Origin of the sequence: Streptomyces sp. NPDC058685 (assembly GCF_042714725.1) — a bacterium.
Lineage (GTDB): Bacteria > Actinomycetota > Actinomycetes > Streptomycetales > Streptomycetaceae > Streptomyces.
This window is the reverse complement of record NZ_JBHXSL010000004.1, coordinates 177,353-233,916: the sequence shown is the minus strand read 5'-3', so window position 1 is coordinate 233,916 and position 56,564 is coordinate 177,353. Positions and strand designations below refer to the sequence as shown.

At 70.3% G+C, this 56,564-nt stretch carries 53 protein-coding genes and 1 tRNA gene (1 of these 54 cut by a window edge); 24 read left to right on the top strand and 30 right to left on the bottom strand.

Annotated features, from left to right (window positions below):
• From mptB to ACFWU3_RS05620, 5 genes are all read left to right on the top strand, one after another.
• A protein-coding gene (gene mptB / locus ACFWU3_RS05640; RefSeq protein ID WP_384431578.1) for a polyprenol phosphomannose-dependent alpha 1,6 mannosyltransferase MptB crosses the window boundary here: on the top strand, positions 1-398 show its final stretch. It extends 1,180 nt beyond the left edge of the window; 398 of the gene's 1,578 nt are visible here — the last part of the coding sequence; the start codon falls outside the window, past its left edge; its stop codon occupies positions 396-398.
• A 26-nt stretch (positions 399-424) separates the two neighbouring features.
• Positions 425-1,672: a glycosyltransferase 87 family protein gene (locus tag ACFWU3_RS05635; protein WP_384431717.1), complete on the top strand. Its 1,248-nt coding sequence runs from the start codon at positions 425-427 to the stop codon at positions 1,670-1,672.
• Complete coding sequence (locus ACFWU3_RS05630; RefSeq protein ID WP_384431575.1) at positions 1,645-2,586, top strand: metallophosphoesterase; 942 nt, start codon at positions 1,645-1,647, stop codon at positions 2,584-2,586. The genes ACFWU3_RS05635 and ACFWU3_RS05630 overlap by 28 nt, the downstream gene beginning before the upstream one ends.
• Positions 2,587-2,726: 140 nt before the next feature.
• A tRNA-Pro gene (locus tag ACFWU3_RS05625) sits at positions 2,727-2,800 on the top strand.
• A gap of 513 nt (positions 2,801-3,313) precedes the next feature.
• A complete protein-coding gene (locus ACFWU3_RS05620) occupies positions 3,314-6,634 on the top strand; it encodes a type ISP restriction/modification enzyme (RefSeq protein ID WP_384431572.1) in 3,321 nt (1,106 codons plus the stop codon).
• An 84-nt stretch (positions 6,635-6,718) separates the two neighbouring features.
• On the opposite strand, the gene ACFWU3_RS05615 is transcribed toward ACFWU3_RS05620, so the two are convergent.
• Complete coding sequence (locus tag ACFWU3_RS05615; RefSeq protein ID WP_384431570.1) at positions 6,719-6,994, bottom strand: hypothetical protein; 276 nt, start codon at positions 6,992-6,994, stop codon at positions 6,719-6,721.
• A 369-nt stretch (positions 6,995-7,363) separates the two neighbouring features.
• Here ACFWU3_RS05615 and ACFWU3_RS05610 point away from each other — a divergent pair, with 369 nt between their 5' ends.
• Positions 7,364-7,792: a hypothetical protein gene (locus ACFWU3_RS05610; RefSeq protein WP_384431567.1), complete on the top strand. Its 429-nt coding sequence runs from the start codon at positions 7,364-7,366 to the stop codon at positions 7,790-7,792.
• Positions 7,793-8,425: 633 nt separating this feature from the next.
• Here the strand turns inward: ACFWU3_RS05610 and ACFWU3_RS05605 are convergent.
• A complete protein-coding gene (locus ACFWU3_RS05605; RefSeq protein WP_351457594.1) occupies positions 8,426-8,779 on the bottom strand; it encodes a hypothetical protein in 354 nt (117 codons plus the stop codon).
• A 352-nt stretch (positions 8,780-9,131) separates the two neighbouring features.
• Entirely contained in the window at positions 9,132-9,638 is a 507-nt protein-coding gene (locus ACFWU3_RS05600; protein WP_384431564.1) for a hypothetical protein, read from the bottom strand.
• 202 nt (positions 9,639-9,840) lie between these two features.
• On the opposite strand from ACFWU3_RS05600, the gene ACFWU3_RS05595 reads away from it, so the two are divergent.
• On the top strand, positions 9,841-12,150 hold the full coding sequence (locus ACFWU3_RS05595; RefSeq protein WP_384431561.1) for an LAETG motif-containing sortase-dependent surface protein: 2,310 nt from the start codon (positions 9,841-9,843) through the stop codon (positions 12,148-12,150).
• Positions 12,151-12,263: 113 nt separating this feature from the next.
• On the top strand, positions 12,264-12,644 hold the full coding sequence (locus tag ACFWU3_RS05590) for a hypothetical protein (protein ID WP_384431558.1): 381 nt from the start codon (positions 12,264-12,266) through the stop codon (positions 12,642-12,644).
• Between the two features lie 309 nt (positions 12,645-12,953).
• Here the strand turns inward: ACFWU3_RS05590 and ACFWU3_RS05585 are convergent, their stop codons facing one another.
• The 3 genes from ACFWU3_RS05585 to ACFWU3_RS05575 all read right to left on the bottom strand — a co-directional run bounded on the left by ACFWU3_RS05585 (position 12,954) and on the right by ACFWU3_RS05575 (position 14,562).
• Positions 12,954-13,394, bottom strand: coding sequence for an SRPBCC family protein (locus ACFWU3_RS05585; RefSeq protein WP_384431555.1), 441 nt, complete (start codon positions 13,392-13,394; stop codon positions 12,954-12,956).
• Positions 13,395-13,502: 108 nt separating this feature from the next.
• Entirely contained in the window at positions 13,503-14,144 is a 642-nt protein-coding gene (locus tag ACFWU3_RS05580) for an SRPBCC family protein (protein ID WP_384431552.1), read from the bottom strand.
• Positions 14,145-14,178: 34 nt separating this feature from the next.
• Positions 14,179-14,562, bottom strand: coding sequence for an ArsR/SmtB family transcription factor (locus ACFWU3_RS05575; protein ID WP_384431549.1), 384 nt, complete (start codon positions 14,560-14,562; stop codon positions 14,179-14,181).
• Positions 14,563-14,707: 145 nt separating this feature from the next.
• Here ACFWU3_RS05575 and ACFWU3_RS05570 point away from each other — a divergent pair, with 145 nt between their 5' ends.
• A complete protein-coding gene (locus ACFWU3_RS05570) occupies positions 14,708-15,283 on the top strand; it encodes a TerD family protein (RefSeq protein ID WP_327681936.1) in 576 nt (191 codons plus the stop codon).
• Positions 15,284-15,556: 273 nt separating this feature from the next.
• On the opposite strand, the gene ACFWU3_RS05565 is transcribed toward ACFWU3_RS05570, so the two are convergent.
• Positions 15,557-16,276 (bottom strand): TetR/AcrR family transcriptional regulator, encoded by a 720-nt coding sequence (locus ACFWU3_RS05565; RefSeq protein WP_384431545.1) that lies wholly within the window; start codon positions 16,274-16,276, stop codon positions 15,557-15,559.
• Between the two features lie 158 nt (positions 16,277-16,434).
• Between ACFWU3_RS05565 and ACFWU3_RS05560 the strand changes: the two genes are divergently transcribed.
• On the top strand, positions 16,435-17,133 hold the full coding sequence (locus tag ACFWU3_RS05560) for a 4'-phosphopantetheinyl transferase family protein (protein WP_384431543.1): 699 nt from the start codon (positions 16,435-16,437) through the stop codon (positions 17,131-17,133).
• Positions 17,134-17,164: 31 nt separating this feature from the next.
• On the opposite strand, the gene ACFWU3_RS05555 is transcribed toward ACFWU3_RS05560, so the two are convergent.
• A complete protein-coding gene (locus tag ACFWU3_RS05555) occupies positions 17,165-17,545 on the bottom strand; it encodes a nuclear transport factor 2 family protein (protein WP_384431541.1) in 381 nt (126 codons plus the stop codon).
• Between the two features lie 154 nt (positions 17,546-17,699).
• Here ACFWU3_RS05555 and ACFWU3_RS05550 point away from each other — a divergent pair, with 154 nt between their 5' ends.
• Both ACFWU3_RS05550 and ACFWU3_RS05545 read left to right on the top strand, forming a co-directional pair.
• Positions 17,700-19,526 carry a S9 family peptidase gene (locus tag ACFWU3_RS05550; RefSeq protein WP_384431538.1) on the top strand — a complete coding sequence of 609 codons (1,827 nt, stop codon included), beginning with the start codon at positions 17,700-17,702 and terminating at the stop codon, positions 19,524-19,526.
• Between the two features lie 27 nt (positions 19,527-19,553).
• Positions 19,554-20,309, top strand: coding sequence for an SURF1 family protein (locus tag ACFWU3_RS05545; protein ID WP_384431535.1), 756 nt, complete (start codon positions 19,554-19,556; stop codon positions 20,307-20,309).
• Between the two features lie 565 nt (positions 20,310-20,874).
• On the opposite strand, the gene ACFWU3_RS05540 is transcribed toward ACFWU3_RS05545, so the two are convergent.
• From ACFWU3_RS05540 to ACFWU3_RS05510, 7 genes are all read right to left on the bottom strand, one after another.
• Entirely contained in the window at positions 20,875-21,909 is a 1,035-nt protein-coding gene (locus tag ACFWU3_RS05540; protein WP_384431533.1) for a hypothetical protein, read from the bottom strand.
• A 71-nt stretch (positions 21,910-21,980) separates the two neighbouring features.
• Positions 21,981-22,643 carry a SigE family RNA polymerase sigma factor gene (locus ACFWU3_RS05535; RefSeq protein ID WP_384431530.1) on the bottom strand — a complete coding sequence of 221 codons (663 nt, stop codon included), beginning with the start codon at positions 22,641-22,643 and terminating at the stop codon, positions 21,981-21,983.
• A 253-nt stretch (positions 22,644-22,896) separates the two neighbouring features.
• On the bottom strand, positions 22,897-23,997 hold the full coding sequence (locus ACFWU3_RS05530) for an aspartate-semialdehyde dehydrogenase (protein ID WP_384431527.1): 1,101 nt from the start codon (positions 23,995-23,997) through the stop codon (positions 22,897-22,899).
• Entirely contained in the window at positions 23,994-25,265 is a 1,272-nt protein-coding gene (locus tag ACFWU3_RS05525; protein WP_313945051.1) for an aspartate kinase, read from the bottom strand. The genes ACFWU3_RS05530 and ACFWU3_RS05525 overlap by 4 nt, the downstream gene beginning before the upstream one ends.
• Before the next feature lie 296 nt (positions 25,266-25,561).
• A complete protein-coding gene (locus ACFWU3_RS05520) occupies positions 25,562-26,221 on the bottom strand; it encodes a DUF5063 domain-containing protein (protein ID WP_313945052.1) in 660 nt (219 codons plus the stop codon).
• Positions 26,214-26,813 carry a recombination mediator RecR gene (gene recR, locus ACFWU3_RS05515; RefSeq protein ID WP_352210275.1) on the bottom strand — a complete coding sequence of 200 codons (600 nt, stop codon included), beginning with the start codon at positions 26,811-26,813 and terminating at the stop codon, positions 26,214-26,216. The genes ACFWU3_RS05520 and recR overlap by 8 nt, the downstream gene beginning before the upstream one ends.
• A gap of 54 nt (positions 26,814-26,867) precedes the next feature.
• A complete protein-coding gene (locus tag ACFWU3_RS05510) occupies positions 26,868-27,203 on the bottom strand; it encodes a YbaB/EbfC family nucleoid-associated protein (protein ID WP_384431714.1) in 336 nt (111 codons plus the stop codon).
• Between the two features lie 287 nt (positions 27,204-27,490).
• On the opposite strand from ACFWU3_RS05510, the gene ACFWU3_RS05505 reads away from it, so the two are divergent.
• A complete protein-coding gene (locus tag ACFWU3_RS05505; RefSeq protein WP_384431522.1) occupies positions 27,491-28,231 on the top strand; it encodes an SLATT domain-containing protein in 741 nt (246 codons plus the stop codon).
• Positions 28,232-29,085: 854 nt separating this feature from the next.
• Here ACFWU3_RS05505 and ACFWU3_RS05500 read toward each other — a convergent pair.
• From ACFWU3_RS05500 to ACFWU3_RS05485, 4 genes are all read right to left on the bottom strand, one after another.
• A complete protein-coding gene (locus ACFWU3_RS05500; protein WP_384431519.1) occupies positions 29,086-30,015 on the bottom strand; it encodes a class I SAM-dependent methyltransferase in 930 nt (309 codons plus the stop codon).
• Positions 30,016-30,128: 113 nt separating this feature from the next.
• The gene (locus ACFWU3_RS05495; protein ID WP_313945056.1) at positions 30,129-30,779 is read right to left on the bottom strand and encodes a hypothetical protein; all 651 of its coding nucleotides are present in this window, start codon (positions 30,777-30,779) and stop codon (positions 30,129-30,131) included.
• 112 nt (positions 30,780-30,891) lie between these two features.
• Positions 30,892-33,330: a dolichyl-phosphate beta-glucosyltransferase gene (locus tag ACFWU3_RS05490; RefSeq protein ID WP_384431516.1), complete on the bottom strand. Its 2,439-nt coding sequence runs from the start codon at positions 33,328-33,330 to the stop codon at positions 30,892-30,894.
• The gene (locus ACFWU3_RS05485; RefSeq protein ID WP_384431513.1) at positions 33,327-34,004 is read right to left on the bottom strand and encodes a GntR family transcriptional regulator; all 678 of its coding nucleotides are present in this window, start codon (positions 34,002-34,004) and stop codon (positions 33,327-33,329) included. Before ACFWU3_RS05485 ends, ACFWU3_RS05490 begins: the two co-directional genes overlap by 4 nt.
• A 182-nt stretch (positions 34,005-34,186) precedes the next feature.
• On the opposite strand from ACFWU3_RS05485, the gene ACFWU3_RS05480 reads away from it, so the two are divergent.
• Positions 34,187-34,636, top strand: coding sequence for a hypothetical protein (locus tag ACFWU3_RS05480; RefSeq protein ID WP_384431510.1), 450 nt, complete (start codon positions 34,187-34,189; stop codon positions 34,634-34,636).
• 320 nt (positions 34,637-34,956) lie between these two features.
• Here ACFWU3_RS05480 and ACFWU3_RS05475 read toward each other — a convergent pair whose 3' ends face one another.
• Complete coding sequence (locus ACFWU3_RS05475; protein ID WP_384431508.1) at positions 34,957-36,318, bottom strand: aspartate aminotransferase family protein; 1,362 nt, start codon at positions 36,316-36,318, stop codon at positions 34,957-34,959.
• Positions 36,319-36,480: 162 nt separating this feature from the next.
• Between ACFWU3_RS05475 and ACFWU3_RS05470 the strand changes: the two genes are divergently transcribed.
• Positions 36,481-37,074, top strand: a complete 594-nt coding sequence (locus tag ACFWU3_RS05470; protein ID WP_384431505.1) for a DJ-1/PfpI family protein — start codon at positions 36,481-36,483, stop codon at positions 37,072-37,074.
• Positions 37,071-37,538 (top strand): MarR family winged helix-turn-helix transcriptional regulator, encoded by a 468-nt coding sequence (locus ACFWU3_RS05465; RefSeq protein WP_384431502.1) that lies wholly within the window; start codon positions 37,071-37,073, stop codon positions 37,536-37,538. Before ACFWU3_RS05470 ends, ACFWU3_RS05465 begins: the two co-directional genes overlap by 4 nt.
• Here ACFWU3_RS05465 and ACFWU3_RS05460 read toward each other — a convergent pair.
• Positions 37,504-37,992 (bottom strand): VOC family protein, encoded by a 489-nt coding sequence (locus ACFWU3_RS05460; RefSeq protein ID WP_384431499.1) that lies wholly within the window; start codon positions 37,990-37,992, stop codon positions 37,504-37,506. The genes ACFWU3_RS05465 and ACFWU3_RS05460 overlap by 35 nt on opposite strands.
• Before the next feature lie 178 nt (positions 37,993-38,170).
• Between ACFWU3_RS05460 and ACFWU3_RS05455 the strand changes: the two genes are divergently transcribed.
• Positions 38,171-39,877 (top strand): protein kinase, encoded by a 1,707-nt coding sequence (locus ACFWU3_RS05455; protein WP_384431496.1) that lies wholly within the window; start codon positions 38,171-38,173, stop codon positions 39,875-39,877.
• Here ACFWU3_RS05455 and ACFWU3_RS05450 read toward each other — a convergent pair.
• Entirely contained in the window at positions 39,855-40,277 is a 423-nt protein-coding gene (locus ACFWU3_RS05450; protein WP_313945065.1) for a hypothetical protein, read from the bottom strand. The genes ACFWU3_RS05455 and ACFWU3_RS05450 overlap by 23 nt on opposite strands.
• 156 nt (positions 40,278-40,433) lie before the next feature.
• Between ACFWU3_RS05450 and ACFWU3_RS05445 the strand changes: the two genes are divergently transcribed.
• A complete protein-coding gene (locus ACFWU3_RS05445) occupies positions 40,434-41,270 on the top strand; it encodes a helix-turn-helix domain-containing protein (protein ID WP_384431491.1) in 837 nt (278 codons plus the stop codon).
• Complete coding sequence (locus ACFWU3_RS05440; protein WP_384431488.1) at positions 41,267-41,503, top strand: DUF397 domain-containing protein; 237 nt, start codon at positions 41,267-41,269, stop codon at positions 41,501-41,503. Before ACFWU3_RS05445 ends, ACFWU3_RS05440 begins: the two co-directional genes overlap by 4 nt.
• Positions 41,504-41,552: 49 nt before the next feature.
• Here the strand turns inward: ACFWU3_RS05440 and ACFWU3_RS05435 are convergent, their stop codons facing one another.
• Positions 41,553-42,434 carry a glycoside hydrolase family 19 protein gene (locus ACFWU3_RS05435; RefSeq protein ID WP_313945072.1) on the bottom strand — a complete coding sequence of 294 codons (882 nt, stop codon included), beginning with the start codon at positions 42,432-42,434 and terminating at the stop codon, positions 41,553-41,555.
• A 163-nt stretch (positions 42,435-42,597) separates the two neighbouring features.
• Between ACFWU3_RS05435 and ACFWU3_RS05430 the strand changes: the two genes are divergently transcribed.
• A complete protein-coding gene (locus ACFWU3_RS05430) occupies positions 42,598-44,130 on the top strand; it encodes a substrate-binding domain-containing protein (protein ID WP_384431485.1) in 1,533 nt (510 codons plus the stop codon).
• Between the two features lie 80 nt (positions 44,131-44,210).
• On the opposite strand, the gene ACFWU3_RS05425 is transcribed toward ACFWU3_RS05430, so the two are convergent.
• Positions 44,211-45,497 carry an adenylosuccinate synthase gene (locus ACFWU3_RS05425; RefSeq protein WP_313945074.1) on the bottom strand — a complete coding sequence of 429 codons (1,287 nt, stop codon included), beginning with the start codon at positions 45,495-45,497 and terminating at the stop codon, positions 44,211-44,213.
• A 153-nt stretch (positions 45,498-45,650) separates the two neighbouring features.
• On the opposite strand from ACFWU3_RS05425, the gene ACFWU3_RS05420 reads away from it, so the two are divergent.
• Positions 45,651-46,466, top strand: coding sequence for a diacylglycerol kinase (locus ACFWU3_RS05420; RefSeq protein WP_384431482.1), 816 nt, complete (start codon positions 45,651-45,653; stop codon positions 46,464-46,466).
• Positions 46,467-46,575: 109 nt separating this feature from the next.
• Positions 46,576-47,799 carry a GDSL-type esterase/lipase family protein gene (locus ACFWU3_RS05415; protein WP_384431479.1) on the top strand — a complete coding sequence of 408 codons (1,224 nt, stop codon included), beginning with the start codon at positions 46,576-46,578 and terminating at the stop codon, positions 47,797-47,799.
• A gap of 59 nt (positions 47,800-47,858) precedes the next feature.
• Here ACFWU3_RS05415 and ACFWU3_RS05410 read toward each other — a convergent pair whose 3' ends face one another.
• Entirely contained in the window at positions 47,859-48,365 is a 507-nt protein-coding gene (locus ACFWU3_RS05410) for a MarR family transcriptional regulator (RefSeq protein WP_313945077.1), read from the bottom strand.
• A 93-nt stretch (positions 48,366-48,458) separates the two neighbouring features.
• On the opposite strand from ACFWU3_RS05410, the gene ACFWU3_RS05405 reads away from it, so the two are divergent.
• Together ACFWU3_RS05405 and ACFWU3_RS05400 are read left to right on the top strand one after the other, a co-directional pair.
• Positions 48,459-49,358: an ATP-binding cassette domain-containing protein gene (locus ACFWU3_RS05405; RefSeq protein WP_384431476.1), complete on the top strand. Its 900-nt coding sequence runs from the start codon at positions 48,459-48,461 to the stop codon at positions 49,356-49,358.
• Positions 49,355-50,971 (top strand): ABC transporter permease, encoded by a 1,617-nt coding sequence (locus ACFWU3_RS05400; RefSeq protein WP_384431473.1) that lies wholly within the window; start codon positions 49,355-49,357, stop codon positions 50,969-50,971. The genes ACFWU3_RS05405 and ACFWU3_RS05400 overlap by 4 nt, the downstream gene beginning before the upstream one ends.
• A 113-nt stretch (positions 50,972-51,084) precedes the next feature.
• Here the strand turns inward: ACFWU3_RS05400 and ACFWU3_RS05395 are convergent, their stop codons facing one another.
• The 5 genes from ACFWU3_RS05395 to ACFWU3_RS05375 form a co-directional block, all read right to left on the bottom strand.
• On the bottom strand, positions 51,085-52,302 hold the full coding sequence (locus ACFWU3_RS05395) for a cytochrome P450 (protein WP_384431470.1): 1,218 nt from the start codon (positions 52,300-52,302) through the stop codon (positions 51,085-51,087).
• An 84-nt stretch (positions 52,303-52,386) separates the two neighbouring features.
• Positions 52,387-53,046: a response regulator transcription factor gene (locus ACFWU3_RS05390; RefSeq protein WP_313945080.1), complete on the bottom strand. Its 660-nt coding sequence runs from the start codon at positions 53,044-53,046 to the stop codon at positions 52,387-52,389.
• Entirely contained in the window at positions 53,043-54,413 is a 1,371-nt protein-coding gene (locus ACFWU3_RS05385; RefSeq protein WP_384431711.1) for a histidine kinase, read from the bottom strand. Before ACFWU3_RS05385 ends, ACFWU3_RS05390 begins: the two co-directional genes overlap by 4 nt.
• A 95-nt stretch (positions 54,414-54,508) precedes the next feature.
• Positions 54,509-55,336 (bottom strand): NAD(P)H-binding protein, encoded by an 828-nt coding sequence (locus ACFWU3_RS05380; RefSeq protein WP_384431466.1) that lies wholly within the window; start codon positions 55,334-55,336, stop codon positions 54,509-54,511.
• Positions 55,337-55,492: 156 nt separating this feature from the next.
• Positions 55,493-56,362: an alpha/beta hydrolase family protein gene (locus ACFWU3_RS05375; protein WP_384431463.1), complete on the bottom strand. Its 870-nt coding sequence runs from the start codon at positions 56,360-56,362 to the stop codon at positions 55,493-55,495.
• Positions 56,363-56,564 lie beyond the last annotated feature (202 nt).

The following is a 56,564-nucleotide window of genomic DNA, read 5'->3' as shown; positions in this document are numbered from 1 at the left end:
AATTCGCCACTCCCGCCTGGCACTTGGCCGGCCTCGCCGCCACCGCTCTCGCGATACTGCTCGCCTGGCGCCGCCACCACCTGCGCCGACCGGTCTACGCCCTCGGTCTGAGCCTGACCGCCGTGGCCGTGCTCGGACCGGCGATCCGGCCCTGGTACGTGCTGTGGGGACTGTTCCTGATAGCCGCCGCCGGCCCCGGCCGGTCCGTACGCCGCGCGGTCGCCGCCGCGAGCGCGGTACTCGCCCTCGCCGTACTGCCCAACGGGTTCGCACCGCAGGGCCCGCAGGTGGCGCTCGCGACCTTCGGCGGCGTGCTCGCCGTGCTGGCGCTGTGGTGCGCCCACCGCGTCGCGCAGCGCACCGCCTCCCGTAGCGACGCCCTGGGGAGCACGGCATGACACTCGTCCAGCAGAGAACCAGCGGCATCAAGTGGCCCACGAGCACCCGCGGCCGGGTGCTGCTGGTGGCCGGTCTGGCCGCGGCCGTGGCACTGTTCCTCGCCACCGTGCCGCTGCACCGGGACTGGTTCGACCTCGGCGTCTACTACGGCACGGTCGAGCACTGGCGAGACAGCGGCCGCATCTACGACTACCTGGTGCCGGGGACGCACTACGGCTTCACCTATCCCCCGTTCGCCGCCGTGTGCATGCTGCCGATGACCCTGGTCGCCTGGCCCGGAGCGGTCGCGCTCAGCGTGCTCGGCAACATCGCGGCCGGGCTCGTCGTCCTGTACTGGTGCGCCGGCGCGCTCGTACGCCGCCAGGGCTGGAGCCGCTGGTACACCTTCGCCGTCGCCTTCTGCCTGTTCGCGCTGCTCGAACCGGTCCGGGACACCTTCAGCTTCGGCCAGGTGAATCTGCTGCTGCTGGCGCTCGTGCTCACCGACGCCTGGCTGCTGTCGACGGGCCGCGCCCGGTACGCGGGCCTCGGCATCGGACTCGCCGCCGCGATCAAACTCACCCCCGCCGTCTTCATCGGCTACCTCCTCATCACCCGCCGCTGGCGCGCGGCCGCCACCGCGACCGGCGTCGCCGCCGCCGCCACGCTCCTCGCCCTGTGGGTCGCGCCCGATGCCTCCCGCCTCTACTGGACCGAGGCGATGTGGAACACCGACCGCGTCGGCTCGCTCGCGTACGTCTCCAACCAGTCCTGGCAGGGCGTCCTCGCCCGGCTCTCCGCACCCGACGATCCCAACCGAGCGGTGTGGGCGATCGGTGTCGTGGTGATCCTCGCGGTCTGGGCCCGCCGCTCCACGCGCGCGGTCGCCGCCGGAAACGAACTCGCCGGCTTCGCCCTGACCGGCCTCACCGCCTGCCTGATCAGCCCGGTGACCTGGGTGCACCACCTGGTGTGGATCTTCCCGGCGCTCGCCGTACTGATCACCGCCGCCCTCGACCACGACCGCGACGACCCGCGGCGACGCCGGCTGCTGCGCCGGGCCGCCGTGATCTACGTGGTGCTGTGCAGCAGCGTCGTCTGGCTGTGGAGCTGGGACGCCACCGGCATCGACGGGTTCATCGGCAGCAACACGTACGTCTGGATATCGCTGGGCCTGCTGCTGACGTTGCCGGTGCGGGGAGTGACGGCCGAGGTACCCACCGCCCACCCGTCTCTCCAACCGGCAGGGTCTGCCACCATGGGCAGATGCGCGCACGATACGGGATCCCCCTGAAAATCACGGCAGGAATCGCGGCGGTCGGCGCTGCCGGCATCGCCTACGCGGCGGGCTTCGAGGCCCGGTCCTTCCGTCTCCGACGCATCACGGTCCCCGTGCTGCCGAAGGGCATGCGACCCCTGCGCGTCCTTCAGGTCTCCGACATCCACATGGTGAGCGGCCAGCACAAGAAGCGCGCCTGGCTCCAGTCGCTGGCGGGCCTCCGTCCGGACTTCGTCGTCAACACGGGCGACAACCTCTCGGACCCCCAGGGCGTCCCCGAGGTCCTGGACGCGCTCGGCCCGCTGATGGAGTTCCCGGGCGTCTACGTCTTCGGCTCCAACGACTACTACGGCCCCACGCTCCGCAACCCGGTCCGCTACCTCTTCGAGAAGGCCCAGGGCCGGCACGGCCTCAACGGCAACCCGCCGGCGGTCGGTGTGGTGCACAACCCGTGGGAGGACCTGCGCGACGCGTTCGACACGGCGGGTTGGGTGGGGCTGAGCAACAGCCGCGGCCGCCTGAAGCTGGAGGGCTTCGAGCTGGCCTTCACGGGCCTGGACGACCCGCACATCAAGCGCGACCGCTACGCGAAGGTCGCGGGCGGCCCGGAGAAGGACGCGGACCTCTCCCTGGCGATCGTGCACGCGCCGTACCTGCGCACCCTGGACGCGTTCACGGCGGACGGCTATCCCCTGATCCTGGCGGGCCACACGCACGGCGGCCAGGTGTGCATCCCCTTCTACGGCGCCCTGGTCACGAACTGCGACCTGGACACGGACCGCGTGAAGGGCCTGTCCACCCACGAGTCGTCGGGCAACACCTCTTTCCTCCACGTCTCGGCGGGCTGCGGCGCGAGCCGCTACACCCCGGTGCGCTTCGCCTGCCCCCCGGAGGCGACGCTGCTGACGCTGGTGGAGAGGGAGGACTAGCCCTGCACGACCCGCCCGCGCCCCGGCCCCCGGGCCCGTGTGCCCCACCCGGTCCCCTGGTCGGAGGCCGGGAAAACCGGATTTCGTCTGGGAGCGCGGGTGGGCTAAAGTAATCGATGTCGCCGCGACGCCGGTGACATCGGGGTGTAGCGCAGCTTGGCAGCGCGCTTCGTTCGGGACGAAGAGGTCGTGGGTTCAAATCCCGCCACCCCGACAGCCAAAACACCAGGTCAGGGGCCTGATCCGCATCGCGGGTCGGGCCCCTGAGTGGTTCCTGGAGATGGCTTGGGAGAAATCTGGGAGAAGATCTTGGTCCGGGTCTCCCAGCGAGCAGCAGCCGCACCCACCTGACCACCACATCCCCACACCCCTCTCATGTGCGCGTTCGTGAACTGGGCGCCATGCGCTCGGGAGTCGTGCTTCTGATTCGTCTCGGCAATCCGGCTGAACACCAGACGACCTCCCTGGACAACCGCCCGCCGCCTCGCGACGGTCTTGACCGGGCGCATCCAACGCCTCAGTTCCAGTCCGGCATCGGCGTATATTGCGCGGATACGCGCCTCCATGCGCCCTCGCATGCACCCTCCTTGCACCCCGCGCTCCCCTCCTACGGTCATGGAACAGCGAGGGCCGGAATGAAGTCCGACCCCGACGGGAGCAAGGTGCGGCAGATAGCCGCACCGACCTGACGTCGGCCGGATCTGCCCGCCTTGGGGGATGGGGCGGTATGAGTGCCCGACGCAGGATCCATGACAGCTTCGAACAGGCAGTCCAGGCCGCTGTGTCCGCGTTTGGAGCGGAGGCCACGCCGAAGCTGAGAGGCAGCGGGTGGCAGGAGGACCAACTCCGGGGACCGCTGGAGAACATGATCCGATCTGTATGCCGTGGCCTCGGTCTGGACGTCACCCTCATCGGCGAGGTACCGCTCGTCGACATGGGAGCCCGCCCTGACTATGCGGTTGAGGTCGGCGGCACTCTCGTCGGTTACATCGAGCTCAAGAAGCCGGGCACCCAGGCCGACCCGTCCGTCTACACAGGCCGCAACGCCGGGCAGTGGGCGAAACTACGGCTGCTCAACAACGTACTGCTCTGTGACGGCAACGAGTTTTCTGTCCACCAGCAGGGCCAACAGGTTGGAGAAGTGGCCTACCTGCGCGGCTCGGTCCTCACCTCCGGCGCCCGGCTTGCTCCCGCCGACGGGGCGCTTGCGCGGGTGTTGTACGACTTCCTGACCTGGGAGCCGCAGACGCCCCGCACCACGAGCCAGCTCATCCGAGCAGTCGCAGGACTGTGCCAACTGCTGTCGGAAGAGGTCGGTGAGGCGATCGCGCAGGAAAAGAGCCGACGCCGTCTGCCAGCCTTTACAAAGCTGGCCAAGGACTGGCGCCACTTGCTGTTCCCGGAGGCGACCGACGCCGAATTCATCGAACAGTACGGTCAAGCCGTCGTGTTCGCGCTTCTGCTCGCTCGGGTGGAGGAGATCACTTTCGAGGGCGAGACCATGCACAGTATCGCCGCGAAGCTGGGCAAGAAGCACTCACTTATGGGCCAGGCGCTGGATGTCCTCGCCGGAGACTCGGTCGCGGGACTCTCCACCACGCTCAACACACTGCTCCGTGTCATCGGGGCGGTCAGATGGGACGTGCTGGACGACGGAACAGGCGATGCCTACTTCCTGCTCTACGAACACTTCCTTCAGATTTACGACCCTGAGCTGCGGATACGTACAGGCTCGTACTACACACCACATGGCGTCGTCTCGGCCATGGCCCGGCTGGTCGAGGACGTCCTGAGGCGGGAGGGCTTCCATATTCCTTCCGGCTTCGCCTCCCCTGATGTGGTCCTTGTCGATCCGGCCATGGGCACCGGCACCTTCCTGCTGTCGGCACTGGAGCTCGCTGCCGAGACCATCGCTGAAGAAGAGGGACCAGGCGCGGTGGGCCCCCGCCTGCGAGAGATGGTGGGGCGTCGACTGGTCGGTTTCGAGATGCAGGTCGGCCCGTTCGCCGTCGCAGAACTGCGCATGCACGCCATGCTCAAGAAGTACGGGTCCGCGGCCCCCGCACAGGGACTCAGGCTGTTGGTGGCCGATGCCCTGGACAGCCCGACAGCTGAGTTCAACTGGATCCCCCACACCTACCGAGCACTCGCAGAATCCCGCCGCCAGGCCAACCAGGTAAAGAGAGACGAGCGTGTCATGGTCGTCATGGGCAACCCGCCCCACGACGCCGTGAAACGAGGTGCGGGCAAGTGGGTGGAGCGAGGGGAACCCGAGGCGGACATCCCTGCCCCGCTGGGGGCCTTCCGGCAACCCGGTAACGGCAGGTACGAGTCGAAGATCGCCAACCTCTACGTCTACTTCTGGCGTTGGGCCACCTGGAAGGTCTTCGACGCACACGACGACGTACCTTTCGGCGTGGTCGCGCTGATCACGCCGAAGGCATGGCTCAAAGGGCGGGCGTTCGCCGGAATGCGGCGCTATCTGCGTGAAACCGCCGACGAGGGCTGGATCATCGACCTGTCGCCGGAGGGCCACCGAGCTGATGTCGCGACCCGCATCTTCCCCGAGGTCGCGCAGGAGTTGTGCATTGCGATCTTCGTACGATGGCGGAACAGCCCCAGGCCGCGGACAGAGCAGCAGATCGCAAAGGTAAGGCATCTCAAGGTCGCCGGGCGCCGCGACGAGAAGATCGAACGTCTGGCGGCCCTCAGGCTCGACGACTCCGAATGGCGCGAGTGCGCCACGGGCAAGACGGATGCTTTCCTGCCGCCCGGCAGCGACCTGTGGGAGTCCTGCCCGCAGCTGAGAGATCTGATGCCGTGGTCGTCGCGTGGCGTCACTCCGGGGCGCATGTGGGTCTATGCACCGGACGAGGACACGCTCCATGAACGGTGGCGGCGCTTTGTCGCTGCGGACACCGAGCGGCGCGCCAAGATGCTCGGAGACTCGGGAGAGCGAACGCCCGATGACAGTGTCCCGCCCCTGCCAGGGGTCGAATCGCATGGACGGACAACACTCGCCACCGAGCACAGGACAAACACTCAAACGGTGCGCATAGGATTCCGGTCGTTCGACCGGCAGTATGTCCTGCCGGACAGCCGATTGATGGAACGCGGCAGAGCAGACCTCTGGCGAGTCCGGAGCGACCGACAGGTCTACACCATCGAGCAGAATGCCCACCCGCTGGTCAACGGGCCGGCGCTGGTCTTCAGTGCCCTCATTCCCGACATGCACTACTTCAACAACCGCAGCGGTTGCGCCCGTCCTCTCTACCGCAACGCCGCTGGCACGCTGCCCAACGTCACGCCCGGTCTACTCCCCCTGCTCGCCAGGCGGTTCGGAGTACCGGTCGTCGCTGAAGACCTCCTGGCCTACATTGCCGCACTCGCGTCCCATCCGGAGTACACGGCCCGATTCCAGGAAGACCTCGAAGTCCCTGGCCCGCGCATACCCCTCACCGCTGACCTCTGTCTGTGGGAGCAGGCTGTTGCCGTCGGCCAGCGGGTCCTGTGGCTGCACACCTACGGCGAACGGTATGCCGACGAGGCAGCCGGGAGGCCGTACGGCAGGGTATTGCTGCCACGCGACCGCCCCCGATGCGTCGCGGAGATTCCGGACGATACGGAAGCCATGCCGGAGAAGTTGGCGTACGACCCCGTGACACAGGACCTGTGGGTCGGCAGTGGACGGATCAGTCCGGTGCTTATCGCGGTCCGGGAGTACGAAGTGTCCGGGATGAACGTTCTCGACAAGTGGTTTGGCTACCGCCGAAGGAACCCCGCCGGCAAGCGACGCCTCGAACTGGACCATGAGTTCGCTCGGCGCTGGCTTCCCTCATGGACCACGGAACTGCTGGAGCTGCTGAACGTCCTCGGCCTGCTCGTGCAGGGGGAGCCGGCACAGGCCGACCTCTTCAATGAGGTGTGCGCGGGCCAACTGATCACGGTGGCAGATCTGACCACGGCGGGCGTCCTCCCCGTGCCCACAGAGGCGACCAAGGCGCTGAAGGCGACATCGGACGCAGGCGACGCACTATTCGACCTGTGAGCGAAACAGCAGCTGGTTTCTACTGTCGGGCCCGTCGCTCCGGCAGAACCAGCCTGCGTAAGGAGCCTCAGGAAGCGGGACAACTCACTGCGCCGCCCCCTCTGGCTCATCAGCCGCAGACGGGTGGACGTACCTTCCCTCGTTGAACGGAGTGAACCACGCCTGGAACGCCATCGGCGCGACACCAAGAGCCGCTCCGACGGCGCTCTCGTCGATGCCGTCCATGGAGTCGTCATAGAGCCACTCGTGGTCCATGTCCTCGTAGACGTTGTCAGCGAACGAGTCGAGCGCGGCCGAGACACCGTCGTCGAGCAGCCCGAAAGTCTCCAAGCTCACGTTCGTCTCGTTCAACAACAGCATCGCAACGGCGTACGCCGAGAAGCGCGACCTCGCCGGGCAGGCCGCACGCGTCGTACTTGACCACCGAGAGTGCTTCGACGACGACTTCATCGTCGACGCTTCCCGCATAGAGCAGACGCCTTCTGAGGTCAGCCGGGTGGAGATGCCCTCGGCCGCTCACTGCAGCGACGGATGGCCGTCCCAATCCATCGGCCGACAAGGCGCATGATCCCACCACGGAGGCGTTGTCCCTGCCCGCCCATGGGCCTCGCTGCTCTTCGAATGACCAGGCCTTGAGCAAGGCAGGTGTTGCCGTGCCAGATGCGTGAGACAAGCTAGGCGCTGGCAAAAGAATCGACACCACCTAGCGGCGGCCCTAGGCTCCGGCCTGTGACCGAGGACAGCCAGTGCCTAGCAAACTTCCGTGTCAACCTCGTGCCGGCAGTGCTGGCTCTGGCCAACCCCCCGTGGCAGCAAGCGGTGTGGCTCGACCCGTCAACTTTCGAGAACTTGGACCACATCTTTCACGTGCTCTTCGATGACTTCTGTGACGCCGACCAACCGGAGCGGTACCTCGGTATCAGTCTGCGGACCGACGAAGAAGTCACACTTATGCGTCAGTTGGGCACCGCGCTCAACGCCGCAGACGCCGAGGCCCCGAACGACACCGATCAGGAGTACCTGCAAGCGACGACCTGGCCGGAGGTTGTGGCGGTGGCCGGCCGTCTCGCGCAAGTTATGGTTTCGAACGACCTGAGTGAACTCGTTGCACTGCATAGCACTGAGTCCGGGGAAGACAGGCACCGCAACAGAAGCTGACGGGCAACCCCTCACAGGCTCAGCACCAGAACGCCAGATGAACAGCGGTCAGTCCTGGTCAGGGAGCAAGTGCCGCGATTACGCTCAGGATTGCCATACGCCCTGCTCAGGAGCCATGGGACCGCAAGTTGATCCGTGACTCCCAAGCTCCGGTTTCAGGCGAACGGCGACATGCCACGGCTCTCCAAGTGGGCGAGTGTGGCCTCAAGGCATGCGTCGGCGGATGCCAAGTCACGCCTGAAGAACTCCCCCAAGACACCGCCAGAGACGATCACCATCCATCGCTGTCCGCGTGTGCGCTCACCGTCAGCCTTGAAAACCATCGAGCACCCTCGCTCGGCTAGCCATTCCATCAGTTCTAGAACGTCCATATCTGTCCCCTCCGAGGAAGATCATGCACGCAGACCGGTGGGCAGCGTCGGCCCGTTCCATGCTGTACGAGGGCAACTAATGGCCCGATTGACCGTAGGTGCCGGATCTCGCTGAAGCTACGGATCGGAAGCTGTCTGTGCCACAACCGCGCCAGATTGGGCGGGTACTCACAGGGGACTGCGGCTGCTGACGGAGGTCACAGCTAGCGGACGCCGAAGTCGGCATCCCGCAGGTCAGATCCCAACTCGCCCCATCTCGCTCCTAAAGCGGTGATTGCTCGACCCACCGTTGCAGGCGGGCGCAAGCCACCAGTGCGCTGCCGTCTTCGGTGAAGTAGATCAGGAAGGTCCATTTCTGATCGACAGAATCGATCAGCCCTCCGCGCACCGGCCGGCCATGCTCGCGGAGGAGCTGCACCATTCGTTCCAGCCCAAGAGGTTCGACTCCGCGTAGCCGCATGCGCCGAAGTCGGAGTGCAAAGACCCCGGCATGCTGCTCTGCGGGATGCGTCGTATCCCACACCTGGTAGGTGGCGCCGCTGCGGAGGGCGGCCAGAGCAGCCACGGACGCCTCGTCCTCACCGGCCAACAGCTTTTCCAGCAAATGCCGTTCCATGGTCAACCCCCGTCGAGATCCTGCGGTACAGCAGCCAGGTACCGCAACCCCAGCAACTGCCCCCGCCCGCTAATGACCCTCTGCGGCCCAGTAGCGGGCGGAATGGCCGTCACTGACCGATCCGGCTAGAGCTACGGATCAGAAGGTGAGACGGGCAAAGCTCAACACGGTGAGTGTCTGACTGCGTTACAACGCAGGCGGACAGCTGGGGACATCCATGGCCACCTACGGACCATCACAGCAGCTCAGAGCCACACCAACCCAAGGCAGAGCCCCCACCCAAGTTGCTTCGGGACGAAGATGTCGTGGGTTCAAATCCCGCCACCCCGACAGGGAAACACCAGGTCAGGCGCTAATGCGGGGACGGTGTGTGGATGTCCAGGTCGGCGACCAGGCTCCCGCCACCCGCGTCGAGGATTCCGCACAGGCGGTTGACCGGCGTGTACAGGGGTCGGGCGTCGGATTCGATGCCGTCTTCGTCCTCGAAGTCGAAGAGCCGGTCGAACGGCACGGTGACGAACGGCCACACGGCCGGATCCGCGTCGGCCGAGTCGGGGTGGAACTGCCACTGGGTGCCGCACGTGCGGTTGTGGACCTCGCCGACGTACCAGGACGCCGTCTGGAGGAAGTCGCCGCCGCGTTCAGCCCATGCCTGGTCACTGCTGGTGTAGCGGGAGCGGACCAGCGCCTCCGCGCGCTCGAGCGAGGCGGGGCTGAAGTCCCAGTCCCCGTCGTGCTGCTGGGCCCATGCGGGGAACTCCTGCTGCTGGATCCGAAGCCAGGCGTCCAGGACGGGGTTGCCGGCGCGAATGCGGTCCAGCTCGGCCAGTTCCTGGTACTCGTCGTCGGTCATCTCCATACCGGCCGACCCTACCCGGCGCCCCTGACAGGGCAGCGCCGGTTCGTGCGACACACCCTCAATTGGCTTGCGCGAACGGAGAGTTCTGGTACTAGGCTGCCTCGCTGACGGTGTCATGTCACGGGGGCTCACACCGCTCACACACATGTCCCCAAGCCCCCGCAGGTAAGGGACAAAGCGCGTGAAATCCATACGTTTACGCGTGAGGGCACGCCTGGCATCCGCTGTCGCGGTCGCCGCAGCGGCAACTCTCACGTTCACCGGCCTTCCGGGCCTGACCTCCAGCGCAGATGCCGCACCGGCGAAGCCACCGAACCCGGGCATGCTCTGCCGCGACTACTTCGATCTCGCGGAAGACCTCGCCGCCATCGTCGAGATGCCCGACGGCGATGCGTCGCGAGCGAAATCCCAGTGGGACACCTACGACTACGAGAACCCGGGCAAGAAGTGGGACGGCCTTCAGGCGCCGTCCGAGGCGGACTACAAGCGCCTGGAACTGGAGGCCAAGGAGCCTCCGAAGTCCCGGCCGGTCGACCGGGTCTGGTGGAAGTGGATCCGGGCCAGCAAGAAGAACCCGAACGCATATGGGGACTTCACCTACTGGCGCGACATCATCCTGATCAAGAACGCCGGGAACGACCCGCGCGGCAAGGCGTTCGAGAAGAAGATCATCAAGGAGCACGGTCTCGTCGGTGACGACTGGATCTGCCAGAAGGAGTTCGACTACACCGACCCCGACACCGGCAAGACGTACCGGCGTCAGTCGGATGCGTGGAACAAGAGGACCGGACAGTCGCTGGAGATCAAGTCCAACGGGCACCCGGATCCGAAGCAGAAGCCGGGTGACATCGCCTGGTCGAAGCAGAAGGAATCCCCGGTCAAGTCGCTGAAGTACATCTTCGCCGAGCCGCAGGAGAAGGCCGCGAAGGACCACCTGAACGAGCTGAGGAAGAACGCTCCGGGCAAGGTGACCGAGTACAACTACCGCTCTCGTAAGGTCGAGTTGGCCCCGGGCGGCGGCGTACGAAACACCTCGACCACCATGCAGCCCCCGGGCTCCAAGGGTGTGACCGGCGGCGGTGCGCAGGACCTGATCCGTGAGTCGCGGCCGAACCCGAAGGACATGAAGGAGTTCCTGGACCGCAAGAACGCGGCCGACCCCAATCGGCTCCAGCCCAAGGGACCCGGTGGGGTGGACTTCACCACGCTGGACCTGCGCTACATCGGCAAGCCGGTCAAGGGCAAGGGCGTCGACTACAGCTTCTCCGCCAAGGAGGTCGCCGAGGACACCGCCGGCTGGGGAGGCAAGGAGAAGGCACAGCTCATCAACGACGCGTTCTTCACCTGGCTCGCCCTGACCCCGGAGAAGTTCTGGGTCAACCTCAACCCGGACCAGCCCGACAAGATCATGGACAGCGCGTTCGGGAAGACCGACGCCGGACGGGTCCTGCTGGAAGCCGACCTGGAGCTGAAGAGGGACTTCGCCGACGCGATGAACCCGAAGAAGCGCCCTGAGGCCGATCAGTACTGGAAGTCGCTGCCCCGCAACGCCCAGGGCATCCCCTGCTGGTTCCAGGTCCGCAACTGGATCGAGCCGGGCACCGCGGTGGTCCGGGAGGAGAACGGCGGGATCCACATCCTGGACACGCCGCTGAAGGTCAAGGCCCAGTACCTGAAGATCGACAATATGCCGGGCGACCCGTACCTGTGCGAGTTCAACGAGGCCGAGAAGAAGGCCACCGAGGACCGTATGAACCGGCTGATCATGCCCGAGGTCGAGCGTCGTGTGAACGACGACCCGCGCTACGCCGATCTGCGCCGCACCTACACGGCGCGTGTGGCGGCGGAGTTCATCCGGCAGCAGGATGCCAAGTCCCCCACCGACTACCGCAAGGTCATCAACAGCAACGACGTCTCCTCGTGGCCACTGCGCGGCGAGAACAAGGACTGGACGCGGGAGAGCGTGTACCAGGCCTATTTGAAGTCGCTGCGTGAGGGCGAGCAGGAGTGGGAGCACGACGCAGGCGGCGGCCCGTACACCATGAGCGTGGGCGGAGTCGACTTCTCCAAGCAGCCCAAGCAGAACATGACCAAGGTCCGCTTCGAGGCCGAGCACCGCTACCTTCCTCGCGAGACGAAGTCATCGGTGCGCACGCTGACGGACAATGCCAAGGACGGGGACGCGAACCTTCTGCTCCTGGGCGGTAACACCGTCTCCTCCGACCTCTCCGGCGGCGACGACACCCCGGGGCCGAAGCCGACTCCGACGCCGACCGAGCCGGGGGATCCGGGTAACCCCGGTGACCCGACGGACAAGCCCACCGACCCCGCCACGCCGCCGGCCACCGGCAACAGCGGCGGCACGGGCGGGAAGGACCCGCAAGGCGACCTCGCCGACACGGGCTCCAGCACGCCGGTCGGGCTGATCGCCGGAATCGCCGCGGCCCTCGCGGCCGCCGGTGGCGGCCTGGTGTGGTGGAAGCGCCGCCGCACCGCGGCCGGACAGGAGTAGCCGGCCACGGCACTCGCACGACGTCGGCCCCGCACCGTACGACTGGGTGCGGGGCCGAAGCGGTCCGGCCGCCAACTGGTGACGAACACGGGTCCCCAGCGCATCATCACTGCATGACCGAAGCCCTGCCCCGCACCATTCGGGCAGTCGACACCGACCGTCTCCTGCGCCTGGAGGAGGAAGCTTCCCGACTGGGCTTCAGCCAATGCTTGCCTCTCGACTGGCTACGCGAGCACGTGGCGGGCACCGCCAGGCACTACCTCTTCCCCGGGCTCGTGCACGACCTGACCCACCGACCCGACGTGTCCCCGCAGTGGCGGTGTGAACTGCTGCTGAGGGTACGGACCGGGGAGCAGGTCCTGAGCCTGCTGGACGTGCTGCCGGCCGCCTTTCAGCGACTCCCCGAGACCCTCGATCCATCGACGAAGACGGCTGTCGTCCAACGCATGCGACAGGCCATCAGCGTGCGCGAATGGATCGAGCGAGCCTTCTGAGCGAGACAGCACAAGCCCGCGACGGGCGACCCCTCCACGACCGTCGCACCCTCGCCGGCGAGTTCCTCTGGGCAGAAGGCGACTACGAACCACACACTCGGACGCTGCGCGGCGCCTACCCACTCACGTGGGAGCCCTACTCGCAACAGGAGGGTGTCCGAGGAGAGTTCCGGTACCTGGCCGTCCCGGTCGAACCGGTTTCACCGAGCCCGAAGCAGAACACCGCTCAGGGTCAACAGGAGCGTCTGCCATGAGACGCGTGCAGGCAGGCTGTCCGGCCCGAGCGCAGACCGTGTCGTCCACCTCGCCTCACCCACGTGGCCCGTCGATCTCGCAGCGCGCCTTCAAACTGCGCAGCTCCGTCTCCATGTAGCGGCGCGTCAGCGATGCCGTGAACAGGCCGACCGGTCCGGCCAGAGGGCCTCGCTGGTCGAGGGCGAGCGTCACCTCGACGGGAGCGCCGTCAGCGGCAGGGACGCTCAAGGCGTGGCCGGCCTTGGTGGTGACGCCGGGGGCGTGGGCCACCCAGGTGAACGACGTGTTCCGGTGCAGCTGGGTGACCTCCCAGACCGCGACCCGCAGCTGGGGCTGTTTGATGCGGACCTTGCTGCCGACCGCGAACTCGCCCTGGTCCAGGCGGTGCAGCGTGGTCACTGTCGGCGTCCACTCCGGCCAGCGTTCGACGTCCGTCAGCACCGACCAGATCCGGTCGGGGGCGGCGTTGATCGGTAGTGACGTCGAGTACTTCACGGCCGAGCCATACCCAGGACGGACCGCGGGCACGCCGACACGCCGATGCGTGTCAGGTGTACGCCAACGGTTCCGCCGCCTCAGGTGTACGCCGACGGTTCCGCCGCCTCAGGCGCTCGCCGGCGGCTCCGGCGCGTAGGCCTCCGTCGTGGCACTGACAGCCGCGGCCACCTCGTCGGCGGGTGCTCCCGACTCTCGATACGCCACGCCCCAGGCCTCGCTGCTGCGGGTCATGAACGCACGGGCCTCGTCCGAGGCCTGCCAGGCCGACAGGTCGTCGATCGTGTTGCCCTCCAGATGGAGGCCGAGACCCAGCAGCCCCAGGTCCCAGCCGACGCCGACCGCTCCCGGGCCGAAGCGGTCCCACATCTCCGGCGGCACGACGGCCACATGCTCCAGCTCGAACACGGTCCGCTCGTCGGCCTCGGGCGTCAGCCGCACCTGCACCTCGCTGAAGCCGGGGTTCTCGCCGAACAGCCAGCTCACCTTGAGCAGTTCCGGCGGCTCGCAGCGCAGGACCTCGCCGCCGGCGTTGCCCTCCAGCTGGTAATGGCCGCCCAGCCGGAGGTCGCCGCTGACCGGCAGGAACCAGCGGCTGATCCGCTCCGGGTCGGTGCAGGCGTCCCACACGTCCTCGACGGCGGCGTCGTACGTGCGCCGCAGCACGACCGTGCGCGCCTCCCCCGACGGCACGGCCCTGGAGCCGACCTCACGGTGGATGTCGTTGATCCGGTCGACGATATCGCTCATCACTGCTCCTGACTGGGGGTGTGGTGCGCGTCGGTCATTCGGTGCTTCTCTGTCCGGCGGGCGGGTGGGCCGCTTCTCGCGCGGTTCCACCTACGCGACGCTCGCGCCTGCCGCGCGCCAGCTCGGTGCCGAGCGCGTCCAGTCGCTGTTCCCAGAAGCCTCGGAACCGGTCCAGCCACGCGTCCACCTCGCGCAGCGGGCCGGCGTCGACGGCGTAGAGCCGGCGGGCGCCCTCGGCCCGTACGGACGCGAAGCCCGCTTCCCTCAGCACCCGCAGATGCTGCGAGACGGCGGGCTGCGAGATCCCGAACTCCTTCTGGATCACCGCGCCGACCCTTCCCGACGGCTGCTCCCCCTCGGCGAGGAGCTCCAGGATCCGTCGCCGTACCGGGTCCCCCAGAACATCGAATGCGTGCACGTCATCCACTCTGCAGCCATCGCTTATATAAGTCAAAGCTTATGCGAAGTTTGGGGAACCGACACCCCTGGTCGCTCGTTGCCCTCGTGGGCAAAGGAATCGTCAAGAGAGGCGCGGCCCGCGCCGGATTGCGCAGGGGATTTCCATGGGTGTCAGCCTGTCCAAGGGCGGCAATGTCTCGCTCAGCAAGGAGGCCCCGGGCCTGTCTGCGGTAGTCGTGGGCCTCGGCTGGGACGTACGCAGCACGACCGGCACGGACTTCGACCTGGACGCCAGCGCGCTGCTGGTGGACGCCAACGGCAAGGTGCTCACCGACTCGCACTTCGTCTTCTTCAACAACCTGAAGAGCCCGGACGGCTCCGTGGAGCACACCGGTGACAACCTCACCGGTGAGGGCGAGGGCGACGACGAGCAGATCAAGGTGAACCTGGCGGGCGTGCCCGCCGAGGTCGACAAGATCGTGTTCCCGGTCTCGATCCACGAGGGCGAGAGCCGCCAGCAGTCCTTCGGCCAGGTGCGTAACGCGTTCATCCGCGTCATCAACCAGGCCGGCGGCGCCGAGCTCGCGCGCTACGACCTGAGCGAGGACGCCTCGACGGAGACCGCGATGGTCTTCGGCGAGCTGTACCGCAACGCCGCGGAGTGGAAGTTCCGCGCGGTCGGCCAGGGCTACGCCTCCGGCCTGCGCGGCATCGCGCAGGACTTCGGCGTCAACATCTGAGCCTGAGCCGAACAGCGCCGCGGGTATCCGCGGCTACCGCACGAGCCGAGGGCCCGATCCCCACGTGGGGGTCGGGCCCTCGTCGTACCTCCCGGGACTTCCGTCGTCCGACCGAGAGCCTCGCCGTACGCCGAGGGCCCTCCGCGTACGTCACCGGCCCCGGCGTACGTCGGCGGCGAGCCCTCTGCGTACGTCACCGGCTCCGGCGTAGGTCACTGGCTCCGGTGTACGTCCCGCCGCTCTCGCTGTTCGCCCCGGCACTCGCGGCGTACGTCAGAGCGCTCCGGGGCTCTCCACGGCATACGCTCCCGCGCGTGCGGCCGCCTCCGCCGCTGCCGCGGCCCGGTCCGCCGTCGCTTCGTCGAGCGGGTCGCCGCTGGCGAGCAGGCGGTAATAGAGCGGGGCGGACACGGCGCGGATCACTTCCCGCGCGTCGGTGCCCGCCGGGAGTTCACCACGCGCCACCGCCGCGTCGACGCACGGCGCCCACTCCTCGATACGGGTCGCGTAGAAGCGGTTCAGGGCCTGCGATGTGCGCTCGTCGCAGGTGGCGGCGGCGATCACCGCCTTGAACAGGGCACCCTGACGGGGATCGGTGAGCGTTTCGACGACGAGGCGGGCGTTGGCGCGGAGGTCGCCGGAGAGACGCCCCGTGTCCGCACGGGCCACGGACTGCTCGGCCATGTCCTCCAGCAGATCGGCGACCAGCCCGGTGACCGTGGACCAGCGGCGGTAGACGGTCGTCTTGCCGACGTTCGCCCGCCGGGCCACATCGGCGAGGTCGAGGCCGTGGAACCCGTGCTCGACGAGGGCGTCGCCGGCGGCCTCCAGAACTGCGGCCCGGACGCGGGCGGTGCGGCCACCCGGACGAACGGTCCCCGGGGTCCCGGCCACCTCCGCGAAGAGGGTGCCGGCACCATCCGACGGCGCGCTCTCGGTCGTCGTGTCAGCCGCTTTCGCAGCAGGCTTCGTGGTCGTCTTGTCGTTCGTCATCCCGGCCCTCCTTCGTCCGACGGGCCGCCTCGATGAGCTGCGGCAATCGATCGCGGCCAAGAGCCGCCCCATCCCTCACTCCATCCTAACGGCACCATAGGACCGTTAGTTCGATGCGATCGTTTGGCTACGCTTACTGGCCTGAGGAAGGGGACTTCATGTCGACGGGGATACCGACCGACCGCGAACCGGTGGCACCGCCCCCGGGTGTGGAGCTGCTGTGGTCCGGCCGGGTCACCGACCACGCCGAGGACGCGCTCGCCCATCGCCACCTTCTCGACGCCGAGGAATCCGCGCGGCTCGACGGCTTCTTCCGGACGGCGGACCGGAACGCCTACGCCGTCGCCCATGTGGCCCTGCGCCGGCTCCTCGGTGAGCGGCTCGGGCTCGCGCCGGAAGCGGTCACGATGGACCGCGAACCGTGCGCCCACTGCGGCGGCCCCCACGGACGGCCCGTCGTCCCCGGCGGCGAGGTGCACTTCTCGCTCTCGCACACCAGCGGCATGGTGCTGCTCGCCCTCGCGTCCGCGCCGGTCGGGGTCGACGTCGAGATCGTCCCGAACGACGGCACGATCACCGATGTCGCGACGCAACTGCACCCGCGGGAGCGTACGGAGCTGGCCGCTCTTCCCGCCGGTGAACGGGCCTTCGGCTTCACGCGCTGCTGGACCCGCAAGGAAGCCGTGCTGAAGGCGGCCGGAGTCGGCCTCACCGAGGACGTGTCGGTCACTTACGTGGGGGCCGGGCCCCGGCCCGCCGAGCTGACCGACTGGCTGCTCACGGACCTGCCGGTGGACGCCGGCTATGCGGCGGCGGTCGCGGTGCGCGCCGGCGGGCCGGACGCCCGACTGCCGTGAGCCACCGGCCTGGTGACGCATGGGAGCCGGTTCAGTAGCGCTCGACCAGGTGCTCCCGGCCCGGCGGGGGCTCGTACGCCTCCGGCCAGAAGTCGGTGACCGTCGTGATCCTGCCGTCGTCGTCACCCGTGAAGAACGTGACCGCGGACATCTCCTCCGGGCCCACCACGGCGTGCACCCAGGTCGCCACGTGGTTGCTCCCGGCGTCGGCGACCAGGCGGTGGACGCTGATGTGCCAGGTGTCCGGGTACTCGCGGTTGAACCGGACGTACGCGTCCCTGCCGCGTATCCGCTCACGGGTCTGCGGCAGCTCGTACACGACGTCGTCGCTGAGGGTGGTCGCGAACGTCGACCAGTCCCGGGCCTCCGCGGCCGACCAGTAGGTCTCGACTGTCCTGCGCAGTTCGGTCATACGGCGAGTGTGCACCGGGGCACTGACATCACCAGGGCACGGACGTTCGGCCCGACTCCCCGAACGGGTGGCCCTGGTGTCCACAAGCGCCGGGTTGTCCACAGGCTGCGGAGCACGCCGACGGTTTGTGGAGGGTCCGGCGCAGAATGGGGTCATGACTGAGATCACTGACTCGATGCCCGACTGGGAGAAGCGCTTCCGTGCGCCGCGCGTCTCCCTGCCCGACTGGGCCGAGGACGCACCCCACCACGCACTCTTCGTGTCGAACGCCACCGGGACGTACGAGCTGTACGCCTGGGACCGCTCGACCGGCGAGCAGCGGCAGGCGACCGACCGGCCGAACGGCACGACGGACGGAGTGCTGTCGCCCGACGGTGCGTCGCTCTGGTGGTTCTCGGACACCGACGGGGACGAGTTCGGCATATGGATGCGGCAGCCCTTCGCCGGCGGGGACGACGAGCCCGCGGCGCCGGGCCTCGCGCCCTCCTATCCGGCGGGGCTGGCGATCGGCCGCCACGGCGCTTCGGTGGTCGGCCGGTCGACCGACGAGGACGGCACGACGATCCATGTCGTCCGGGAGGGCGAGGAGCCGGTGGAGATCTACCGGCACCGGGAGTCGGCCGGGGTCGGGGACCTCTCCCACGACGGGACGCTCGTCGCGATCGAGCACACCGAGCACGGGGACGCGATGCATTCGGCGTTGCGCGTCGTACGCATCGACGGCAGTCCGGTCGCCGAGCTGGACGACACCGAGGGAGGCACGAAGGAGCTCGGTCTCGAAGTCCTCGGCTTCGCCCCGGTGGACGGGGACACCCGGCTGCTCGTGGGGCATCAGCGGCGAGGCCGCTGGGAGCCGATGGTCTGGGACGTGGCATCGGGCGAGGAGACCGATCTCGCGATCGACCTCCCGGGCGATGTGAACGCCGAGTGGTATCCGGACGGCTCCGGGCTGCTGGTCGCGCACAGCTTCGAGGCTCGGGGTGAGCTGTGGCGCTACGACCTCGCGACGCGTGAGCTGGTACGGATCGAGACGCCGGCGGGTTCGGTCTCCGGCGCGACGGCCCGCCCGGACGGCGAGGCGGAGTACCTGTGGTCGTCCGCCGCGCAGCCGCCGCAGGTGCGATCCACCGCCGGCGGAGTGGTGCTCGACCCTCCGGGCATGAAGGCGCCCGAGTCGGTGCCGGTGGAGGACGCGTGGGTGGAGGGACCCGGGGGCCGTGTCCACGCGCTGGTGCAGCGCCCCGTCGGCACCACGGGCCCGGTGCCGACCGTGTTCGAGATCCATGGTGGCCCGACCTGGCACGACAGCGACGCCTTCGCGGCCGGTCCCGCCGCATGGATCGACCACGGCTATGCGGTCGTGCGGGTCAACTACCGCGGGTCGACGGGATACGGGCGGGCGTGGACGGACGCGCTCAAGCACCGCGTCGGGCTGATCGAGCTGGAGGACATCGCCGCGGTCCGCGAATGGGCCGTGACCTCCGGGCTCGCCGACCCCGCGAAGCTGATCCTGGCGGGTGGCTCGTGGGGCGGATATCTCACCCTGCTCGGCCTCGGCATCCAGCCCGAGGCCTGGGCGGTCGGGCTGGCGGCCGTGCCGGTCGCGGACTATGTCACGGCCTACCACGACGAGATGGAGGCGCTGAAGGCGATGGACCGCACCCTCCTGGGCGGTACACCGGAGGAGGTGCCGGAGCGGTTCGAGGCGTCGTCCCCCCTGACGTACGTGGACGCGGTCCGGGCGCCGGTCTACATCTCGGCGGGCGTCAACGATCCGCGCTGCCCCATCCGTCAGGTGGAGAACTACGTGGACCGACTGGCGGCGCGCGGCGCGGTCCACGAGGTGTACCGGTACGACGCAGGACACGGATCGCTCGTGGTGGAGGAGCGGATCAAGCAGGTCGGCCTGGAGATCGCGTTCGCCGCCGCACACCTGGGAGACGCGACCACGCCTCTCGGAGAGGGGGTCGCGACGGAGTAAGCGCGACGGGTTCCGTACCGTGGAGGCGTGTACCGGTTCCTGCTGACTCCCCGCTGGTGGGGCATCAACGTCTTCGTCGTGCTGGCGATCCCCTTCTGCATCTTCATGGGGTCCTGGCAGCTCGGGAAGTTCGAGGACCGGGTCGACACCCATCAGGAGGCCGAACGCAGGCCCGCCCCCGGTGAACAGGTGGCAGCTCCGCTCGAGCAGTTGCTGCCCGTGGACCAGAAGACGTCGGGGCGGCCCGCCACCGCCACGGGGGTCTACGGCAGGCAGTTCCTGGTGCCGGACCGGGAGTTGGACGGCCGGAACGGCTCGTACGTGCTGACGCTGCTGAAGACCGACGGCGGCCGGACGCTGCCCGTGGTCCGGGGCTGGCTGGCCGGCGGCAAGCCGGCGCCCGCCGCCCCGGGCGGACAGGTCACGGTGACCGGTGCGCTCCAGGCGTCCGAGACGTCGGGGACGGATGGAGTGCACACGGCAGGCGGGCTGCCGAGCGGGCAGCTGGGGATGATCAGCGCGGCCTCACTGGTCAACCTCGTGCCGGACGATGTGTACGACGGCTGGGTCACCCTGACCACGGCGGACAGCGGCCTCGTGCCGGTGCCGGCGTCGGTGCCGGAGGGCAGCGGGCTGGACCTGAAGGCGTTCCAGAACCTGGGCTACACCGGGGAGTGGTTCGTGTTCGCGGCCTTCGTGCTGTTCATGTGGTTCCGGCTGCTGCGCCGCGAGGCGGAGGCGGCGAGGGACCGCGCACTGGGCCTGGAGCCCGAGCCGGTCTGAGCCGCACCGACCGGCACGCCCCACGCCGAGCCCGAGCCGGACCGGAGCGCCGAGGCGCGTCCCAACCGGTCCGAGCCGTACGGAGCACGAGCCGGCCCGAGCCGCACCGGTCCGACCCCACGCCGCGCGGTCGAGCCACGCCGAGCCCCAGCCCGGTCCGAAGGTGCCAAGCCGCGCCCAGCCCGGTCCGAGCGAGCGGTCCGAGCCGCACTGAGCCGCGCCACCCGACTGACCCGCCGAACCCCACCCCGCGCCACCAGACTGACCCGCCGAGCCGCAGCCCGTGCCGCGCACCCCGACAACCCGGTCGACACGCACCAAGCCCATCCCGAGCCGCGCCCCGGCAACCCGGTCGGCACGCGCCACGCCAGGACCGCGCCCCAGCTCGCCCGAGGCGTGCCCCGGCAACCCCGTCGGCACGGCGCGTCCGCCACCGCCGCGGACATGTCTGTGGGCCCGCTCCCCTGACCGGAACAGGCCCACAGAGTCCATAGACTGCCGCCGCGCCACGCGCCGCCCGTCGAGGCGCCGAGCGGCGGCCACAGCCACAAGCACAAGCACAGCCCTACGACGCGTTCAGCAGGCCCGTCCGGTAGATCGTGCCCGCGCACGCGTTCGGGACCGTCACGCCCGCGCCCGGGGCGCCCGCCTCCGGGACGTGGGTCACCTCGACGCTGCCGTCCGAGACACCGTCCTCCGCGAGGAGCTGCGTCTGGGCGTTCTCCGTGGACGCGCCCGTACCGGTGGTCGTCGCCCCGGAGCCGCCGTCCGTGGGCGTCGGCTCGGGTGAGCCGGGGGTGGGACAGGTCTCGCTCGGGACCCAGGCGAACTTCACCTCGTACGCGGCGGAGGGCGCGAGCAGCAGCTCGGGGGCCTCCTGCGAGGGGTCGGGCAGACCGCTCGCCGCGTCGCCCGCGGTGTGCGTCTGGACTGCGATCTTGTCGCGGTCTGCCGCACCCATGGCCTGGTAGCCGACGTTGCCCTGGCCCTTGATCATGCACTCGGTGGTGGAGACGTTCGCGACCCGGAAGGTGCCGTAGACCTTGCCCTCGGCGTCCGGGGCGCCCACGGTCGAGGTGCCGCCGAGCTGCGCGGGGTCGCAGACCGGGAGGTCGGAGGCGTTGACGCCCGGCGGAACCGCCGTGTCGCCCGTGCCGCCGTCCCCGGTGCCCGTGCCGGGCTGGGGCCCGACCGCGGGGCTGGAGCCCGGCGCGCTGGTCGGCGTGCCGTCCGGCCCGCCGGTGGGCTGGTCCGTGCCCCTCTCGCCCCCGGCATCACCCGTCTCGGCGCCGGTACCGCCCTGCGCCTGCTCGCCGTGCCCGGCGTTGACGGGGTTCGCGCTCTCATTGCTGCCCGAGCTCGCGACATGCACGAAGGTGGGGACCGCCGTGCCCATCAGCACTGCCGCGGCGGCCACACCGACGAGGGCCTGCCGCTTGCGCGCACGTCGGGCGGGGACCGCCTTGCGCAGATGGTCGAGGGCTCCCTCGGTGGGTTCGAGGTCCTGCACCGCGCCCTGCATCAGCCGGCGCAGGGCTTGTTCGTCGCCGCCCAGAGCCTCTCCGAGGCCGCCGAGCTCGTTTTCCGGCCCGTTGCTCACAATTCCGTTTCCAGTCCGGTCGTCAAACGGCCCGTCCGGCCCATGCCGCTCAAACCTGTTGCTGTGCCCGCTCATGCCGTCGCCTCCATGGCGACGCGCAGTGCGGCGATGCCGCGCGAGCCGTACGCCTTCACCGACCCGAGGGATATGCCCAGCGTCTCGGCGACCTGGGCTTCCGTCATGTCGGCGAAGTACCGCAACACGAGCACCTCGCGCTGGCGGCGCTGGAGTCCGCGCATCGCCTTGATCAGCGCGTCGCGCTCCAGCTGGTCGTACGCCCCTTCCTCGGCGCTCGCCATGTCCGGCATCGGCTTGGAGAGCAGTTTGAGTCCGAGGATGCGGCGGCGCAGCGCGGAGCGGGAGAGGTTGACGACCGTCTGCCGCAGATAGGCGAGGGTCTTCTCCGGCTCGCGCACACGGTTGCGCGCCGAGTGGACACGGATGAACGCCTCCTGCACGACGTCCTCGCAGGAGGCCGTGTCGTCCAGGAGCAGCGCGGCGAGACCCAGCAGCGACCGGTAGTGGGCGCGGTAGGTCTCGGTGAGGTGATCGACGGTCGTACCCGCAGCCATGGCCTCTTCAGCGCCCTCGCGCTGGGACGTGATGCGGCCGGCTCGTGGCGCAGGCATGGGGGCGATCACCGGCATGCCGCCGGACGGGCGGGGTCTGCGGAACGGGCGCACTGTTGCGCCGCGAACCGGGACCACCCCTGCGATGTCGAGTACCTCTGCCACGCCTGTTGGACACGCTTCCCCCCGTCAGGGTTGTACGCGTACGCCACCGCTTTTGACGGTGATCGGTTTGCCCTCATGCGTACTCGCTCTTCCCCAATGCCCCATATTGTCGCGGTACCGAACAGGGGCGACCGCAAAGACGCTTCCCGCCCTGCTGCCGGTTGCAGATGGCGGGAAGCGAATAGTCGAACATTCACACACCCCACGACAAGCGGTACAGACCATCGACTTGATCACAGGGCGTTCACAGATCCTACAAAGATCCGGAGCGGCCTCGCGCCGGATTACCCGGGGAGGCGGGGGAAGCGAGTTCGGCGGCCACGGCCTCGGCGATCTGCGCGGAGTTCAGCGCCGCTCCCTTGCGGAGGTTGTCGGCGCAGAGGAAGAGGTCCAGCGCACACGGGTCGTCCATCGCCCGGCGCACCCGGCCCACCCAGGTGGGGTCCGTCCCGACCACATCGGCCGGGGTGGGGAAGTCCGCCGCCTCGGGATCGTCGTAGAGCACGACCGCCGGTGAGGTGGCCAGGATGTCGTGCGCCCGCTCCACCGTCACCTCGCTCTCGAAGCGCGCGTGCACCGCGAGGGAGTGTGTGGTGACCACGGGCACGCGGACGAACGTCGCCGACACCCGCAGGGACGGCAGGCCGAGGATCTTGCGCGTCTCGGCCCGCAGCCCGAGCTCCTCGGACGACCAGCCGCCGTCCTCCACGGTCCCGGACCACGGCACGACGTTCAGCGCGAGGGGCGCAGCGAAGGGTCCGAGCTCGTCGCCGACGGCCCGGCGGACGTCGCCCGGTCCGGTGCCCAGCTCCGTACCGGCGACCAGCGACATTTGCGTACGCAGCGCGGCGACGGCGTCCCGGCCGGCGCCGCTGACGGCCTGGTAGGACGAGACGACCAGTTCGTCGAGCCCGAACTCGGCGTGCAGCGCGCCGATCGCCGGGATCATCGCCAGCGTGGTGTCGTGCGGGCTCGCCACGATGCCCCGCGGGCGCACCCGCAGGGCATGGGGGTTGATCTCGGGAACGACCAGCGGGACCTCGGCGTCCGCCCGGAAGGCGGCCGAACTGTCCACGACCACCGCGCCCTTGGCGGCGGCGATCGGCGCCCACTGTGCGGAGACGTCCGCGGGCACCAGGAAGAGCGCGACGTCGATGCCCTCCAGGGCCTCTTCGCTCAGCGCCACGACCTCGGTCTCCTCCCCGCGCACGGCCAGCTTGCGGCCGGCGGAGCGCGGGGAGGCGATCAGTCGTACGTCGCCCCAGACGTCCTCGTGCTGCGAGACGATCTGGAGCATCACCGCGCCGACGGCTCCGGTCGCTCCGACGACCGCGAGTGCCGGCTTGCGGATCATCGCCCGGTGCCCCCGTAGACGACCGCCTCGTCGGAGTCGGAGTCGAGGCCGAAGGCGGTGTGCACGGCGCGGACGGCTTCGTTCACGTCGTCGGCGCGCGTGACGACCGAGATGCGGATCTCGGAGGTCGAGATCAGCTCGATGTTCACGCCCGCGTCGGAGAGCGCCTCGAAGAAGGAGGCCGTGACACCGGGGTTGGTCTTCATCCCGGCGCCGACCAGCGAGATCTTGCCGATCTGGTCGTCGTAGCGCAGGGACTCGAAGCCGATCGCGCTCTTCGCCTTCTCCAGGGCGTCGATGGCCTTGGCACCATCGGTCTTGGGGAGGGTGAAGGAGATGTCGGTCAGGGCGGTGGTGGCCGCCGAGACGTTCTGCACGACCATGTCGATGTTGATCTCGGAGTTGGCGATCGTGCGGAAGATGGCCGCGGCCTCGCCCGGCTTGTCCGGCACTCCGACGACCGTGACCTTGGCCTCGGAGACGTCGTGGGCGACTCCGGAGATGATGGCGTGCTCCACCTGCTGGTCTCCCTGCGGCTCGTTGCTGACCCAGGTGCCGCGCAGTCCGGAGAAGGACGAGCGGACGTGGATCGGAATGTTGTATCGGCGTGCGTACTCGACGCAGCGGTGCAGCAGCACCTTGGAGCCCGAGGCGGCGAGCTCCAGCATGTCCTCGAAGGCGATCCAGTCGATCTTCCGGGCCTTCTTCACCACTCGCGGGTCGGCGGTGAAGACGCCGTCCACGTCGGTGTAGATCTCGCACACCTCGGCGTCCAGCGCCGCGGCGAGGGCCACGGCGGTGGTGTCCGAACCGCCACGGCCGAGGGTGGTGATGTCCTTCTTGTCCTGGGACACGCCCTGGAAGCCGGCGACGATGGCGATGTTGCCCTCGTCGAGCGCCGTACGGATCCGGCCCGGCGTCACATCGATGATGCGCGCTTTGTTGTGCACCGAGTCGGTAATGACGCCGGCCTGGCTGCCGGTGAACGACTGGGCCTCGTGGCCCAGGTTTTTGATCGCCATGGCCAGCAGGGCCATGGAGATCCGCTCTCCCGCGGTCAGCAGCATGTCGAATTCCCGTCCGGCAGGGATCGGGGATACCTGCTCGGCGAGATCGATCAGCTCGTCCGTCGTGTCGCCCATCGCGGATACCACGACGACCACCTGGTGGCCGTTCTTCTTGGCATCCACGATTCGCTTGGCGACGCGCTTGATGCCTTCGGCATCGGCAACGGAGGAACCTCCGTACTTCTGCACGACAAGGCCCACGTGCGCTCCTCGCTCGGTCTCTGCACCACAGCCATTACTGCGGTCGGCTCAGTTTAACGAGCGGCCGCACTCCGACCCGGGGCAATCACATCGTGAGATGTCCCGCTCACTGAGTGATCACCACGAGGGGGCTGCGGCCGCTCGGATCGACTCCTGCCCGACCGGACGCCGGGTACGCGGGATGTGGGGCGGCTCACACGGGCCGCCCCGCGCCCCCACGACCAGGTGCTCAGGGCTCAGGCGCTCGGACACCCGGGCGTGTCAGGTGCGCCGGGCGTGTCAGGTGCGCCCGCGCGTCAGGTGACGGTGCGCAGTCCCAGCGGGCCGGCGATCTCCTCGGCCATGACCTTGCCGGCCTCCTCGGCCAGCGCGTCGTCGGCGAGGTCCTCGTCCGTGTCCAGACCGTCCAGCTCGTCCAGCGGCTGGTCGAGACGGACGTGGGAGACCAGCGACTGGAGCGCGCGCAGGGTCGCCGACGCGGTCGGACCCCAGTTGGAGAAGTAGGAGAACTGCCACCACCACAGCGCCTCGCTGGTCCGCCCGGCGCGGTAGTGGGCGAGACCGTGGCGCAGATCGGTGACGACGTCCGCGAGGTTGTCGGAGATCCGGTACGCGACCGGGGCCTTGCGCGGCTCGTACGGGTCGAAGACCTCGGAGAAGACGTCCACCGGGTCGAGCAGCACGGCGAAACGCTCGCGCAGATCGTCCACGTCCAGGTCGGGTCCGGTGTCCGGCTCGTAGCGCTCGTCCGGGACGATGTCCTCGTGTGCGCCCAGCCGCCCGCCGGTCAGCAGGAGTTGGGAGACCTCCAGCAGCAGGAAGGGCACAGCGCTGTCGGGCTCGTCACCCTTGGCGACTTCCGTGGTGGCGACGATGAAGGACTCGATCGAGTCGGCGATCTGGACCGCGAAGGAGTCGGGGTCCTGGCTCGTTGCGTGCAGTGCGGCGTCAGACATCGAGAAGTCGTCTCCCCTCGAAGGCACGCCCCAGCGTGACCTCGTCGGCGTATTCCAAGTCTCCCCCCACGGGCAGACCACTGGCCAGCCGGGTGACCTTCAGGCCCATCGGCTTGATCATGCGCGCCAGATACGTGGCGGTGGCCTCGCCCTCCAGATTGGGGTCCGTGGCCAGGATCAGCTCGGTGATCGTGCCGTCCGCCAGGCGGGTCAGCAGCTCACGGATCCGCAGGTCGTCGGGGCCGACGCCCTCGATGGGGCTGATGGCCCCGCCGAGTACGTGGTAGCGGCCCCGGAACTCGCGGGTCCGCTCGATCGCGACGACGTCCTTCGGCTCCTCCACCACGCAGATGACCGACTGGTCACGGCGCGGGTCGCGGCAGATGTTGCACTGCTCCTGCTGTGCGACGTTGCCGCACACCGCACAGAAGCGGACCTTGTCCTTCACCTCGAGCAGTGCGTGCGCGAGGCGGCGGACGTCGGTCGGTTCCGCCTGAAGGATGTGGAAGGCGATCCGCTGCGCGCTCTTGGGACCGACGCCGGGCAGCCTGCCCAGTTCGTCGATGAGGTCCTGAACCACGCCTTCGTACAACGGACGCCTTCCTTCTTCTGTGGCTCTACGTACGGTAGTTGGTGTGCCCGGGCCTTAGAAGCCCAGTCCCGGCATGCCGCCGAGACCCTGTGTGAGCGGGCCGAGCTTCTGCTGCTGGAGCTGCTGCGCGTTCTCGTTGGCGGCCTGGACGGCGGCGACCACGAGGTCGGCCAGGGTCTCGGTGTCCTCGGGGTCGACGGCCTTGGGGTCGATCACCAGGCCCCGCAGATCGCCGGAGCCGGTGACGGTGGCCTTCACCAGCCCGCCGCCCGCCTGGCCCTCGACCTCGGTCTGCGCCAGCTCCTCCTGCGCCTGTGCGAGGTCCTGCTGCATCTTCTGGGCCTGCTGAAGGAGCTGCTGCATATTGGGCTGGCCACCACCGGGAATCACGGTCACTCCAGGCACTTCGACGACGGTTGTTCGGTAAGCCGAGCCTACGTGGTCACCGGGCGGCGCGCCGCACCCTGTCGTGACAACTCTTTCGAGTGACCAGGGCGTGGCACCCCTAGCTGATCAAGGACCTCGTAGGGGCGGAAATACCAGGATTTCCGGCACGCAGCCCACCATTCGGCGGTAGGAAGAGCATGCGCATCGGCGCATCACAGTGCACCGGGTGCACGTGCGCACCGCCCGTCACGCAGTGTCACGCCGCCATCACGTCGTAGAGGAGTGCCCCGGTGAGCCAGCCGGAGATGCAGCCCGGGGGGCCGGCCCGGGAGGAACGCGGCGAGGTACCGCGCGGTGACCTGACCGGCCGGGTCTTTCCGCTCGGCAACTGGGGAGAGCCCGCGGAACGGCTCGACGAGCTGTACCGCTGGGTGGAGACGGGCGCGCTGCGCACGGCGGAGTGGTACCTCCACGACCGGGTCCGCAAGCGGCTCGCGGGACGGCTGCTGCGGATCGGTACGGCGGCAGGGGCCATCGCCGGGGCGGTCCTCCCGCTCCTCGACCTCACGGGTGCGCTGCCCGGGGCGGCCGGGTGGGGCTATGTACTGCTGTTACTCGGCGCCGCGTGTCTGGGCTGCGACCGGTACTTCGGGGTGACCTCCGGCTGGATGCGCGATGTGGCGACCGCGCAGGCGGTGCAACGCAGGCTCCAGGCACTTCAGTTCGACTGGGCGTCGGAGTGTGTACGGGAGGTGCTCGGCCCCGCGGAGGGCACGGCCGGTGAGGCGGCGGACCGGTGCCTGGGGGTGCTGCGGCGGTTCTCCGAGGACGTGACGGAGCTGGTGCGGGGGGAGACGGCGGACTGGATGGTGGAGTTCCGGGGTGCGCCGGGGCCGCTGGTGCAGTCGGTGGGGGTGCCGGGGGGCGGCGGGGTCGGAGCGGGGCGGGAGGCGGGTGGGGGGCGGATGCCGTTGCCGCCGGGGACGCGGCCGAACATGCCGCGGCAGCGGCCGCCGGAGTCGCCGCGCTGACGCCTGGGGTTTGGCCCCAGGGCCCCTGGCTGCTGGGCGCCGGCCCCTGTGTGCAGCTGTACCGCCTGCGGCGGTGTCCTCAATCGCCGGACGGGCTGAATGTGCAATGTGCCCCCCTTGCGGGGCTCCGCCCCGGACCCGGCGCCTCAATCGCCGGCGAGGCTGGAAATGCACCCCCATGCCCCGATCGACCGCCCAGGGGGCACGAAGTGCAGCCCCCATCCCGGGCTCGGGCCCTCGACCCGAACCCGCGCCTCAAACGCCGGCGGGGCTTGAAGTGCAGCCCCATGCCCCGATCGACCGCCCAGGGGGCACGAAGTGCAGCCCCCATCCCGAGCTCGGGCCCTCGACCCGAACCCGCGCCTCAAACACCGGCGAGGCTGGAAGTGCACCCCCATGCCCCGATCGACCGCCCAGGGGGCACGAAGTGCAGCCCCCATCCCAGGCTCGACCGGTTGACCGGAGCCCACGCCTCAAACACCGGCGGGGCTTGAAGTGCAGCCCCATGCCCCGATCGACCGCTCAGGGGCACGAAGTGCGGCCCCCATCCCAGGCTCGACCGGTTGACCGGACCCGCGCCTCAATCGCCGGCGGGGCTTGAAATGCGGGCCCATGCCCAGCCTCGGTGCGAGGTGCCTGCCCCGCGGCCTGATGTGCGGGGCGCCCAAGCCCGTCCGGCGATTGAGGACATGGCCGCAGGCCGTGCAGGCAAAGACGTGGCCGCACAATCAAGCCCGTCCGGCGATTGAGGACACGGCCGCAGGCCGTGCCGGCAGCGAGCAGACCGCACACGCACCCCGCCCGGTGCCGACCGCACGCACACCCCCGCCCCGCACCGACCGCACCCCGCGAGCCTACGGACGACGTGACGTCAGCGCCCTCGTCACCACCGGTGGCAGCAGGTCCTTCGCCAGGCGGCGGGTGCGTGAAGGGCGGGGGCGTGTCGGGAGTGGTGGGGGCGTCACCGGGGTCGGCGGCGGGGGCGGGAGCGGTTCGTGGCGGGACTTCGGGTGCGCCGGGGGCTTCGCCTTGTTGCCCTTGATGCGGATCAGCGGGCGGCCCGCCACCTCCTCCACCCCGTGCCACAGATCCGTCCGGTCCGCCAGGAAGTCCAGGAGCGCTGCCGTCAGCGGTGCGGGGTCGCCCCAGGTGCCGTACAGCTTCGTTCCGGTGATCACGACCGGCTTCAGGCCCGAGGTCGCCACCGCGCCCCACACCGCCGCCGAGACCCCCGGGCAGTGCTCCGCCCGGAAGTCGTCGAAGGACACGATGCCCTCGGGTTGCAGCAGTTCCTTCGCCGCCGCGATGTCCCCGTGGACGTGCTCGTACAGGTGCGACGCGTCGACGTGGACGAAGCGGCAGCTGCCGGGGCGTACCTTCGAGGTGATCACCGAGGTCGGCGCCTGCACCATGCGCGGCAACTCGTCGTGGAAGGACAGGTAGTTCGCCTCGAAGGCGCGCCGGGTGAGGGTCGCGTACGACCGGTTCATCTCCGCGCCGTTGGGGTCGTCCGGCGCCGGTGAGTCCCACAGGTCGCAGACCGTGTACTCCTCACCGTCGCGCAGATAACCCGCGGTGAAGATCGCGCTCTTGCCGAGGTACGCGCCGAGCTCCAGCAGATCCCCCCGGCCATCGGGGTCCGTGTCGCGCTGATGGCCGAGGAACCAGTCGAAGAGCAGCTGGTCCACCGGCCAGAACCAGCCCTTGACGTCCGCGAAACTCGTCGGCCGGGGGAGAGCTTCGTCCGCGTTCTCCCCCGTCACCGGGGTGCTCGTCTGTGACATGCACCGGTCCTACCGGCCGGAGGTGTCGCGCAGCTTACGGCTGCCCGTTCCCTGCATGTGCTGCGGATGTGCGTCGGTGGATATGGCCCGTCCGACGATCCCGGCCGGGGCTCTCAGCTGAAAATGATCATCGAGCCCTGCCCCAGGCTCCGCGTCGCCGCCGCGTGCAGACCCAGCCACACGTGCCGCTCCCGGGCGAAGGGGCTCTCGTCGTACGGAATGGGGCCCGCCGGCTCCTCCAGGGACGTCGGGCGGTCCGGTGGCTGCGGCGCGGCCGGCGGGTTCGCCGCGTCGATGCCGATCGCGGGCGCGACGAATTCCAGTTCCCTCAGCAGCCCCTGGGTGGAGCCGAGAGGGCCGCCGCCCGCGAGCAGTTCCTCGTTGAACAGCGGGGACGCGAAGTCCACCGGGACGTACGCCCCGGCGTGGTCGTAGTGCCACACCAGGTGCGACTGCTGGGCCGTCGACTCGAACATCTCCAGCAACTGCTCGTAGTCACCTCCCAGTTCGTCGACCGGGGTGACGGCGAGTCCGCACAGCTGGAGCAGGTAGGCACGCCGCAGGAAGTGCAGCGCGTCGTAGTCGAAGCCGGCGACCGGGGCGACATCGCCCGACAGGCCCGGCATGTAGGCGAAGACGGGCACTGTCGGCAGACCGGAGTCGGTCAGCGCCTTGTCGTACGACGCGATCTCTTCGGCGAAGGGGTTGTCGGGGCTGTGGCACAGCACATCGACGAGGGGGACCAGCCACAGGTCACAGGCCAAGGGAAGGCTCGCTCTCCAGCAGGATCGGGCACGGTCGGCGCGACAGTCGTGCGATGGTCGGGACAGAGTAGTGCCACGGACACGTTCGGCGAAGGGGGCCGGTCACCTGCCGTCACCGCTCCCCTGCGCCAGTGTCCCTGGACGTTCCCACATCCCATACCCATACGCCGCCCACTCGCCTGCCCGGCTTTCCGAGCAGTTTCTCCACCGTCGCATGGAGCGCCTCGGCGTTGTACTGCGGCTGGAGCACCACGACACCCGCCCGCCACGCCTCCAGGTCCGCGCGGGCCTGGGCCTGCCAGTTGGGGCCGATCACCGGGACCTGTCCGGAGTTGCGGACCTCACTGAAGAGGTTGGAGGTGTGCCGCGGGGTGGCGCCGTAGATGCCGATACGGTCCGGTCCCCAGGGGCCGTTGAAGTAGCCGCCCGCGACCGGGAAGTCCAGCGTGGTGGCCGACTGCCAGTGCAGGGCCTCCGCACCGGCGGGGGACGGCAGCGGCACGGTGACCATGGATTCGCCCTCGGCGAGGTACGCGCGGTACATGCCCCGTGTGATGAACTCCGGCACGTCCTGCCGCTCGCGCACCGGGTACGGCGTCGGCAGCACCGGCAGCAGCGCCGCCGCCACCGCCGCGAGACCCACGACCTGATGGACCCGATCCTTCGTGACGGCCAGCCGGTCGACGGCGAGCGCGAGGAGGATGCCGAGCGCCGGCGCGCAGATCATCGCGAACCGCGACTCGATGACGGACTCGAAGAGCGGCTGGTGGGCGAGCGCCCGCCAGGGGCCGGTCAGCACGATGTCGGTGTACGGGATGCGGAACGTCGAGCCGAGCGAGAGGAAGGCCGCAGCGAACGCCGTGAACGCCAGCGCCTTCACCGCCGCGAGCCGCCACAGCCGCACCACGATCGCCGTGGTGAGCGCGACGAGCGGCCAGCCGAAGAAGGCGTTCTGCTCGGTGCGGTTCATGGCGAGCCGGTCGGCGCGCTCGTCCGTGCCCATCAGCGAGCGTCCCGCGAACTCCAGGAAGGCGCGCGGTCCGTTGGCGGTGTTGTCGCCGTGCAGCACGTTCGTGTAGCTCTGCGGTCCGAAGAACTGCCAGCCCAGCGGGAAGGCGACCAGCGGCAGGCACACCGCGAGCGCGACCGTGATCCCGCGCAGCAGCGGCCGCCAGGCCGTACGGGCCGCATCGCGCCGCACGAGCGCGTACGCGAGGGCGAAGAACAGCATGCCCATCGCCGCGAGCAGCAGCGGCTCCTCGCCGAGGAAGATCTGGTACGTCGCGAAGAGGCCGAGGAGCACGCCGTCGCGCACGACCGCGCGGCCCTCGCACAGCCGCAAGGCGCGGTCCACGATCACCGGGATCATGAACAGCACCAGGAAGTTGGGGTGCGCGTTGCCGTGCGAGATCATCGGCGGCGCGAAGGCGGCGAGGCCCGCTCCGACGGCCGCGGCCCACCGGTTGTCGATGAGCCGGCGGGCGATCAGCCAGTACCAGGACGAGGCGGTCGCGGCGAGGCCGAGGGTGAGCACGAGTGCCCAGGTGACGGTCGGGCCCAGCAGCAGGGTCACCGGGGTGAGCGGGACGGAGAGCCCGAGCATCACGGTGTTCGCCATCAGGTTCACGCCGTCGGGATGCCCCTGGAGCGTCGTGAACAGCGGATTGCGCAGATGGATCACGTTGTCGGCGGTGACGGCGAAGAACCACTCCCACTGGTTCTGGTCCTGTCCCGCGTCGTCGAGGTAGCCGTGGCCGAGGTCGGCCCACAGGTCCTTGTAGAGAAAGAGCGCCGCGACGAGGAAGAGGCCGACGACCAGGAGGTCGGTCCGCCGCACCGCACGGGCCCGCAGATGGACGAGTTCCAGCAGGACCTTGCCGTAGTCCAGCGGTCTGACCTTGGAGCCCTCCTGGTGCGACCAGCGCACCGGGACCTCCGTGACCGGCCAGCCCTCGCGCCGGAAGTGGCGGAGTATCTCGACGTCGATGCCCCACCCGTCGAGCCGTGAATCGGCGAAGGCGGCGCGCGCCTTGTCACCGTCGAAGAGCTTGAATCCGCACTGGGTGTCGTGGATCCCGGGGACGGCGACGGTGCGTATGAGCCGGTTGCCCATCCGGCCGAGCCACTCGCGGGTCCGCCGCTGGTGGACCTCGATCGTGGAGTCGGGGTGCGCGCGCGAGCCGATCGCCGCCGCGCTGTCCTCGGCGGCGAGCTGCTTGTCGAGGCGGTCCAGCTCCTCGATGGGCGTCGCGAGGTCCGCGTCGGTGACCAGTACCCGCCGGCCGTACGAGGCGAGCACGCCCTGCCGCAGGGCGTTGCCCTTGCCGCGGTTGTCCTCGCTCGCGACCACATGGATCCGCGGCTCGTCGGCCGCGGCCTCCCGGGCGATCTTGGCGGTGGAGTCGGTGGACCCGTCGTCGACGACGATCAGCTCCCAGTCCCCCCAGCGGCCGGGCTCCGCGCGCAGATGGGCGCAGATCGCCTCCAGGGTGGGCCGAAGTCTGCTCTCCTCGTTGTACGCCGGGACGACGACGCTCAGGTCCACGCTCACTGCTCCAGCCGATCCGCCCAGGCGAGCGCATGGTCGTTGTAACTGTCGACGACGGTGCGGGCGGCCGCCAGGTCGCCCTCGGTGATGGCGTCGATGAGATCCTCGTGCCCGTTCCACAGCCAGTCCCGCAGCTCGGAGTCCGCCCGCAGGAACGGGACGGCGAACACCCATGCCTGGACGCGCAGCCGGTGCAGGAACTCGGAGATGTAGGTGTTGGCGACGACAGCGCCGAGCTCGTTCCAGAAGCGCAGGTCGTAGCCGATGAGGATGTCGAGGTCGCCGCCGCGGGCGGCGCGTGCGGCCTCCTCGGCACGGCGGCGCACCGACACCAGCGCCTTGCTGGGCACGGTGCTGCGGCCCTGGCGCTCCGCCTGGCGGAAGATGCCGTCGATGACCAGCGAACGGGCGTCCACCATGCGGCGGTAGTCGTCGACGGTGAACCGGTGCACGCGGAAGCCGCGGTGCTGGTCCGAGTCGAGAAGGCCCTGCGCGGACAGATCGACAAGGGCCTCGCGCACCGGTGTGGCCGAGACGCCGTACTGGTCGGCGATCTGCTTGACGGTGAACTCCTCACCGGGCTTCAGACGTCCCGCGAGCACCTCGTCACGCAGCGCGTCCGCGATCTGTTGCCGCAGAGTGCTGCGGGTGACAGCGGTACTGCCGGTGCCGCGCATCGATGGCTTCTCCTTCGCCGGGGGTCCCGGACACGATAGGCCAGTGCCGACGAACCGGGTGAGGCACGGGTGAATGACCTGCGACGGGACCAAGCGTCCAGCGCGGTCCGGGGCACACGGGACCGGCAGGACCGCACGGCGCAATCACGAGGGAGACGGAACATGCCCACAGGGAGGCGGACATGACCGACGTCTTCGAGGCGGCCACGGGCGACGGCCCGGCGGAGCTGCTCGCGGACCGGGACCGGGCCGCGCAGGTGCGGACGGCGTACCAGGGTCTGCTGCAGATACGCAGCCTGACGGGCGCGGCACCGGCGGAGTGGGAGCTGCGTCGGACGGTCCGCGCGGTGGCCCTGGCGCTGGAGGCGGGCGGCCTGTCGCCGTCGGCGACGGACGTGGAGGGTGCGCGCACCGCGACGGGGTACCGCGTGCGCACCGCCGACCGGGCGGGCGTGGTGTGGGTGGACTGGCTGGGCCCGCCGGGCAGCGGCGCCGCCCAGGAGGAGGAACAGCGGCTGTCGGAGTGCGCGCGGGTGCTGACGTCGGCGGGCTGGGAGGCGCTGCTCTACAAGGGCCCGCGCAACCGCAGGTTCCTGGAGGTGGAGCCACCGATGGCGCCGCCCGGCGGGTGACGCGTGCAGTGCCGGGTACGGGGCCGGGGCCGGGGCGCGCTCGACTGTCGAACAGGCCGCAAGCCCCGCCCCGCGGTGGGCTCGACCGTGCGAGGAGGCGCAAGCCCTGCCCCGCCGCCGGCCCGACCGTGCGAACAGGCCGGAAGTCCCGGCTCCGCCGGCGATGGAGGCGCGGGGTCCGGGGCGGAGCCCCGGGTACGGCCGGCCCACGGCCGTGTCCTCAAACGCCGGACGGGCTGACCTACCGGGCCTCGCCGCACAGGGTCCGGGGCGGAGCCCCGCCACAGCCCGAAGCCGTGGCGGGGCTGGACCGCCCGCCCTCAGGCCACGCGTTCGTCCGCCACCGACAGCGCCACGTCCAGCGCCGCCAGCCCCTCCTTCGCCTCCGCCTCGCTCACATTGCACGGCGGCACCGCGTGCGTCCGGTTCATGTTCACGAAGGGCCACAGGCCGTTCGCCTTGCACGCCGCCGCGAACGCCCCCATCGGCGCCGCCGCCGAACCCGTCGCGTTGTACGGCACCAGCGGCTCACGCGTCTCGCGGTCGCGGACCAGGTCAAGCGCCCAGAACACGCCCGTGCCCCGCACCTCGCCCACGCTCGGGTGGCGTTCGGCCAGGTCGCGCAGGCCCGGGCCGAGGACCGTCTCGCCGATGTGGGCCGCGTGCTCGACGACCTTCTCGTCCTCCATCACCTGGATCGTCGCGACGGCCGCCGCGCAGGCCAGCGGGTGGCCGGAGTAGGTGAGGCCGCCGGGGTACGGCCGGGTCTCGAAGGTCGCCGCGATCTCCGCGGAGATGGCGACACCGCCCAGCGGCACATACCCGGAGTTGACGCCCTTGGCGAAGGTCAGCAGGTCGGGCACCACGTCGAAGTGGTCCGCGGCGAACCACTTGCCGGTGCGGCCGAAGCCCGCCATCACCTCGTCCAGGACGAACACGATGCCGTGGCGGTCACAGATCTCGCGAACGCCCGCGAGGTAGCCGGGCGGCGGGACCATGATTCCGGCCGTGCCGGGGATCGTCTCCAGGATGATCGCCGCGATCGTCGAGGGGCCCTCGAACGCGATGGTGTCCTCGAGGTGCTGGAGCGCCCGCGCGCACTCCTCGGCCTCGGTCGACGCGTAGAACGGGGAGCGGTAGAGGAAGGGTCCCCAGAAGTGGACGACTCCCGCCGTGCCGTTGTCGTTCGCCCAGCGCCGGGGGTCGCCGGTGACGTTGATCGCGGTCGCGGTGCCGCCGTGGTACGAGCGGTAGGCCGAGAGCACCTTCGGGCGGCCCGTGTGCAGACGGGCCATCCGGATGGCGTTCTCGACGGCCTCGGCGCCGCCGTTGGTGAAGAAGATCTTGTCGAGGTCGCCGGGGGTGCGCTCGGCTATCAGCCGGGCCGCCTCGGAGCGGGCCTCGACGGCGAAGGCGGGCGCGAAGGTCGTCAGCCGGCCCGCCTGCTCCTGGATCGCGGCGACGACCTTCGGGTGCTGGTACCCGATGTTGGTGTAGACGAGGCCGCTGGTGAAGTCGAGATAGCGGTTCCCGTCGTAGTCCCAGAAGTACGAACCCTCGGCGCCGGCGACGGCGAGCGGGTCGATCAGGCCCTGGGCGGACCACGAGTGGAAGACGTGCGCACGGTCGGCCGCCTTGACGGCGGCGCCGGCCTGGGGATCGGCATCGGCATGAGGGGTCATGCGGCCCAGCGTAAGGACGCGCAGGTGAGGGCCGACATGGCCACCCTGTATGGCCTCGGCCACTTTCATCGGCGTTCTGTCGGGTGCTTCGACCCCTCGAAGGACATTGACAGCATCCTGTCGACATGACAGTCTTCTGTCATACCGAACGAGGAGGGCACCATGACCCGCACCACCGTTCATCTCGCCGTCTACGACACCTTCGCCGACTGGGAGACGGGCCACACCACCGCTCATCTGACCCAGAACGGCTTCACGGTCCGGACCGTCGGCCTCACCACCGACCCGGTCACCACCATGGGCGGCGTCCGTGTCCAGCCCGACCTCGCACTCGCGGACCTCGACCCCGCGGACAGCGCGCTGCTGATCCTCACCGGCGCCCACCTCTGGGACGCCGGCGACGACCTCGCGCCATTCGCCGCCGCCGCGCGCACCTTCCTCGACGCGGGTGTCCCGGTCGCCGCCATCTGCGGCGCCACCGCCGGACTGGCGCGCGAGGGTCTGCTGGACGACCGCGACCACACCAGCGCCGTCTCATTCTACCTCGCCGCCACCGGCTACAAGGGCGGCGAGCACTACCGGGAGGCGGACGCCGTCACCGACGGCGACCTGATCACCGCGGGCCCGACCGAGCCCGTCGCCCTCGCCCGCGAGGTCTTCGCCAGGCTCGGCGTGTACGAGGGCGAGAAGCTGGACGCCTGGTACCGGCTGTTCCACGACTCGGACGCCTCCGCCTTCGCGGTCCTCGAATCGTGAGCCGCGAAGAACAGGATCTGCTCACCCGGACGGCGCTCGGCGTCTTCCGGCTGAACGGCCAGTTCCTCACGGTCTCCGACGAGTTGGCGAAGGACGTCGGACTGACCGCGTCCTGGTGGCAGGTCCTCGGAGCGGTGGTGCGGGTGCCGCAGCCGGTCGCCGGGATCGCCCGGGACATGGGCATCACGCGCCAGAGCGTGCAGCGGATCGCCGACCTCCTGGTCGAGCGGGGCCTCGCGGCCTACGAGCCCAACCCCGCGCACCGCCGGGCCAAGCTGCTGCGTCCGACCGACGAGGGCCGCTCGGCGATCTCCCGGATCGACCCGGGCCATGCCGAGCTGGCCGGCCGTCTCGCCGAGGCACTGGGTCCCGAGCGGTTCGCCGAGACGGCGCGAGTCCTGGAGGAGCTGTCCAAGGCGCTGGAGGCGATCAGCGGACCCCGGGAAAGAAGTCCGCGCTCGTGACGTAGTCCATCGCCTCGGTGAAGACGGGGTCGCCGAGGCGACGCTCCATCTCCTCCTCGCTCACGTCCTCGATGTGCGTCTGGATCCAGTAGAGGTTGCCGAAGGGGTCGCGCACCCGGCCCACCCGGTCGCCGAAGAAGAGGTGCGTCACCTCGGTCACCGACAGTCCGCCGGCCTCGACCGCCCTGCGGTGCACGGCCGCCGCGTCCTCGACGTACAGCCGCAGGAAGGCGGGCGTCGGCGGCCAGTCGGCCCCCGGGGCGTCGAAGAGCATCACCACCGCGTCCCCGATCCGCACCTCGGCATGGCCGATGCGGCCGTTCTCGTCCGTCATCCGGCCGAGCTCCACCGCCCCGAACGCCGCCTTCAGGAACTCGATGACGCCCGCGGTGTCCTGGCCGATGATCCACGGTGTGACGCTGGTGTATCCCTCGGGAACCGGCTTGACGGTCATGGCAGTCTCCTCGCATACGGGTCGCGCGCACCGGACGTGGTCACCGGGGCGCTCGGGGTGCGCTTGCGCGAGACCGACCGTAGGCGGCATGCAGGTCGGATACTGACCTACTTGCCGTGGCACGGACCGCACTATTCTCGGTCCGTCCAACAGAAGACTTCGGGGGAGGCGCGCGGCGATGGACCAGCTGGCACCAGGGGATCCGCAGCACATCGGTGAGTACAGGCTGCTCGCCCGGCTCGGAGCGGGCGGCATGGGCCAGGTGTACCTCGCGCGCAACGACCGCGGCCGCACGGTCGCCGTGAAGCTCGTACGCCAGGAACTCGCCGAACAGGAGGAGTTCCGGGCGCGCTTCCGCCAGGAGGTCCGGGCCGCCCTGCGGGTCGGCGGGCAGTGGACGGCGCCCGTGCTCGACGCCGACACCGAGGCGCCCGTGCCGTGGGTGGCCACCGGCTATGTCGCGGGTCCCTCGCTGCACTCGGTCGTCTCCGGCGGCCACGGCCCGCTCCCCGTACGGTCGGTCCGCATCCTCGCGTCCGGTCTCGCGCACGCCCTGCGCAGCATCCACGGCGCGGACCTCATCCACCGCGACCTGAAGCCGTCCAACATCCTGATCACCATCGACGGCCCCCGGGTCATCGACTTCGGGATAGCCAGGGCGCTGGAGACGGTCACCGACGGCGGTCTCACCCGGACCGGTGCGCTCGTCGGTTCCCCCGGCTTCATGGCGCCCGAGCAGGTGCGCGGCGACCGGGTCACCGCCGCGTGCGACATCTTCTGCCTCGGCGCGGTCCTCGCCTTCACCGCGACGGGCCGGCTCCCCTTCGGCTCGGCCGACAGCGGCGTGCACGCGCTGATGTTCCGTATCGCGCAGGAGGAACCGGACCTCGAAGGGCTGCCCGAGGACCTCGACGAACTCGTCCGGGCCTGCCTGAACAAGGATCCCGAGGCGCGGCCGGGTCTCGACGAGATCCTGGAGCGCACGGTCACCGACGAGGACGACGAGCCCTGGCTGCCGGGCGCGCTGATCGCCCAGCTCGGCCGTCACGCCGTGCAGTTGCTGGAGGTCGAGCAGCCCGCCGGCCCGGCGAAGGCGGCGCCCGAGCACCCGCCGACCGTCACCGCCCCGCCGAAGGCACCCACGTCGACCCCGCCGCCCACTCCCCCGCCCCCGCTGCCGTACGGCTACCCGCAGCAGCACCCCGGGCCGCAGCAGACACCGCCGTACGCGCACTACCAGCAGACACCGCCGTCCCACCACCACCAGACGCCGCCGTACCAGCAGACCCCGCCTCCGTACGTGCTGACGCCCCCGCCCGCGGCCCCGGCCAGGAGCAATCGCGGGACGGCGGCCCTCATCGTGGTGGCGCTCATCGTCGCGGTCGGCGCCGGCGGGTCCGTCTACGCCTTCATGGGCGACAAGGACAAGAAGACGACCGCGGACCCCAAGCCGGGACCGGCGTCCTCGGGCCCGGAGACCCCCGGCTCGACCACCCCGTCCGCGTCCGACAGCCCGTCGAGCACGCCGTCGAACAGCCCGAGCACGGCCGAGGGCGGTGTCCCGGCCGAGTACGTCGGCACCTGGACGTCCTCCTTCGACACCGCCGACGGCACCAACACCCGGACCATGACGATCACCCAGGGCTCCTCGGGCGAACAGGTCATGACCCTCTCCGGTATCGGCCCCACCTACGACTGCCGCTGGTCGGCCACGCTCCAGGCCTCCGGTCCGCCGCTCGAACTGGGCCCCACCCAGGTCACGTTCGGCGACCGGACGAAGTGCTCACCGGGCCAGTGGAGCCGGCTGGAGCTGTCGAACGGCACGATCGTCCGTGAACTGGTCGGCTCGGGCGGCGCGCCGCTCACGTACCGGAAGACCGGCTGAGCACCACCGTCGCGGAGTGCCACAGCAGCAGGGGATGGACGAACCGTCCGGCCGATGTGGGCGGAAACCGCCAGGACAGCGGCCAGGTGCGGCCCCGTAGAGCGGGCACGGGGATGAAACTGACGTGCGCCGGGCCCGAGCCCAGCCGGGTGACCCCGCGCGGCCACGGCCGGTGCGCGGTGCTGCCCACCGGTACGAGGAAGTACACCGACCGCCGTCCGTAGGCTTCGGCGACCACGGGGCCGGGGTCGCCGTTCGTCATCACCTCCAGCAGATCGGCGAGCCGGCGGCCGTCCTCACCGTCGACGCGCGCCGCGTCGAATTGCACACCTGCTTTGCGGAGTTGGAATCCGGAAGCCGGAATCCAGTCCAGGTTTACTTGGCGACTTTGCGTATCCACGACGACATCCTCGGTGACCACGGATAGCGTTTTCCAGAGCCTGAAGGAGCCGTTGCGTACGTCTTGACCTGCACCAACGCCCCTTGAGGCGGGTTGAATTCGACGAGTTCCGGTTGAGACCGGTTGAGTCCGGTCGAGTCGAAGTGGTGATCAGAAATGGCGCGAGCGGAGAACAAGGAAACGGCGGGTCCGGCGACGCGTTTGGTGGCGAACGTCGCCAAGAACCTGCGTATCCGGCAGGGACTGACGCAGGAACAACTGGGAAGCGAACTCGGCTACTCGGGCGCGGCCGTGAGCGCGATGGAGACCTTCGCGCAGCCGGCGAGCGACGACATGCTGGTGCAGCTGGAGCGGGTGCTGGGCAGCGGGACGGGGATCTTCGAGCAGGCGCGGGAGTACGTGCGGCTGGACAAGTACCCGGCGCAGTTCAAGGACTACGTCCTGCTGGAGCAGAAGGCGGTGGGCCTGTCGCTGTACGCGACGCTGGTGGTCCACGGCCTGTTCCAGACCGAGGCGTACGCACGGGCACTGATCGGCGGCGGCTACCCGCCCCTGCCCGAGCCCCGCGTCGAGGAGCTGGTCGAGGCGCGGCTCGCCCGCAGGGTGCTGTTCGACCGGGAGCCGGTGGCACTGATCGAGCTGATCGTGGAGGAATCGGTGTTACGGAGGGGGATCGGGAACCCGGAGGTGATGCGGGCGCAGTTGCTGCACCTGGCGGAGTGCGCGCGGCGGCGGAATGTGACGTTGCAGGTGCTGCTCATGGACTGCGGTTTCGGGGGCGAGTACGCAGGCGGTCACGGCGGACTGAATCTGGTCGAGACGCCGACCCACGAGCACCTGACCTACCTGGAATCCCAGGAGGAAAGCCTGCTGATCGCCGACCCTGCAAAGGTGAGTACGTACATGCAGCGGTATGCGAAGATCCGGGCACAGGCCCTGGATCCCCGTGAATCGCTGGGCCTCATCGAGAGGTTGGCAGGAGAGCTGAGATGAGCGAGACGCTGCACTGGCACAAGTCCAGCTACAGCAATGCCAGCGGTGGCGACTGCATCGAGGTCGCCTTCTCCTGGCACAAGTCGAGCTACAGCAGCAGCAGCGGCGGCGAGTGCATCGAGGTCGCTACCTGCCCCGACGCCGTCCACGTGCGCGACTCCAAGAACCCCGGGGGCCCCGCCTTCACCGTCGCACCTGACGCCTGGTCGCGCTTCACCGCCTGGACCCGCTGACCGGTGCGCGGCCCTGCCGTCTCACCGCAGGGCCGCGCACCGCACAGGGTCAGCAGTACAGGTTGCCGCCGGGGGCGACGCCCAGGATCTGGGTGAACTGCTGGTACTTGGTGACCCGGCTCTGCACCTGGCCGGGGTTGCCGCCGTTGCACTCCAGCGAGCCGTTGATGCTGCGGATCGTCTCGCCGAAGCCGCGGCTGTTGACCATGGCGTTGTGCGGGGTCATGGTGCCGGGACCGTTCTGGGTGTTCCAGTACCAGAGGCCGGTCTTCCAGGCGACGGCCGATTCGCGCTCGACGCGCCAGGGGTCGGCGAGCAGGTTGATGCCCAGCGCGTCGCCCGCTGCCTTGTAGTTGAAGTTCCAGCTGAGCTGGATCGGTCCGCGACCGTAGTAGGCGGCCTGGCCGGCCGGGCAGCCGTAGGGCTGGCTGCGGTCGCAGTAGTGCGGGTAGTTGGCGGTGTTCTGCTCCACGATGTGGACCAGCCCGCCCGTCTCGTGGGAGACGTTCGCCAGGAAGGCCGCGGCCTCCTGCTTCTTCACGGTGTCGCTTCCGGTCTTCGCGAACGCCGGGTAGGCGCTGAGCGCGGCGGTCAGACCGCTGTAGCTGTAGAAGGAGTTGCGGCCCGGGAACATCTGGTTGAACTGCGCCTCGCTGACCACGAAGCCCGACGGCTGCGGGTTGCCGCCGCCTCCGCCGGTACAGGTGCCCTGGTCCGCCCAGACGTCCGCGGAGCCCGGACGCTCGTTCTGGGTCCACCACTTGGCCTGGTAGTTGCGGCCGTTGTACGAGGCGGACATGCCGCCCGTGTAGACCGACGAGGAGTTCCACGCGGCAGCGCAGGCCGCCGCGGACGCGGTGCTGGGGATGAAGACGGCGAGCCCGATGGCCATGGCGAATGCCGCGAGCAGGGTGGTGACGCGTCTCAGCATGAGTTCCGTCCTTCCGTGGGGGTAACCCACACCGAACGGCATTGGTCTGGACCTGTCAAGGTCTAGACCAAGGGTTGTTACGTACTGAACGAACGGCGAATCTTGAGCGACCGAACGCCCCAACTCCCGTGCGCCCAGGGCGATTCGCCATAACGTGACCGCCGTGGAATGGCTGAGCCCCGAGAACGTCGTCGCCGTGCTCACCGCGCTCCTCGGTGTGCTGGCCTCCGGCGCGGTGCTCTGGTACGAGCGGCGGGTGCCGCGGCGCAAGCGCATCGGATACCGCGTCCAGCTGGACACCCCGATCGGCAGCAACGCGCCGGGCGGCGGCCGGGGGAACGTACGGCTCGGGCTGTTCAACGAGACCCCCGACATGTCCGACGCCACGCTCGTCCTGCTGCGCATCGAGAACGACGGCGCGCAGTCGATCGCAGGCGACGACTACACGGGCCGTGGAGTGCACGGCCTGACGGCGGAGTTCGCGGACCGGACGGTCCGGGCGATCGCCGTCACCCAGCCCGCGGACGCCGACCATCTGATGGAGCACTTCACCCCCGCGGCGGGCCTGTGGCACACGGACGGCACGATCCACCTGCCGCGCGTGCCGCTGAACCGGGGCGAGCACTACAAACTGCTGGTGCTGCTGACCGGCGGCCACGTCGGCAGTCCGATCGGTGTCACGGGCGGCATCCGCGACGGCGAGGTGCGGCCCAACCGCAGCACGACACCCGACGACAAACCGCCGGTCTTCAGCCGGGCCGCCCGCACCATCACGGTCCTGCTCACTGCGTGCGTCATCGTGCTGGCCTCGATCATCGTCGTACGGGAGGACGCCCCGCCGCCCATGGGGTGCCAGCGCGGCAGCCTGACACTGACCGGGTCGACGGCCTTCGCCCCCGTCGTACGGGAGTTGGCGGCGAAGTACGAGAAGGACTGCGAGGGCGCCACCGTCGTGGTGGACGCGCACGGCAGCACCGCCGGGATACGGGCGCTGGCCGACGAAGGGGCGAATCAGGACAAGGCACCGGCGCTCGTGGCGCTCTCCGACGGGCCCAAGCCGGGCGGGTATCCGCAGCTGCGGGAGGTCCGCGTCGCGGTCTCCCTCTTCACGCTCGTCGTCAACGACAGGGTCCCCGTACGCGACCTCTCCCTCACGGACGTCCGGCGCATCTACGCGGGCGAGATCACCAACTGGAAGCAGCTCGGCGGCCCCGATCTGGCTGTCCTGCTGGTCAGCCGGGACGCCAACTCCGGTACGCGCGAGGTCTTCCAGCGCCGGGTGCTGCACCGCAACGAGCCGGCGAACTCCTCACGCGACTGCGCCCACCGGGACGACCCGCAGGCACCGGTCGTGCGCTGCGAGCTCGACAGCACCGAGCAGGTGCTCGCCACGGTGGCCAGGCTGCCGGGCGCGATCGGGTACAGCGAACTGCGCTCCGGCAGCGGGCTGAAGGGGGCGCACCGCCTCAGCATCGGCGGGCAGGCGCCGAACGTCGACGAGATCGGCAGGAGCGCGTACGTGTACCCGTATCTGGAGATCGAGTACGCCTACACCTACGGACAGCCGCCGGCGGACTCGCTCGCCTCCAGCTTCCTCGGCTATCTGACGCGCGGCAGCGGACAGGACGTGATCCGCACCCACGGGCATCTGCCGTGCGGGACACCGAAGGGGCTGCGGATCTGCGGCGAGGACTGAGCCGGGGGCCGGTGGCGGGAAGGAGGACGACGACGCCCCCGGGACCGCGGTCCCGGGGGCGTCGTCGTGCACAGCCGGTGCTACGACAGGAACGAGTTGATCTCGATCGTCTCCGTGCGGCCCGGGCCCACGCCGATCGCCGAGATCGGCGCGCCCGACATCGACTCCAGCGCCTTCACGTAGTCCTGCGCGTTCTTGGGGAGGTCCGCGAAGGTCTTGGCCTTCGTGATGTCCTCCGACCAGCCCGGCAGGTACTCGTAGATGGGCTTCGCGTGGTGGAAGTCCGTCTGCGAGTACGGCAGCTCCTCGACGCGCTTGCCGTCGATCTCGTACGCCACGCAGACCGGGATCTGCTCCCAGCCCGTCAGCACGTCCAGCTTCGTCAGGAAGAAGTCCGTCAGACCGTTCACGCGCGTCGCGTAGCGCGCGATCACCGCGTCGAACCAGCCGCAGCGGCGGTCACGGCCGGTGGTCACACCGCGCTCGCCGCCGATGCGGCGCAGCGCCTCGCCGTCCTCGTCGAACAGCTCCGTCGGGAAGGGGCCCGCGCCCACCCGCGTCGTGTACGCCTTGAGGATGCCGATCACCCGGCTGATCTTCGTCGGTCCGACACCCGCGCCCGTGCACGCGCCGCCGGCCGTGGGGTTCGAGGAGGTGACGAAGGGATACGTGCCGTGGTCCACGTCCAGCAGCGTGCCCTGGCCACCCTCGAAGAGGACGACCTTGCCCTCGTCGATCGCGTTGTTCAGCAGCAGCGTCGTGTCGGCGACGTACGGCCGGAGCTTCTCCGCGTACTGGAGCATCTCCTCGACGATCTTCTCCGCCTCGATCGCCCGGCGGTTGTAGACCTTGGCCAGCAGCTGGTTCTTGGACTCCAGCGCGGCCTCGACCTTCTGCTGGAGGATCGACTCGTCGTACAGGTCCTGGACGCGGATGCCGACGCGGTTGATCTTGTCGGCGTACGTCGGGCCGATTCCCCGGCCGGTGGTGCCGATCTTCCGCTTACCGAGGAACCGTTCCGTCACCTTGTCGAGGGTGACGTTGTACGGGGTGATCAAATGAGCGTTGCCGCTGATCAGCAGCTTGGACGTGTCGACGCCACGGTCGTTCAGCCCGCTCAGCTCGGAGAGCAGGACAGCCGGGTCGACGACGACCCCGTTGCCGATGACCGGGGTACACCCCGGCGAGAGGATTCCGGAAGGGAGGAGATGCAGCGCATACTTCTGGTCGCCGACCACGACCGTGTGGCCGGCATTGTTGCCGCCCTGGTAACGCACCACATAGTCCACGGATCCACCGAGCAGGTCGGTGGCCTTTCCCTTGCCCTCGTCACCCCACTGAGCACCGAGCAGCACAAGTGCGGGCACAGGCGTACACCCCTTCCGGGCGGGGCATGTCCAAGGTCAGGGGGCGTGTGCCGTGCCTGAGTCTGCGGACCTGTTGCCCCGGAATAGACGAAGCCCCTGGCGCAATAGCGCAAGGGGCTCTTGCACAAAGATGCTACCCGAGGAAGGACCGAGGTGTCGGCTCACGACCAGCTGCTGGTGGTCATCGACCCGGTCGCCCGCCGAAGTGACGGCGAGTCCGTGCGGATCGCGAAAGATGTGCTGTGCGGTGGCTCTGAGGCGAAAATCTGCCTTCCGGAGGGACCCGAGGAATTCGCGCGGGCGCTGGCCCGCAGGGGCTCGCGGCGCCCCGTGGTGATCGGCGACGACCGTGCGCTGCTGCGTGCGGTGTCGCTGCTGCACCGGGACCGGTGGCTCGGCGACGGCGCCCTGTCGATGGTGCCGGTCGGCCCGGCGGTGGATCTCGCGCATTCGCTGGGCGTGCCCCGCACGGCGGTGGCGGCGGCCCGGGCGGTGCTGGACGGGGTCGTACGACGGCTGGATCTGCTGGTGGACGAGAGCGACGGCGTGGTGCTCGGGGATCTGTCCATCCCGGCCGTCGCCGCGCCCGGATCGGGAGCGAACGGCGCCTCGGTGTGGAACGCCTGCCGCTCCCTGGTGCGCACCCTGGTCAGACCCGTGCCCCCGGCGGTGGTCCGCACCCACCGGCTGCGGGTGGAGGCGGACGGCGTCCTGCTGTCGGACCTGGACCGCCTGGTGGAGGCGGTGACGGTCCGCACGGGCGGCGGGCGGGCGGAGGTCACGGTCCGCGCATCGGCCTCCGGGGACCCGCTGGTCGCGAAGGCGCTGACGGTGACGGTCTCGGGCCCGGACTTCCGGTACCGGGCGGACACGCTGATCACGGGCCCGGTGCGGACGCGGACCTGGACGTTGCGGCCGGGGGCGTGGGGACTGACGCTGCCGTCGGCGGCGACGGCGTCGGGGGGCTGAGGCCGCGCCGTCCGAGCACGGCCGCCCGTCGGCGCCGACGCCGGGCCGAGGGGCCGAGGGGCCGATAATCATTGGGCACACCACGTATCCGGCCAGCAGAATGCAGTCCATGAACGACCGGCGCGACGACACCCCCCACACCCCCACGGCGGACCCGGCGACGGACTGGACCACCACTCCCGTCACGGCCGACCTCCTGCGCGGCGCGCTGGAGCTGGAGCGCACGGAGCAGGGGTGGCTGCCGCACCGGCTGCCCGCCCGGGCCCGCGCACAGAACACCGACGGCCAGCTGGCCATGGCGGAGGCCCAGCCCTCGGGCGTACGGCTGGTGTTCCGCACCCGGGCCGGCGTCGTCGAGCTCGACACGCTGCGCACCAAGAACGCGTACAAAGGCGCTCCGCCCCGGCCCGACGGTGTGTACGACCTGCTCGTCGACGGCGCGCTGACCCGGCAGGCCAGTGTGCCCGGCGGCAACGTCCTGATGATCGACATGACCACCGGGTCCGCGGAGACGCTGCCCGGCCCGGTCGGCACCGTGCGGTTCTCCGGACTCCCGGGCCGCGACAAGGTCGTCGAGATCTGGCTGCCGCACAACGAGATCACCGAACTGGTCGCCCTGCGCACCGACGCGCCCGTCGAGGCCGTGCCGGACACGGGCCGCAGGACATGGCTGCACCACGGCAGTTCGATCAGCCACGGCTCGAACGCCGCGAGCCCCACCACCACCTGGCCCGCGTTCGCGAGTTCCCTCGGCGGTGTGGAGCTGACGAACCTGGGCTTCAGCGGCAGCGCCCTGCTCGACCCGTTCACGGCCCGCGCGCTGCGGGACACCCCCGCCGACCTGATCAGCGTCAAGATCGGCATCAATCTCGTCAACACCGACCTGATGCGGCTGCGCGCCTTCGGTCCCGCGGTGCACGGCTTCCTCGACACGATCCGCGAGGGCCACCCCACCACTCCGCTGCTGGTCGTCTCGCCGGTCCTGTGCCCGATCCACGAGGACACCCCCGGCCCGAGCATTCCGGACTTCAGCGGCGTAGGCGAAGGGCAGCTACGGTTCCGGGCCGCGGGCGACCCCGACGAACGGGCCGCGGGAAAGCTGACGCTGGGCGTCATCCGGGAGGAGCTGGCCCGCATCGTGAAGCAGCGAGCGGTCGACGACCCGAATCTGCACCATCTCGACGGGCGCGAGCTCTACGGCGAGGACGACTCCGCCGAACTGCCGCTGCCGGACGACCTCCACCCGGACGCCGCCACCCACCGCCGCATGGGCGAACGGTTCGCGGCGCTGGCCTTCGGCGCGGGCGGCGCGTTCGCGGGTGAGGGTTCCTGACGGCGGCGCCACTGAAGTCTCCGTGGCCGGGCGCTGCGCGAGGTTGCCGCGAGCGACTGTCAGGGCGCCGGGATGCCGTGCTCCTCGCGGTAGACGCGCCAGCGGTCCATCATCCCCTCCAGCTCATGCTGGAGGAAGCCGAAGAACTCGGCGGTCTGCGTGACCCGCGCCCCCGCCGCGGTGTCCGGGCCCAGCGTCGCCGCGCCGTCGCGCAGCGCCTTCTCCCACCGGGTCAGCAGCTGGTCGCGCCGGGTGAAGGTCTCGTACCAGAGCTCGTTGTGCAGGACGTAGCGGTCACGGCGTGAGCCCGGGTCCCGCTCCCGGCTGACCATGTCGACCTGGCTGAGGTAGCGCACGGCCCCCGAGACGGCCGCCGGGCTGATCCGCAGCTGCTCACCCAGCTCGGCGGAGGTCATGCTGCCCTTCTCCGAGGACAGCAGCGCGGCGAAGACCCGCGCGGCCATCCGCTGCATACCGGCCTCGGTCAGTTCGGCCGCGAACCGCTCCACGAAGCGCGAGACCGCCTCGTCACCGGCCCGCCCGTTCGCGCTGTCGTCGCCGCTCATGACCCCATCGTCTCCCCTCGTCCGGCCTGCCCACCCGAGTTTATACGCTTCCTTAACTTCACAAATTTGTGAAAACAGCGTACGTTCCGAAGCATGACGAAGGCCATCACCGTCTCCGGACTCCACAAGTCGTTCGGGCGGACACACGCGCTGGACGGCCTCGACCTCGCGGTCGAGACCGGTGAGGTCCACGGCTTCCTCGGGCCCAACGGCGCGGGCAAGTCCACCACCATCCGGGTCCTGCTGGGACTGCTGCGCGCCGACTCCGGCGCCGCCCAGCTCCTCGGCAGGGACCCCTGGCACGACGCGGTCGAGCTGCACCGCCGTATCGCCTATGTGCCCGGAGACGTCACCCTGTGGCGCAACCTCTCGGGCGGCGAGGTCATCGACCTCTACGGCCGGCTGCGCGGGGGCCTCGACCGGGCACGCCGGGCCGACCTGCTCGAACGGTTCGAACTCGACCCCACCAAGAAGGGGCGCACGTACTCCAAGGGGAACCGCCAGAAGGTCGCCCTGGTCGCCGCCTTCGCCTCCGACGTGGACCTGCTGATCCTCGACGAGCCCACCTCCGGACTCGACCCGCTGATGGAGGAGGTCTTCCAGAGCTGTGTCGAGGAGGAGCGCCGCCGCGGCCGTACCGTCCTGCTCTCCTCGCACATCCTCAGCGAGGTCGAGAGCCTCTGCGACCGGGTCAGCATCATCCGCAAGGGCCGCACCGTGGAGACCGGATCGCTCGCCGAACTGCGCCACCTCACCCGGACAAGCGTCACCGCCGAACTCGCCGGGCCGCCGAACGGACTCGCCCAGCTCCCCGGCGTGCACGACCTGGACATCCAGGGGACGCGCGTGAAGCTCCAGGTGGACACCGACCGGCTCGACGCCGTGCTGCGCTCGCTGAGCGGGTCCGGTGTGCGGTCGCTGACCAGCACACCGCCCACCCTGGAAGAGCTCTTCCTCCGCCACTACACGCCGGAGGAGGCGATGTCGCGATGACCGCCGTGGCCGACGCCGGATTCGCGCCGGCGCGCGGGGGCGGATCGCGGCCCCTCGCGGGGACGGGCACACTGCTGCGTCTCGGTCTGCGCCGCGACCGCGTGATGGTGCCGCTGTGGGTCCTGGCGATCGGCGGGACGACCGCGAGCGCGGGCAACACGCTCGGCAAGGTCTACGAGACCCCCGCCCAGCGGGCCGGCGTGGTCGACTCGATGGCCGCCAACAGCTCCCTGCGCTCCCTGTACGGACCGGTGTTCGACGACTCCCTCGGCGGGATCGTGGCCTGGCGGTACACCGTCTTCATGGCCGCCTTCGCCGCGGTCATGAGCCTGCTCGTCGTGGTCAGGCACACCCGTGAGGAGGAGGAGACCGGCCGCCAGGAGATGCTGTCCGCCGCCATGGTGGGCCGCCGCGCGCCGCTCACCTCGGCACTGCTCGTGGCCCTCGTCGCCAACACCGCGCTCGCCCTGCTGGTGGCGGCGGGGCTGGCCGCCGAAGGCGCGGCCGGGGCGCTCGCGCTCGGCCTCGGCATCGGCGGCGTGGGCATGGTCTTCGCCACCATGGCCGCGATGATCGCGCAGTTCACCGAGACCGCGCGCCTCGCCAAGGGCCTGACGGCCGCGGTACTCGGGCTGGCCTTCGCGCTGCGGGCCGCGGGCGACGCGGCGAGCGACGACGGCTCGCACGTGCTGACCTGGCTCTCGCCCATCGGCTGGGCGGAGAACCTGCGGCCGTTCGCGGCCGAACGCTGGTGGGTGCTGCTCCTGTTCGCCGCGGCCGTCGTGCTCCAGGGCGCCGTCGCGTACGGGCTCGCCGGGCGGCGCGATGTCGGCATGAGCTTCATGGCGGCCCGTCCCGGACCCGCCGAGGGCCGCCTCGCGACCGCGTCCGGCCTGGCCTGGCGCCTCCAGCGCGGCAGCCTCGCGGGCTGGGGCACCGGGTTCCTGCTCGCCGGGCTGATGTTCGGCGGGATGGCGGAGGGCGCCGCCGATCTGGTCGGCGACAACGAGCGGACCCGACAGATGCTGGAGCGGATGGGCGGGCAGTCCGGCATCACGGACGCCTTCCTCGCCGCGATGGTGGGGATGCTCGGCATGGTCGCCGCGCTGTACATCGTGCAGTCGGTGCTGCGGCTGCACGGCGAGGAGACCTCGCAGCGGGCGGAACCGGTCCTCGCGGCGGCGGTCGGCCGGGTGCGATGGGCGGTCGGCCACCTCCTCGTCGCTTTCGGTGGCGCCGCGCTGATCATGCTGCTCGGCGGCCTGGGTCTCGCACTCGGCCACGGCGGGAGATTCGGTCCGGTGCTGGGCGCGAGCCTGGTACAGGTCGCCGCGGTGTGGCTGCTGGGCGCGGTGGCGATGGCCGTCTACGGGATCGTCCCGCGGGCGGCGGGGCTGGCCTGGGCCTACGCGGGCCTGTCGCTGGCGCTCGGCTGGGTGGGCGCGGCCCTGAATCTGCCGGACGCCGCCCTGAAGGTGTCTCCGTTCGAGCATCTGCCGAAGCTGCCGGGCAACGACATGGCCTGGGGACCGGTGGGGGTGCTGCTGGCGCTCGCGGTGGTGTTCACGGCGGCGGGTCTGGCGGGACTGCGGCGGCGCGACATCCTGACGTGACGGGGGTGACGCGGGTGACGCGGGTGACGCGGGCGCGGGCGCGGGCCGGGCATGGCGTCGAGCCGGCCGGGCGCGGGCCGGGCCGGCGCCACGACCGCGACGGCGGCTCGGCGTCAGAGCTCGACCCGCAGCTCCCGCAGCCCTCTGATCACGAAGCCGCCCTGCCACTGCGGCTCCGCCGCCAGCCGCATGGACGGCGCCTCCCGCAGCAGTTCCCCGAACGACGCCATCAGCTCGATGCGGGCCAGCGGCGCGCCCAGGCAGTAGTGGATGCCCGCCCCGAAGCTGACGTGCGGGTTGTCCTCGCGGGCGAGATCGAGGGTGCCGGGGTCCGTGAAGCGGGCCGGGTCGCGGTTGGCCGAGCCGAAGAGCAGGGCCAGCTCCGCGCCCCGCGGGATCACCGTGCCGTCGATCTCGATGTCGTCGAGCACCCAGCGCTCGAAGAGCTGGAGCGGGGTGTCGTACCGCATCAGCTCCTCCACAGCTGTGGACAACAGTCCGTGGTCGGCGCGCAGGGCGGCCAGCTGCTCGGGGTGGCGCAGCAGCGTCCACCAGCCGCCCGCCGTGGTGTTGACCGTCGCCTCGTGCCCGGCGTTCAGCAGCAGCACGCAGGTGGAGACCATCTCCTGCTCGTTCAGCCGGTCGCCCTCGTCGTGCGCGGCGATCAGCGCCGAGATCAGGTCCTCCCCCGGCGCCTTCCGCCGCTGCGCGATCAGCTCCCGCAGATACGCGGAGAACTCGCGCGACGCCCGTACCGCCCGCACCGCCGTCTCCTGCGAGGGGTTCAGCTCGTACATCCCGCAGATGTCCGCCGACCAGGGCCGCAGCTGCCCCCGGTCCGACTCCGGGATGCCCAGCATCTCCGCGATCACCGCCACCGGCAGCGGCTCGGCGACCTCGGCCAGCAGATCGCCGCCGCCCGCCTTCTTCAGATCCGCGACCAGCCCCGCCGCCAGCCGCCGGACCGTCGGCTCCAGAGCGGCCACGGTCCGCGGGGTGAACGCCTTGGTCACCAGCCGCCGGATCCGTGTGTGGTCCGGCGCCTCCAGGTCCAGTAGGCCGTTGTCGTTGAGGGTGGTGAACGGCTCGTGGGACGCCGGGGGCGGCGTCCGCCCGAACTCCTCGTGCGTGAAGCGGTGCAGATACGTACGCCCCAGCCGCCGGTCCCGCAGCAGCGCCGACACATCCGCGTGATGCGGCACCAGCCACTGCCGGGTCGGCTCGAACCAGTGCACCCGCCCGGCGTCCCGCAGCCGGTCGAAGACGGGGTACGGGTCGGCGACGAAGTCCGGCGACCCGGGGGCGAAACCAGCTTCCACGGCAGCGTCCATCCCCGGACGCTAGCCCGGCCAGGAGGGCTGTGACCAGCCTCCCGGCCGCCCGGGAACGAGGCGGTGACCAGCCTCCCGGCCCGGCTACGAGGGTGTGACCAGCCTCGCCTCGTACGCGAACACCGCCGCCTGGGTGCGGTCCCGCAGCCCGAGCTTCACCAGGACGCGGCTCACATGCGTCTTGATCGTGGACTCGGCGACCACCAGATGGGAGGCGATCTCCGCGTTCGACAGCCCCTGCGCGATGAGCACCAGCACCTCGGTCTCGCGCTCGGTGAGCTCACCGACCTGGGAGAGGGCCGGCGGCTTCGGGGTCTGGCTGATCTTGGAGAACTCCGTGATCAGCCGGCGCGTCACGGTCGGCGCGAGCAGGGCCTCGCCGGCCGCCACGACCCGTACCCCGTCGGCCAGTTGACGCGCGGACGCGTCCTTGAGCAGAAAGCCCGACGCCCCGGCCCGCAGCGCCTGGTAGACGTACTCGTCCAGATCGAAGGTGGTCAGCACCAGCACCTTCGACTCCGCGTGCGAGGCGACGATCTCACGGGTGGCCTCGATGCCGTTCAGCTCCGGCATACGGATGTCCATCAGGACCACGTCCGGCGCCAGCTCGGCGACCTTGGAGACCGCCTCGCGGCCGTTCACCGCCTCGCCGATCACCTCGATGTCCGGCATCGCGTTCAGCAGGACGGAGAAGCCTTCACGGACCATGACCTGGTCGTCGACGACAAGGACCCGGATGGTCATGACTGCTCCTCGGTGGCCTGTGCGGGCACGGGGCTCGCGACGGGGATGAACGCGGTGACCTCGTAGCCGCCGTCCTCGGTGGGCTCGGCGGTCATCTCGCCGCTCAGCATGGTCACACGCTCGCGCATGCCCGTGATCCCGTGGCCGGCGCCCGGCGAGGGCTTGACCAGGCCCTGCGGCGCGGTGTTCACGATCCGCAGGCCGATCCCGCCGAGGACGTAGGAGACCTCCACCTTCGCCGAGGCGCCCGGCGCGTGGCGCAGCGCGTTGCTGAGCGCCTCCTGGATGATCCGGTACGCCGACAGCTCGACGCCCTGCGGCAGCGGCCGCACCGCGCCCGTGATCGTCTTGTCCGTCTCCAGGCCCGCCTCGCGGACGTTGCCGAGCAGGTTGTCCAGATCGGCGAGGACGGGCTGCGGGGCGTCGGGCGCCTCGTAGTCCTCGGCCCGGACGACGCCGAGGATCCGGCGCAGCTCGGTCAGCGCCGCCACCGCGTTCTCCCGGATGGTCGCGAACGCCTTCTCCAGCTCGGGCGGCGGGTTCTCCACCCGGTACGGCGCGGCCTCCGCCTGGATCGCCACGACCGACATGTGGTGGGCGACGACGTCGTGCAGCTCCCGGGCGATGGTGGTGCGCTCCTCCAGCAGCGTGCGCTTGTCCCGCTCCACGGCGGTGACGCTCTGCTGGACCGCGACCTCCTCGCGTGCCTCGCGGCGGACGTGCAGCACGGTCACGACCAGCAGGGCGAGGGCGGAGAAGAAGAGCATCTGCGGCGTGTCCGTACCCGCACTCGTGCCCACGAAGATCTCGGCGAACAGCGCGTAGCCGGCCGTCACCGCCCACATCCAGCCCGCGGTGCGCGGCCGGGTCCGGGCCGCGACCACCGTCATCACCACGAGGTGCGCGATGAACGAGCTCGGTCCCCACGGCCAGCCGTCGCCGTAGGAGCCCACCACGGTGACCACGGGGGTCGACAGCAGTGAGAGCCAGAACGCGGCGACCGGGCGCACCAGGGTCAGCAGTACCGCGACGGCCGGCACGAACCCGCTGATCACGAAGTACGCCTGGCTGCCGTTGCTGTCGGCCACCAGGTATCCGACCATCAGCACGAACAGGGCCGCACCGACGATCACGGCGTGCGGGAACCAGCCCGCACGGTCCCGTATCCGCCGCGGCAGCAGGCGTCCGACAAGGCCGCCGCCGGCCCGGGGCGGCAGCGGCCGGTAGGCGAACACGTCGTCGAGGAGATCGGTGCGCAGCCCCGTGAACGCGTCCATGGCGAGGCGGAACTCGGGACTGCGGCTGTCGGAATCGGCGGCGGTGCGCGGTGTGCGCTGCGGGTTCTGCGAATCGGTCACAGCAGCCAAGGTACGGGGACGGGCGGACGCGGTCGTCACCAGCGATATGGATCCTGCCGCGTCCGTCCTGAGTACGACATGAGGCTTCGCAGGGCGTACGTCCGCTACGCGCGGAAGGCGTCCGCGTGCTCCTCGGCCCACTGCGCGAAGGTACGGGCGGGCCGGCCGGTGACCTTCTCGACCGTGCCGGCGACGGTCCTGCCGGCGAGCGGTGTGTTGCCGTACACCTCCAGCAGGAAGTCGATCACGTCCTGGGGCATACCGCCCTCACGCCACTGCGCGACGGCCTCCTCCTCGGTCAGCTCCTCCAGCCGGATCTCCCGGCCGCGGGCCGCCGCCAGCGCTTCCGTCTTGTCCTTCAGCGTCAGCGCCTCGGGGCCGGTGACGACGTACTCCTGCCCGGCGTGACCGTCCTCGCTCAGCGCGACCGCGACGACCGCGCCGATGTCGGCCTCGTGCACCATCGCGCTGAGCCGGCCGGTGAACGGCTCGCGCACCCGGTCGTCGCTGCGGATGCCGTCCGCCCACTCCAGCGCGTTCGCCATGAACTCGACCGGCATGACGACGGTCCACGCGAAGGACTCGCCGGAGCCGCGCACCGCGTCCTCCAGCGGGGTCGGGCCGCCGCCGTGCAGCACGGTGATCCGGCGCACGCCGGCCTCGCGGGCCAGCTCCAGGATGCGCGGACCGCTCTCCAGCGGGGTGAAGTACGGGCCGCCGAAGGTGATCAGATGCAGACCGGTCACGCCCTCCAGGGCGGCGGTGAGGGACTCGGGTTCGGTGAGATCGCCGCGGACGACCTCGACCCCGGCGGGGAAGTCCGCGGTGGCGGGATCGCGGGTCAGGGCGCGGACGGGGAGGCCGCGGCGGAGGAGCTCCGCGACGGCTTGGCGGCCAACGGTTCCGGTTGCTCCGGTCACGAGATGCGTCATGGGAAGAACGTAGGAGGGCTTGCGGTCAGGTTCCGTCCGCAAGCCGTCGGCGTCCGCGGCCAATCGGCGTTCTCGCTGCTTGCGCTTTCGGTGCTTGCGCTTTCGGTGCTTGCGCTTTCGGTGCTTGCGCCGTCGGTGCTTCCGCGCGGGGGCCGGTCACCAGGCGAGCTGGGCGATCTCCTCCGCGACGACGGCGCAGGCATCGGCCGCCGGGTCGATGAGCGGGAAGTGCCCGACCTCCTCCAGCAGGGTCAGCCCCACGGTCTCTCCGGCCTTCGCCGCGGCGTCCACATACGAATCGACGACGGGATACGGCACGGTGGTGTCGGTGCGACCCTGCACGATCGCGGTGGCGATGCCCGTGGGCAGCAGCAGCGCCGGATCGGCGTGCGGCCGGCGCTCCTCGAACTCACCCTCCCCGCCCAGGAGTTGGTGCACCGCACCGCCGCACACATCGAGCTCCACCGCCCGCGCGAAGTCCGCGATCGGCGCGAGGGCGACCACACCGCGCAGCGCGGGAGGGGCGGGCAGCCGCCACGGCGACCCCACGGGCAGCACATGCCGGGCCGCGGCCCAGAGCGCCAGATGTCCACCGGCGGAGTGCCCGGTCAGCACCGTGCGCCGGACGTCCGCCTCCGGCAGCGCCTTGCGCGCGAGATCCGGCAGCGCGTCCAGGACGGCCGCCACATCGTCGAAGGTCTCCGGCCAGCGGCCCGCCACCGGGCTGGTCCCGCCCTGCGCCGGAATCTCCCGCCCGCGCCGGTACTCGACATTGGCGACGGCGAGGCCGCGGCGGGCCAGGAAGTCGGCGAAGGGCGTGACATGGCGGCGGTCGTACGCTCCCCGCCAGGCGCCCCCGTGCAGCACGACGACGAGCGGCACCGAGGCCTGCCCGCCGCGCGGCGCGTAGAAGTCGACGACCTGATCGGGATGGTCGCCGTACGGGACGGAGGCGTCGGGATCGACGGCGGGATGCGAGAACGCCGACGCTTCCTCTGCGGCGTCACGGGCGACAGGGTCGGGCATGCGGTGCCAACCTTCCGATGCAGTCACGGAATTGACCTGACCAGCGGGGACGGTACCAGCACGGCCCGCCCCGCCGGATGCCGAGGCGCGGGTCACGGCCGGAGCCCGCCGGCGCCGGGGGCGCACGCCCGAGAAGGAGCGGCGACCGGCCCCGAGATCGGCGCGGCCCGTACCCCGCAGCCGCCGACCCCAAGGGGCAGAA

Bases quoted from the DNA above. Each gene is read 5' to 3' on its own strand.
- ACFWU3_RS05395 (WP_384431470.1), bottom strand. From the start codon at position 52,302: ATGGACGCTGCCGTGGAAGCTGGTTTCGCCCCCGGGTCGCCGGACTTC.
- ACFWU3_RS05455 (WP_384431496.1), top strand. From the start codon at position 38,171: ATGGACCAGCTGGCACCAGGGGATCCGCAGCACATCGGTGAGTACAGG.
- ACFWU3_RS05410 (WP_313945077.1), bottom strand. From the start codon at position 48,365: ATGAGCGGCGACGACAGCGCGAACGGGCGGGCCGGTGACGAGGCGGTC.
- ACFWU3_RS05530 (WP_384431527.1), bottom strand. From the start codon at position 23,997: ATGATCCGCAAGCCGGCACTCGCGGTCGTCGGAGCGACCGGAGCCGTC.
- ACFWU3_RS05560 (WP_384431543.1), top strand. From the start codon at position 16,435: ATGTCGACGGGGATACCGACCGACCGCGAACCGGTGGCACCGCCCCCG.
- ACFWU3_RS05605 (WP_351457594.1), bottom strand. From the start codon at position 8,779: ATGGAACGGCATTTGCTGGAAAAGCTGTTGGCCGGTGAGGACGAGGCG.
- ACFWU3_RS05600 (WP_384431564.1), bottom strand. From the start codon at position 9,638: ATGGAGATGACCGACGACGAGTACCAGGAACTGGCCGAGCTGGACCGC.
- ACFWU3_RS05500 (WP_384431519.1), bottom strand. From the start codon at position 30,015: ATGTCACAGACGAGCACCCCGGTGACGGGGGAGAACGCGGACGAAGCT.
- ACFWU3_RS05375 (WP_384431463.1), bottom strand. From the start codon at position 56,362: ATGCCCGACCCTGTCGCCCGTGACGCCGCAGAGGAAGCGTCGGCGTTC.
- ACFWU3_RS05390 (WP_313945080.1), bottom strand. From the start codon at position 53,046: ATGACCATCCGGGTCCTTGTCGTCGACGACCAGGTCATGGTCCGTGAA.
- ACFWU3_RS05570 (WP_327681936.1), top strand. From the start codon at position 14,708: ATGGGTGTCAGCCTGTCCAAGGGCGGCAATGTCTCGCTCAGCAAGGAG.
- ACFWU3_RS05565 (WP_384431545.1), bottom strand. From the start codon at position 16,276: ATGACGAACGACAAGACGACCACGAAGCCTGCTGCGAAAGCGGCTGAC.
- ACFWU3_RS05620 (WP_384431572.1), top strand. From the start codon at position 3,314: ATGAGTGCCCGACGCAGGATCCATGACAGCTTCGAACAGGCAGTCCAG.
- ACFWU3_RS05520 (WP_313945052.1), bottom strand. From the start codon at position 26,221: ATGTCTGACGCCGCACTGCACGCAACGAGCCAGGACCCCGACTCCTTC.
- ACFWU3_RS05555 (WP_384431541.1), bottom strand. From the start codon at position 17,545: ATGACCGAACTGCGCAGGACAGTCGAGACCTACTGGTCGGCCGCGGAG.
- ACFWU3_RS05480 (WP_384431510.1), top strand. From the start codon at position 34,187: ATGACCGACGTCTTCGAGGCGGCCACGGGCGACGGCCCGGCGGAGCTG.
- ACFWU3_RS05630 (WP_384431575.1), top strand. From the start codon at position 1,645: ATGCGCGCACGATACGGGATCCCCCTGAAAATCACGGCAGGAATCGCG.
- ACFWU3_RS05615 (WP_384431570.1), bottom strand. From the start codon at position 6,994: ATGCTGTTGTTGAACGAGACGAACGTGAGCTTGGAGACTTTCGGGCTG.
- ACFWU3_RS05485 (WP_384431513.1), bottom strand. From the start codon at position 34,004: ATGCGCGGCACCGGCAGTACCGCTGTCACCCGCAGCACTCTGCGGCAA.
- ACFWU3_RS05440 (WP_384431488.1), top strand. From the start codon at position 41,267: ATGAGCGAGACGCTGCACTGGCACAAGTCCAGCTACAGCAATGCCAGC.
- ACFWU3_RS05550 (WP_384431538.1), top strand. From the start codon at position 17,700: ATGACTGAGATCACTGACTCGATGCCCGACTGGGAGAAGCGCTTCCGT.
- ACFWU3_RS05475 (WP_384431508.1), bottom strand. From the start codon at position 36,318: ATGACCCCTCATGCCGATGCCGATCCCCAGGCCGGCGCCGCCGTCAAG.
- ACFWU3_RS05405 (WP_384431476.1), top strand. From the start codon at position 48,459: ATGACGAAGGCCATCACCGTCTCCGGACTCCACAAGTCGTTCGGGCGG.
- ACFWU3_RS05580 (WP_384431552.1), bottom strand. From the start codon at position 14,144: ATGAGCGATATCGTCGACCGGATCAACGACATCCACCGTGAGGTCGGC.
- ACFWU3_RS05435 (WP_313945072.1), bottom strand. From the start codon at position 42,434: ATGCTGAGACGCGTCACCACCCTGCTCGCGGCATTCGCCATGGCCATC.
- ACFWU3_RS05590 (WP_384431558.1), top strand. From the start codon at position 12,264: ATGACCGAAGCCCTGCCCCGCACCATTCGGGCAGTCGACACCGACCGT.
- ACFWU3_RS05460 (WP_384431499.1), bottom strand. From the start codon at position 37,992: ATGACCGTCAAGCCGGTTCCCGAGGGATACACCAGCGTCACACCGTGG.
- ACFWU3_RS05445 (WP_384431491.1), top strand. From the start codon at position 40,434: ATGGCGCGAGCGGAGAACAAGGAAACGGCGGGTCCGGCGACGCGTTTG.
- ACFWU3_RS05470 (WP_384431505.1), top strand. From the start codon at position 36,481: ATGACCCGCACCACCGTTCATCTCGCCGTCTACGACACCTTCGCCGAC.
- ACFWU3_RS05380 (WP_384431466.1), bottom strand. From the start codon at position 55,336: ATGACGCATCTCGTGACCGGAGCAACCGGAACCGTTGGCCGCCAAGCC.
- ACFWU3_RS05415 (WP_384431479.1), top strand. From the start codon at position 46,576: ATGAACGACCGGCGCGACGACACCCCCCACACCCCCACGGCGGACCCG.
- ACFWU3_RS05400 (WP_384431473.1), top strand. From the start codon at position 49,355: ATGACCGCCGTGGCCGACGCCGGATTCGCGCCGGCGCGCGGGGGCGGA.